Source organism: Plantactinospora sonchi (assembly GCF_036422035.1).
In the GTDB taxonomy this organism is placed as follows: domain Bacteria; phylum Actinomycetota; class Actinomycetes; order Mycobacteriales; family Micromonosporaceae; genus Plantactinospora; species Plantactinospora sonchi.
On record NZ_JAZGQK010000028.1, the window covers coordinates 57335 to 115005 of the forward strand.

The 57671-nt window shown below is 72.6% G+C and carries 31 protein-coding genes (2 of these 31 running past the window's edge); 15 read left to right on the plus strand and 16 right to left on the minus strand.

What is annotated here, in order from left to right:
- Positions 1 to 1666, plus strand: partial view of an AMP-binding protein gene (locus V1633_RS28770; RefSeq protein WP_331217419.1) — the 3' portion only. The gene continues 740 nt to the left of window position 1, outside the view; 1666 of the gene's 2406 nt are visible here — the last part of the coding sequence; the start codon falls outside the window, past its left edge; it ends in the stop codon at positions 1664 to 1666.
- 112 nt (positions 1667 to 1778) lie between these two features.
- Here the strand turns inward: V1633_RS28770 and V1633_RS28775 are convergent, their stop codons facing one another.
- The 7 genes from V1633_RS28775 to V1633_RS28805 all read right to left on the minus strand — a co-directional run bounded on the left by V1633_RS28775 (position 1779) and on the right by V1633_RS28805 (position 11656).
- Positions 1779 to 2639, minus strand: a complete 861-nt coding sequence (locus tag V1633_RS28775) for an ABC transporter permease (protein ID WP_331217420.1) — start codon at positions 2637 to 2639, stop codon at positions 1779 to 1781.
- Complete coding sequence (locus V1633_RS28780; RefSeq protein WP_331217421.1) at positions 2639 to 3589, minus strand: ABC transporter permease; 951 nt, start codon at positions 3587 to 3589, stop codon at positions 2639 to 2641. Before V1633_RS28780 ends, V1633_RS28775 begins: the two co-directional genes overlap by 1 nt.
- The gene (locus V1633_RS28785) at positions 3586 to 4800 is read right to left on the minus strand and encodes an ABC transporter ATP-binding protein (RefSeq protein WP_331217422.1); all 1215 of its coding nucleotides are present in this window, start codon (positions 4798 to 4800) and stop codon (positions 3586 to 3588) included. The genes V1633_RS28780 and V1633_RS28785 overlap by 4 nt, the downstream gene beginning before the upstream one ends.
- A gap of 58 nt (positions 4801 to 4858) precedes the next feature.
- Positions 4859 to 6073, minus strand: coding sequence for an ABC transporter substrate-binding protein (locus V1633_RS28790; RefSeq protein ID WP_331217423.1), 1215 nt, complete (start codon positions 6071 to 6073; stop codon positions 4859 to 4861).
- A gap of 109 nt (positions 6074 to 6182) precedes the next feature.
- A complete protein-coding gene (locus V1633_RS28795; RefSeq protein ID WP_331217424.1) occupies positions 6183 to 9272 on the minus strand; it encodes a glycosyl hydrolase 115 family protein in 3090 nt (1029 codons plus the stop codon).
- 435 nt (positions 9273 to 9707) lie between these two features.
- Positions 9708 to 10445: a response regulator transcription factor gene (locus tag V1633_RS28800; RefSeq protein WP_331217425.1), complete on the minus strand. Its 738-nt coding sequence runs from the start codon at positions 10443 to 10445 to the stop codon at positions 9708 to 9710.
- The gene (locus V1633_RS28805; protein WP_331217426.1) at positions 10442 to 11656 is read right to left on the minus strand and encodes a sensor histidine kinase; all 1215 of its coding nucleotides are present in this window, start codon (positions 11654 to 11656) and stop codon (positions 10442 to 10444) included. The genes V1633_RS28800 and V1633_RS28805 overlap by 4 nt, the downstream gene beginning before the upstream one ends.
- A gap of 166 nt (positions 11657 to 11822) precedes the next feature.
- Between V1633_RS28805 and V1633_RS28810 the strand changes: the two genes are divergently transcribed.
- Genes V1633_RS28810 through V1633_RS28820 form a run of 3 tightly spaced genes read left to right on the plus strand, consistent with a single transcriptional unit; the run spans position 11823 to position 15119 of the window.
- Positions 11823 to 12749, plus strand: a complete 927-nt coding sequence (locus V1633_RS28810; RefSeq protein ID WP_331217427.1) for an ABC transporter ATP-binding protein — start codon at positions 11823 to 11825, stop codon at positions 12747 to 12749.
- A gap of 1 nt (position 12750) precedes the next feature.
- Positions 12751 to 14313: a DUF1349 domain-containing protein gene (locus tag V1633_RS28815; RefSeq protein WP_331217428.1), complete on the plus strand. Its 1563-nt coding sequence runs from the start codon at positions 12751 to 12753 to the stop codon at positions 14311 to 14313.
- Positions 14310 to 15119, plus strand: a complete 810-nt coding sequence (locus V1633_RS28820; RefSeq protein ID WP_331217429.1) for an ABC transporter permease — start codon at positions 14310 to 14312, stop codon at positions 15117 to 15119. Before V1633_RS28815 ends, V1633_RS28820 begins: the two co-directional genes overlap by 4 nt.
- A gap of 79 nt (positions 15120 to 15198) precedes the next feature.
- Here the strand turns inward: V1633_RS28820 and V1633_RS28825 are convergent, their stop codons facing one another.
- Both V1633_RS28825 and V1633_RS28830 read right to left on the minus strand, forming a co-directional pair.
- On the minus strand, positions 15199 to 16230 hold the full coding sequence (locus V1633_RS28825) for an NAD(P)-dependent oxidoreductase (protein ID WP_331217430.1): 1032 nt from the start codon (positions 16228 to 16230) through the stop codon (positions 15199 to 15201).
- A gap of 2 nt (positions 16231 to 16232) precedes the next feature.
- Complete coding sequence (locus V1633_RS28830) at positions 16233 to 19439, minus strand: HoxN/HupN/NixA family nickel/cobalt transporter (RefSeq protein WP_331217431.1); 3207 nt, start codon at positions 19437 to 19439, stop codon at positions 16233 to 16235.
- Between the two features lie 265 nt (positions 19440 to 19704).
- Here V1633_RS28830 and V1633_RS28835 point away from each other — a divergent pair, with 265 nt between their 5' ends.
- Positions 19705 to 20187 (plus strand): hypothetical protein, encoded by a 483-nt coding sequence (locus tag V1633_RS28835; RefSeq protein WP_331217432.1) that lies wholly within the window; start codon positions 19705 to 19707, stop codon positions 20185 to 20187.
- Positions 20188 to 20269: 82 nt separating this feature from the next.
- On the opposite strand, the gene V1633_RS28840 is transcribed toward V1633_RS28835, so the two are convergent.
- Positions 20270 to 21058, minus strand: a complete 789-nt coding sequence (locus V1633_RS28840) for an SDR family NAD(P)-dependent oxidoreductase (RefSeq protein ID WP_331217433.1) — start codon at positions 21056 to 21058, stop codon at positions 20270 to 20272.
- 336 nt (positions 21059 to 21394) lie between these two features.
- On the opposite strand from V1633_RS28840, the gene V1633_RS28845 reads away from it, so the two are divergent.
- Both V1633_RS28845 and V1633_RS28850 read left to right on the plus strand, forming a co-directional pair.
- Positions 21395 to 21850, plus strand: coding sequence for a PPC domain-containing DNA-binding protein (locus tag V1633_RS28845; RefSeq protein WP_331217434.1), 456 nt, complete (start codon positions 21395 to 21397; stop codon positions 21848 to 21850).
- A 360-nt stretch (positions 21851 to 22210) separates the two neighbouring features.
- Entirely contained in the window at positions 22211 to 23266 is a 1056-nt protein-coding gene (locus tag V1633_RS28850) for a S66 peptidase family protein (RefSeq protein ID WP_331217435.1), read from the plus strand.
- A 97-nt stretch (positions 23267 to 23363) separates the two neighbouring features.
- Here the strand turns inward: V1633_RS28850 and V1633_RS28855 are convergent, their stop codons facing one another.
- A complete protein-coding gene (locus V1633_RS28855) occupies positions 23364 to 24320 on the minus strand; it encodes a methionyl-tRNA formyltransferase (RefSeq protein ID WP_331217436.1) in 957 nt (318 codons plus the stop codon).
- 200 nt (positions 24321 to 24520) lie between these two features.
- Here V1633_RS28855 and V1633_RS28860 point away from each other — a divergent pair, with 200 nt between their 5' ends.
- A complete protein-coding gene (locus V1633_RS28860; protein ID WP_331217437.1) occupies positions 24521 to 25909 on the plus strand; it encodes a lysine N(6)-hydroxylase/L-ornithine N(5)-oxygenase family protein in 1389 nt (462 codons plus the stop codon).
- 96 nt (positions 25910 to 26005) lie between these two features.
- Positions 26006 to 27481, plus strand: coding sequence for a polyprenol phosphomannose-dependent alpha 1,6 mannosyltransferase MptB (gene mptB, locus V1633_RS28865; RefSeq protein WP_331217439.1), 1476 nt, complete (start codon positions 26006 to 26008; stop codon positions 27479 to 27481).
- Positions 27482 to 27691: 210 nt separating this feature from the next.
- On the opposite strand, the gene V1633_RS28870 is transcribed toward mptB, so the two are convergent.
- Positions 27692 to 29071, minus strand: a complete 1380-nt coding sequence (locus tag V1633_RS28870; RefSeq protein ID WP_331217440.1) for a glycoside hydrolase family 5 protein — start codon at positions 29069 to 29071, stop codon at positions 27692 to 27694.
- Between the two features lie 8 nt (positions 29072 to 29079).
- Positions 29080 to 30159, minus strand: a complete 1080-nt coding sequence (locus tag V1633_RS28875; RefSeq protein WP_331217441.1) for a LacI family DNA-binding transcriptional regulator — start codon at positions 30157 to 30159, stop codon at positions 29080 to 29082.
- 401 nt (positions 30160 to 30560) lie between these two features.
- Here V1633_RS28875 and V1633_RS28880 point away from each other — a divergent pair, with 401 nt between their 5' ends.
- The 4 genes from V1633_RS28880 to V1633_RS28895 are packed head-to-tail and all read left to right on the plus strand — an operon-like array spanning position 30561 to position 35988.
- Positions 30561 to 31559: a carbohydrate ABC transporter permease gene (locus V1633_RS28880; protein ID WP_331217442.1), complete on the plus strand. Its 999-nt coding sequence runs from the start codon at positions 30561 to 30563 to the stop codon at positions 31557 to 31559.
- Positions 31549 to 32421 (plus strand): carbohydrate ABC transporter permease, encoded by an 873-nt coding sequence (locus V1633_RS28885; RefSeq protein WP_407952124.1) that lies wholly within the window; start codon positions 31549 to 31551, stop codon positions 32419 to 32421. The genes V1633_RS28880 and V1633_RS28885 overlap by 11 nt, the downstream gene beginning before the upstream one ends.
- A 55-nt stretch (positions 32422 to 32476) precedes the next feature.
- A complete protein-coding gene (locus V1633_RS28890; protein ID WP_331217444.1) occupies positions 32477 to 33769 on the plus strand; it encodes an ABC transporter substrate-binding protein in 1293 nt (430 codons plus the stop codon).
- On the plus strand, positions 33766 to 35988 hold the full coding sequence (locus tag V1633_RS28895; RefSeq protein ID WP_331217445.1) for a hypothetical protein: 2223 nt from the start codon (positions 33766 to 33768) through the stop codon (positions 35986 to 35988). The genes V1633_RS28890 and V1633_RS28895 overlap by 4 nt, the downstream gene beginning before the upstream one ends.
- Positions 35989 to 36250: 262 nt before the next feature.
- Here the strand turns inward: V1633_RS28895 and V1633_RS28900 are convergent, their stop codons facing one another.
- From V1633_RS28900 to V1633_RS28910, 3 genes are all read right to left on the minus strand, one after another.
- Positions 36251 to 37042, minus strand: a complete 792-nt coding sequence (locus V1633_RS28900; RefSeq protein WP_331217456.1) for an ABC transporter ATP-binding protein — start codon at positions 37040 to 37042, stop codon at positions 36251 to 36253.
- A gap of 130 nt (positions 37043 to 37172) precedes the next feature.
- Positions 37173 to 38237, minus strand: a complete 1065-nt coding sequence (locus V1633_RS28905) for a FecCD family ABC transporter permease (protein WP_331217446.1) — start codon at positions 38235 to 38237, stop codon at positions 37173 to 37175.
- Between the two features lie 5 nt (positions 38238 to 38242).
- Complete coding sequence (locus V1633_RS28910; RefSeq protein WP_331217447.1) at positions 38243 to 39301, minus strand: FecCD family ABC transporter permease; 1059 nt, start codon at positions 39299 to 39301, stop codon at positions 38243 to 38245.
- A gap of 350 nt (positions 39302 to 39651) precedes the next feature.
- Between V1633_RS28910 and V1633_RS28915 the strand changes: the two genes are divergently transcribed.
- Positions 39652 to 40674, plus strand: a complete 1023-nt coding sequence (locus V1633_RS28915) for an iron-siderophore ABC transporter substrate-binding protein (RefSeq protein ID WP_331217448.1) — start codon at positions 39652 to 39654, stop codon at positions 40672 to 40674.
- A 98-nt stretch (positions 40675 to 40772) separates the two neighbouring features.
- Positions 40773 to 57671, plus strand: the 5' portion of a protein-coding gene (locus tag V1633_RS28920) for an amino acid adenylation domain-containing protein (RefSeq protein ID WP_331217449.1). The gene runs 1185 nt beyond the window's last position; 16899 of the gene's 18084 nt are visible here — the first part of the coding sequence; it begins with the start codon at positions 40773 to 40775; its stop codon lies off the right edge, out of view.

The window sequence follows — 57671 nt, forward strand, 5'->3', positions numbered from 1 at the left end:
ACGGATCTACGCCGCGCTGCTGGACCGGGCCCACCGGCCCGCGACCACCGACGCCGGGCAGGTGTCGGTGGTCGCCGGCTCCGGCGCCGCCCCGACGATCGACCCTGACGGCGCCGCGGCACTCGACCTCGGCTCGGTACGGCTCGCCGTCTCGGCCGGGGAGCACCTGCCGGCGTCGCTCTGCGTCGACTTCGGCCGGACCTTCGGAGTCCCGCTGCTCAACGGACTGGGCGCGACCGAGGTGCTGCACATCGTGGCGTCGACCCGGGGCAGCCGACCCGGCTCGACCGGTCGGGCCGTCCCGGGAATGACCCTGACGGTACGCGACGACGCCGGTCGGGTCCTGCCGCCGGGATCGGAGGGACGGCTGCACGTCGCCGGTCCGTCGGTCGCGGCCGGCTACCTCGACCGGCCCGAGGCGAGCGCCGCGACCTTCGCCGACGGTGGTGCCTACACCGGCGACATCGTCAGTCAGGAGCCGGACGGTGAAATCCGGTACGTCTGCCGGCGCGACGACCTGATCAACGTCGGCGGCTACAAGATCTCCCCGCTCGAGGTCGAGGCGGCGGTCCGGGACCTGCCCGGACTGGCCCAGTGCGCGGTGGTCGGCGCCCGGGACGACACGGGACTGGAACAGGCGGTCGCCTACCTCGTGCCGGCCCCGGAGACCGACCGGGACGACCTGCGCCGGGCGGCTCGGGCGGCGTTCCGGACCAACCTTCCACCGTTCAAGCGGCCCTCCGTCGTCGAGGTGGTCGACCGGCTGCCGGTAACCTCCACCGGAAAGCTGGCCCGGTTCAAGCTCCGGGTCCTGCCGGGCTCCGCCGCCGACCGCCCTTCCGGCACCGTCGTGCCCGCCGCCCGTCACACCGATGCCACGGCGCCCGCCGCCCATCCCACGGTGCCCGCCGCCCGGACCGGCGGAGCCGGCAACCGGGAGGCGGTCGCCGGGCGGCGGAGTGCCGGGGCCGAGCCGGCCGTGGTCCGGATGCGGGTGCTGCGGGACGGACCGGGCAGGACCCTGGTCTGCATCCCGTACGCCGGCGGCTCCTCCGGGGCCTTCACCCGGCTGGCCCGCCACCTGCCCGGATCGTGGCGGGTGGTGGCCGGCGAGGCGGTGTACGGCGAGGGCGCCACCATCGCCGACGCGGCCGACGCCTGGTGGCGGGCGGGTGCGCCGTACCTCTCCGACCGGTCCGTGCTCTTCGGCCACAGCCTCGGCGCGGTGCTCGCCGCGGCGGTGGCCGACGCCGCCGGGGACGGACTCGGCCGCACCGAGATCGTGCTCTCCGCGCCGCCGGTACTGGCCGCCGGAGCGGACCGGCCGGCGTTGCTCTCCGACGACGACACCACCCTGCTGGCCGGGCTGCGCGGGGCCGGGCTGCTGCCGGCCACCTCGTTGACCCCGGACGAGATCGGGCGGTTGCTGCTGCCCCGGTTCCGACGGGACATCGCGCTGGCCCCGGACGGCTTCCAGGGCGTACGGGGCCGCCCGGTGCACGTGCTGCTCGGCACCGACGACCGGCTCTGCACCCGGGAGTCCATCGCCGCGCTGCTTCCCGATGACCGGCTGGCCAGCCTCCACCTGGTCACCGGCGACCACTACTTCGTCGCCACCAATCCGGCGCAGACCGCCGAGGTGCTCGCCGGGATGTTCCGCGACTGAGCGGGCGGCGGTGTGCCGGCCCGGCCGCGACCCCGGTCGGACGGGACGACGACCGACGATCGGTCCCGGCCGTCGTCCCGTCCGGATCACCGGTGCGGCTGTCCGGCGGTGCTCAGTCGACCTCTCCCTTGACCCGGGCCACCAGCTGGGTCGGGTTCACGAACCGCAGCGCGATCACCAGCAGCACCAGCATCATCGAGGTGTACATCACCGCCATCGCGTCGATCGACTGTTGGGCCCGGATCCCGGCCGCCGACATCGAGTGGTACAGCGCCACCACCAGGGTCTGCGAGTCCGGGCCGGCGGTGAGGAAGGTCAGCTCGAACATCCCGACCGTGCGGACCAGGACCAGGATCGAGGCGGCGAGGATCCCCGGGGTCAGCAGCGGGGCGAGGATCCGGAGGAAGATCTGCCCGGTACCCGCCCCGCACATCCGGGCCGCCCGTTCCACCGCCGGATCGATCTGCTCGATGAACGGTGTCATGGTGAGAATGACAAACGGCACCGAGGGCACCAGGTTCGCCAGCACCACCCCGGACAGGTGCCCGGCGAAGCCGTACTTGTAGAGCAGGGTCGCCAGCGGAATGCCGTAGGTGATCGGCGGCATCAGGATCGGCAGCAGGAACAGCAGGTAGAGCAGCCGCCGGCCGGGAAACGACCGGCGGGCCAGCACGTACGCCGCCGGCACCCCGATCAGCACCGAGATGCCGACGACCAGCAGCGACACCTCCAGGGTCACCACCAGGACCTGGAACAGGCCGAACTCCTGCCAGGCCTGGCCGTACCAGCGGGTGGTGTAGTCCTGCGGCAGCCAGGTGTCGAACCATCGGCTGCCGAAGGAGCTGACCAGGACCGAGCCGATCACACCGGCGAGGTTGACGAAGAAGAACGCCACCACGCCCCAGATCAGCCAGCCGGCCGGACTCGCCACCAGGCGTCGGCGGCGCCGCGTGGGCGCCGGTACGGTAACCATCAGCCCTTTCCTCCCGCCGTCGAACCGGTGTAGAGCAGCGACCGCCAACCGAGCACCGCCGCGATGACCGCCAACTCGATCAGGCCCATCAGCACCGCGATGGTCGCGGCCATCGAGTAGTCGTACCGGATGTACGCGGCCTCGTAGGCGGCGATCGAGATGACCCGGGTCGTCCCGGCCGGGTCCCCGACCAGCACCGCCGACGGGAAGACGCTGAACGCCAGCACGAAGGTCAGGCAGAACGTGGTGGCCAACCCGGGTGCCAGCAGCGGCAGGGTGATCCGGCGGAACCGCTGCCACCAGCCGGCGCCGAGAGTGGCGGCGGCCCGTTCCAGTGACGGGTCGATCCCCGACAGGTACGACAGCACCAGCAGGAAGGCGAACGGGAATCCGGTGATGACGAGGGAGAAGAAGACCCCCCAGTAGTTGTTGGTCAGCCGTACCGGATCGTCGGTCAGGCCGACGGCCAGCAGGGTCCGGTTGAACCACCCGGTGGGGCCGAGGAAGTTGAGCAGCCCCTGTGCGGTCAGCACCGTACCCAGCGTGATCGGTACGACCAGCACCGTGGTGAGCAGCCGCTTCCCCCGGAACCGGCCCCGCATCCGGTACGCGATCGGCACCGACGCGGCGACGTTGAGCAGAGCCGCCGGCAGCGACAGCCGCAGCGTCGTCCAGATGGTGTCCCGCTGGTACGGATCGGAGAAGAACTCCTGGTAGGAGGCGAACGGGCCACCCTCGGTCGGCTGGAACGACAACCCGACGCCGTACCCGAAGGGGTAGATGAACAGCGCCAGAATGAAGACGGCGGCCGGGACGAGCAGCAGGAGTTGCCGGTCGATGCCACGCTCGGCGAGCCGGTGCCGCAGGGCGACCCGGGACCCGCGCCGACGGCTCCGCTGGCGGTCGTCCGTCGGACCGCCGGTCCGCCCCGGCGTCATCGTCGCGCTCACCGGGTGTCCCCGGCGGTGGTGCCGCCCGCAGGCTCGTCGGCCCTGGTCCCGCCTGCCGGCTCGTCGACTTCCACTGCCGCCAGGTCGGGGCTGACCTCCGGGGGAGTGGGTTCGACCGGGACCGGCGCGTGGGACTCCCCGACCGACACCCCACCAGCCTCGTCAACCGGAAAGACCAGCAGCCGGGCGGGGACGACGGTGATGCCGATCCGGTCGCCGACCGCCGGCCGCTGCTCGGTACGCAGGTTGAACTGCACCCCGTCGGCGGTCCGTGCCTCGACCGCCACCTCGCGGCCCTGGTACTCGACCACCTCCACGGTGGCCGGCACACCCGTCTCCGGGTCGGTGATCCGCAGGTCCTCCGGGCGCACCCCGGCGATGACCTCGGCCCCGGCGGCGACCGTCCCCACCGCGGTACCGACCAGCCGCAGGCCCTGGCCGGTCACCACCACGTGGTCGCCGGTACGTTCCTCGGCCCGCAACCGGAACAGGTTGCGGTAACCCATGAAGTCGGCGACGTGCCAGTTCGCCGGCCGGGTGTGCAACTCCTCCGGCGTACCGATCTGCTGCACCCGGCCCGACCGGAGCACCACCAGCCGGTCCGCCAGGGAGAGCGCCTCCTCCTGGTCGTGGGTGACGTAGACCGTGGTCAGCCCCAACGACTGGTGCAGCCGCCGGATCTCCGTCCGCATTTCCAACCGCAGCTTCGCGTCCAGATTGGACAACGGCTCGTCCATCAGTACCAACGACGGTTCCAGCACCACCGCCCGGGCGATGGCGACCCGCTGTTGCTGGCCGCCCGAGAGTTGGCCGGGGAGCTTGTTCGCGTGCTCCTCCAGCCGGACCAGCCGGATCGCCTCCTCGGTGCGGCGCCGGACCTCGGCCCTCGGCAGCCGGCGCATCTGAAGACCGAACGCCACGTTGCGACGTACCGACATGTGGGGGAAGAGGGCGTAGTTCTGGAAGACCATGCCGAAGCCGCGTCGCTCCGCCGGTACGGTGTCCAGCCTGGTGCCGTCCGACCAGATGCTGCCCCTGGTCAGGGGGAGCAGCCCGGCGAGGCAGTTCAGCGCCGTCGACTTACCGCAGCCGGACGGCCCGAGCAGGGCGATGAACTCCCCGCGCCGGACCGTCAGGTTCAGGTCGACCAGCGCCTCGTGGCCGGCGAAACTGCGGGTGACGTCCTCCAGCCGCAGCTCCGTGAACGTCACTGGGCCCCGCCCCTGGTTCGCGACTGCGGGGCTCGCACACCCCGCTCACTCCTCGCGCTCACTTTGCCACCTTCGCGCCGCCGATCTCGCGGTCCCACCGGGAGAACGCCTCGACCAGTGCCTTGGCGTCCAGGGGGACCTCCAGCGGGTTGTCGGCGATCAGCCGCTCGTACTCGGGGCGGCCGTACCGCTCGATCGCCTTGCGGCTCTCCTCCGGCGCCATCGACAGCGGCACGTCCCTGATCGCCGGCCCGGGGTAGAAGTAGCCCTGGTCGTACGCCTTCGCCTGCTGCTCCGGGGTGAGCATCCAGTTCAGCAGGGCGAGGACAGCGGCCTGCTTGTCCGTCGAGACGCCCTTCGGCACCACCGCGTAGTGCGCGTCGGTGACCCAGTGGAAGCCGGCCAGGGTGCCGACCTTCGCCTCCTCGGGCACGGTGCCGAGCACCCGTGGGTTGATGTCCCAGCCGGTCGTGCTGACAATGATCTTCGCGGAGCCGTTGGCCAGGTTCTTCATCGTCTCGCCGGTGCCGGACGGGTACAGCTCGACGTACTTGTTCAGCTCGGCCAGGTACGCCCAGGTCTTGGCCCAACCGTTCACCGGGTCCTTCGGGTTCGAGTCACCCAGCAGGTACGGCAGACCCATCAGGAACGTGCGTCCCGGTCCCGAGTTGGACGGGCGGGCGTACTGCACCGCGCCGGGGTTCGCCCTGGCGTACTCGAGCAGTTCCTCGGCGGTCTTCGGCGGGTTCGGCACCTTCGACGGCAGGTACTCGATCAGCGGTCCCGACGGGTAGTAGGTCACCGTCACCCCGAAGTCGCCGGCCAGCTTCTGCATGTTCGCCGCGCCGGGCAGGTAGTTCGCCATTCCCGGCAGCCGGCTGGCGTGGGTCGGCAGCAGCGGCGTCCAGAGTGCCTGGTCGATGCCGGCGGCGAGACCGTCCACCCCGGTCAGCACCAGGTCGATCTCCACCCGGTTGGCGTCCTGTTGCGCCTTCACCTTGCCGACCAGTTCCGGAGCGGGCGACTTCGAGTACGTCACCCGGGAGACCACGTCCGGGTTCTTCGCCGCGAACTCGTCGATCATGCCCTGGGTGAGCTGCAGGTTCCCGGCCACGTCGAGGATGTTCAACACCACCGGCGAGCCGGGCTTGTCGGGCACCGGACCACCGGTCGACGCCGGACCGTTGCCCTCGGGCGCGCCACATCCGGCGACCAGCCCCAGGGTGGTGATCAGGGCCGTGGCGGCGACCAGCCGCCGCAGACTTCGACTCATGCCGATCTTTCCTCTCTAAGCGGTGGCGGTCCGCCCCCACCCTCTCGGGTCGGGACGGACCGCGCCGTTGGTCTTCCTGTGATGTATCGGGATGGACCGCTCAGGTGTTTCAGCCGCCGATCCGCAGGCTCTCCGGTGGGCCCAGGTAGCTGGGTCGGAGTCCACCGGTGTCGACCACCAGTTGCTGCAGCACCACGGTCGGGTCGACCATCCAGAACTTCAGGGTGTGCCGCCCCGGCCCGTCGATCACGTGCGTGGTGCTGGTGACGTTGACGTTGTCGGAGGTGTTCCGCTCCCACTGCCGGTTCATCGAGGTGTCGTTCGCGCCGGTCGCCGTGGTTACGTTGACCACCTGCGGTACGCCGTCGTCGATCGACACCGCGTACCTGAGCCCCTCGGTGGGCAGTACGTTGTTGCGCGGTGACAGGTACGCCAGCACCTTCACCGGGCCGGTGGTGGTGAGGGTCAGCTCGTACTCCAGCCGGGGACCGTTCCCGCCCGGGGTCCGGCTGGGCGCGGTCACCGGGAACGGGGTCAGCCCGTCACCGGTCCGCCCGAGGTCGGGGATCCGCTGCCAGTGCACGCCGCCGCTGTTCACCGCCCGGCTGTGCTGGGCCGCCGGGATCGAGACGTAGCCGTTCGCCTCCACGTGTCCCTTCGGACGCAGGCCCGCCGGGTTGTCCACGTTGGCCCGCACCTCGACCGTCGCCCCGTCCGGGCCGGTGACGGTGACCGGCACCGTGGTCGTGCCCTTCGGTGTGTGTCGCCAGTCGACCCGTACCTCGATCCGGACCTGGTCGTCGACGCGGCCCCCGGTACTGCTGAGCTTCAGCCACGGCGCGCCGGACCGGACCGTGTAGTCGAACGGCACCGATCCCCGGTTGAACACCTCCAGGTACTGCCCCGGCTGGCTCTGGTACGGGCTGAACGTCGGCAGCACCGCCGGGCCCGGCTCGGCCGGCCACCACTTCTCCGACCCGTCGATCGCCACGCCCAGCTCGGCGGTGGCCGGCACCTCGATCCGTCGCAGGTGTGGGTAGAACGCGTCCGGCAGGGCCTGGTTGTTCAGCTCCGGCTGCTGCCAGGGCGCGTTCGGGCCGTAGCGGGCGACGTCGCCGTACCCGATCTTGGGTTGGGTCTGGAAGCCCTGCCACTTCCCGCCGGCCAGGGTGTTGTTGTAGTAGTCGGACATCGCCTGGTCCTCGGCGAAGCGCTGCTCGGCGAGGTCCGCGACGGCGTTGGTGGCGGCCCGGCCCTGCGCCGCGTAGAGCAGGTTGGTGAACTGCGCCTCGCGCAGCGCGTACAGGTTCGCGGTCGCCTTCACCTGGTAGTACACCAACTGGTAGTAGGCGTCGTCGTAACCGTCCGGCAGCTTCGCCCGGACCCGCTCGGCCCGCTCGGCGAGCCGCTGCCACTCCTGTACGACCCGGCGCGTCTCCTGGTAGTCGGTCAGGCTGTACGGGCTGGCGTCGGTGTAGACCACCGCCGAGGCGTCGGTCGCCGGGTCCTTGGCCGGGTCGAGGCTGATCCGCCGGTTCGTCAGCTCCGGCTTGCGACGGGCCTGGAGCTGGCCGTACTCGTGCAGGATCGCACCGATCTCGGCGGCGTGGCGACCGGGGAAGTTCTGCGCGGCGTACGCCTCCTGCCACTCGTCGAGCCTCTCGATAGGCAGGCTGTCCGGGTCCCAGGCGTAGTCGAGGAAGAGCTGCAACGGCAGTTCCTCGTTCTTCAGGTCGCCGACGTTGACCACCCAGAGCCGGTCCACCCCGTACGAGTACGTCAGGTGCAGCTGCTCCCAGGTACTGGCCAGGTTGATCGTGTCGACCCACTTGTAGTTGCGACCGCCGCCGACGTAGTCGAAGTGGTAGTACATGCCGTAGCCGCCGGGCCGGGCCGGCAGGCTCTGGTCCGGCAGCTTGCGCATGTTGCCCCAGTTGTCGTCGCAGAACACGACGGTGACGTCGTCCGGCGGGCGCATGCCCCGGTCCCAGTAGCGCTGGACCTCCTTGTAGAGGGTGAAGACCTGCGGGATGTCGGGCAGTTCGCGGTCGCTCTCCTCGGCCAGGATCTGGCGCTGGGCGGCGATGATGCTCTCCATCAGGTCGATGCCGTCGCCGTCGGGCAGGCTCACGTCACCGTTGCCGCGCATACCGAGGGTGACCACCCCCTCGAAGTCCTCGGTCTCCATCCGCCGGATGCCGTCGCGCCAGTACCCCTTCAGCGCCTCGGCGTTGCGGCGGAAGCTCCACTCGCCGGTGCCGCCGTACGGGTCGGTGCCGTTGTTGTCGTGCCGGTTCCACTCCTCGATGCCCCGCATCATCGGTGCCTCGTGCGAGGTGCCCATCACCACGCCGTACTCCTTGGCGGTGGCGTGGTTGGCCGGGTCGTCCTCGGCGAAGGCGCGACCCCAGACGGCGGGCCAGAGGTAGTTGGCCTTCAGCCGGAGCATCGTTTCGAAGACCCTGGCGTAGAAGTGCCGGTTGAAGCCGCCCGGGTAGCCGGGGGCCAGGCCGGGGCCGAAGAAGTTCGGGGCCCAGGTGCCGAGCGCCGGGTTCTCGTCGTTGATGAAGAAGCCGCGGTACTTCACCGCCGGGGTGCCCTGGCTGTGCCGGCCGGGCAGCACGTGCAGCGCGTCGGCCCGCCGGGCCGGTACGTCGTCCCACCAGTACCAGGGCGAGACGCCGATCTGCCGGGAGACCTCGTACGTCCCGAAGATGGTGCCGCGTTGGTCGCTGCCGGCGATGACGAACGCGCGACGGACGCCGGGTAGCGGGTTCCGCACGATCTGCTGCAGCGAGGTCTCCCACCGGCCGGCGATGCCGGAGACGTCCAGCCTGCGTTCGGCGATCATCCGGTCGATCAGCGGGCTGTGCCCGATGGTGCCGACGATGACCACCTCGCCGTGTCGGGGTACGTCGTCGAGCGAGAGTGCGGGTCGGACGTCGGTGACCCGTTCGATGTCGGCCTGCAGGTCGCCGGCCACCCGGACCACGCCGGGATGGTCACTCGCGCTCACCACGAGCGTCGCGGCCCGGCCGTGCGCGACCAGCGGCAGGCTGCCCGGCTCCGGGCCGGTGCTGACGAGGCTGTCCGGGTCGCGGCCGCCGGCCGGTTCGTGCCGGTCGACGAGCGACGCCTGTGCCGGAGACGCGGCGAGGGCGGGGGCGGCGGTCGCGGCGAGCGCCAGCGACAGCAGCACGCGGCACAGTGTCGGGCCGACGGTGGATTGGAGGGCGACCGGCGGCGGGCCGGCGGGTGCGGACGTTTTCACGATGCGCTCCGGGCCAGAAAAGTGTGGGGGCGGTACGGTGTGCGAAACTTTTCGGAAGTGTTCCGGAAAGAATCTAAACACTCCGTCTTGTGAGGTCAAGGCCGTCATCGATGCCTTGTCCGTCGGGCCCGTCACCACCTGCGACAACCGTCTTCCGTCCACAACGGAATACGTCGCCCGGTCGCCGTCGACCCCGAGTGGAACGATTTCGGGATTGGCATGGAAATTTTCAGAACGGCGGTCGGAAGTCGCCGACCGAGAAGAACCGGAGTCGTCCGCGAGCGACATCCGGAGCCCACCGGCCGAGGCCGACGTGGCCGGCCGGTTTCCCGGCAGGGGTCACCGGACAGGACCGCGCGCCGGTCACCGCCGCTCCCGGGGCACCACCAGACCGGACTCGTAGGCGGTCACCACCGCCTGGGTACGGTCGCGCAGCCCGAGCTTGCCGAGCACCCGGCTGACGTGGGTCTTCACCGTCTCCTCGCTGATCACCAGACGTGCGGCGACCTCCGGGTTGGACAGCCCCTCGGCGAGCAGCCGGAGCACCGCGGTCTCCCGGGGCGTCAAGGTGTCCAGCGCGGTGGTCCGCTGCGGCGGCCGGGGGCGCAACCGGGCGAACTCCCCGATGAGCCGGCGGGTCACCGCCGGTGCGAGCAGGGCGTCCCCGGCCGCCACCACCCGTACCGCGTCGAAGAGGCGCTCGGCGGTCACCTCCTTGAGCAGGAAACCACTGGCTCCGGCGCAGAGCGCGTCGTAGACGTGCTCGTCCAGGTCGAACGTGGTCAGCATGATGACCCGGGGACCGCCCACACCCGCGGACCCGCCCGGGCCACCCGTGATCAGCCGGGTCGCCTCGATGCCGTCCATCACCGGCATGCGTACGTCCATCAGCACCACGTCGGGACGGTGGTCCCGGCAGAGCCGGACCGCCTCGGCCCCGTCCGGGGCACTGCCCACGACGGTGAAGTCCGGCTGGGTGTCGAGCAGCGCGCCGAAACCGGCCCGGACCACCTCCTGGTCGTCGGCGACCACGACGCGTACCCGGGTGTGTCCCGCCCGGTCCGGGGCGTCCGGTGGGGCCGCCACCCCCGGGCCGCTCACGTCGACACCGCCGGCAACGGCAGCGTGGCCCGGACCAGGAAACCGCTGACCGGAGCCGGCCCGGCGGTCAACTCGCCGCCGACCATCAACACCCGTTCCCGCATGCCGACCAGCCCGTGTCCGGTCCGACCCCCGGCCACCGGCCCCGGGCCGTTGTCCCGGACGGTGAGCCGGAGCGCCTCCTCGGCGTAGTGCAGGGCGACGTCGACGGCCGCACCCGGCGCGTGTCGACGTACGTTCGTCAGCGCCTCCTGCACGATCCGGTACGCGGTCAACTCGATTCCGGGGTCCAGTGGCCGTACCCGGCCCCGGACGATCAGCCGGGCGGTCACCCCCGACGAGTCCCGAGTCTCGTCGAGCAGTTCGTTCAGCTGCTGCAAGCCCGGCTGGGGGCGACGGGTCGGGACACCCTCGGCGTCGGACCGGAGCACCCCGAGCAGCCGGCGCATCTCGGTCAGCGCCGCCCGTGCGGTCTCCGCGATGGCGACCAGCCGACGGGCACCCTCCACCGGCATCCCGGGCGTGGTGAGCCGGGCGGTCTCGGCCTGCACCGCGATCATCGAGATGTGGTGGGCGACCACGTCGTGCAACTCCCGGGCGATCCGGGCCCGCTCGCCGCGCGCCACGTGCTCCAGCATGGTGTCCGCGATCATCCGGCGGTCGGCGGCCCGTTCGGCGGCCCGGCGGCGCAGTCGCCGGGCGACACCGGTGCCGAGGGCCACCGTCACCAGGGCGAGCAGCAGCACCGCCCCGAGCCGCTCACCGGCCGCCCCGGTCTCGTCGGCCCGCCACAGCGGACCCGCGACCGCGTATCCGACGAAGGGCAGCAACAGCGGGCCGGCGATCCACCGGGTGTGCCGGGCGCCGACCAGGTACAGGACCACGACCTGGGCGACCAGGCCGGCGACGGTCAGCCGCCCGGACATCGCCAGGGCCAGGGCGTTCGCCACCGCAAGGGTTGCCGCCGCGACCACCAGATGGGTCCGGACCACCGCCAACGGGACCGTCGCGGCGAGCGCCAGCAGCAGCGCGAAGGGGACGGTCGAGTCGGACCGGTGCGCCCCCAGGGTCACCTCGACCATGGCGAGCAGGCCGAGCAGCAGGGCGGCCGACGCCGGCCACTCCGGCGCGGCGGCCACCCGTCGACCCGCCGCGAGCAGTCGTCGACCCGCCGCGGCGGCCGTTGCGATCGTCACGTCAGGCTGGCTCACGTACGTCATTGTCGCCGCCTCCGGTCGGCCCGGCGTCATCCCCGGTCCGGGTCCGGCCATCCCTCCCACGAGGGATGGTTCGCACCCCGGTCACCCGTGTCGGGGTGCGACAAGACTGCTCGTCGGCGTGACGACCGGAGACCGGGCGGCTCCGTAGCCTCGCCGCATGGAAGCAACCATCGAGGCCCGGGGGCTGCGCAAGCGCTACGGGTCGACAACCGCCGTGCACGATCTGTCGTTCACGGTTCGGGCCGGACAGGTCACCGGGTTCGTCGGACCCAACGGTGCCGGCAAGTCCACCACCATGCGGATGATCCTCGGACTGGACAGTCCGGACGCCGGCACCGCACTGGTCGGTGGACGCCCCTACCGTGCACTGGGTACACCGCTGCGCCAGGTCGGGGCACTGCTCGACGCCGCCGCGGTGCACCCCGGCCGACGGGCCCGCGACCATCTCCTCTGGATGGCCCACTCGAACGGCCTGCCGGTGCGGCGGGTCGACGAGGTGATCGAGCAGGTCGGCCTCGGCTCGGCGGCGCGGCGCCGGGCCGGCGGCTTCTCGCTCGGCATGCGGCAGCGGCTGGGCATCGCCGGCGCGTTGCTCGGTGACCCGCCGATCCTGCTCTTCGACGAACCGGTCAACGGGCTCGACCCGGAGGGCATCCGGTGGATCCGGGGTCTGCTGCGGTCGCTGGCCGCGCAGGGCAGGGCGGTACTCGTCTCCAGCCACCTGATGGGCGAGCTGGAGGGGACCGCCGACCACCTGCTGGTGATCGGTCGGGGACGGCTGATCGCCGACACCAGCGTCGCGGAACTGCTCGCCGTCGCCTCCGGCGACCGGGTGGCGCTGCGTACCGGACGCCGGGCGGAGGCGATGACGCTGCTCGCCAACGCGGGGGCCACGGTCGCGGCGATCGACGCCGAACGGGTCACCGTCTCCGGGCTGCCGGCCGAACAGGTGGTCGCGGTCCTGACCGAGCGCGGAGTGGCCTTCTCCGAGGTGGTCGCGCACCGCGCGTCGCTGGAGGAGGCGTACATGGAACTGACCCGGGACGCGGGCGAGTTCGCCGCCAGCGCCGGACGGGAGGCGTGAGATGACCACTCTGACAGCCGCCGCGACCGGCTTCGGTCGACTTCTCCGGGCCGAGTGGAGCAAGCTGTGGTCGGTGCGCCGCTGGGGGCTGGTCATGCTGGCCGCCGTCGGGGTGACCGTGCTGGTCTCACTGCTCGGCGCGTCGAGCAGCAGCTTCCAGACGAAGGGGGCGGACCTGCCGCCGGTCGGTCCGCAGGGCGCGCAGGTCGAGGACGCCTTCCGGTTCGTCCACCAGCCGATGACCGGGGACGGCGAGGTGGTCGCCCGGGTTCTGGACCAGTCCGCCGCGCAGGGACCCGGTCGGCCGTGGGCCAAGGCCGGGATCATGGTCAAGGACGGCACCCGCCCCGGCTCCGGGTACGCCGCGATGCTGCGTACCCCCGGCCACGGCGTCCGGTGGCAGACCAACTTCGTCGTCGACCGGCCCGGCAGCGACGCGGCGACCTCGCCCTGGTTACGGCTGACCCGGACCGGCGACACCGTCACCGGGTACGAGTCGACCGACGGAGTCACCTGGCGTCAGGTGGGCACGGCCGTGCTGACCGGCCTGCCGGACACCGCCGAGGTCGGCCTCTTCGTCGCCTCCCCGCGCGTCGACCGGATCGAGCGCCAGTTCAGCAGCAGCTCGATCACGTCGCTCCCCACCTGGAGCACCGCCCGGTTCGACAACATCCGGGTACGGCCGGCCGGCGCGCCCCCGTCGGCCGGATGGGCCGACGAACTGGTCGGTACGACCGCACCGGGCGACCCCGGCGGCACCGGCGGCCCGGTCCCGCCACCCACCCCCGACCGTCCCGACGGTCCTCCGGTCCCCGAAGCGGCCCTGCTCAGCGGTTTGCCCGACCCGGCCACCGGGATCAGCACGGTGACCGGATCCGGTGACGTCGCACCCCGGGCCATGGACGAGGACCTGACCCGGATGAGCCTGAGCGGTGCGTTGATCGGACTGCTGCCGCTGATCGGGTTGGCGGTGCTCTTCATCGCCGCCGAGTACCGCCGGGGAATGATCCGGACCACCTTCGCGGCGAGTCCCGGCCGGGGGCGCGTCGTGCTGGCCAAGTCCGTGGTGATCGGGGCCGCGACGTTCGGTGTCGGGCTGGTCGCCTGTGTCGTCGCGTTCCTGGCCAGCCGACCGTTCCAACGGGAGAACGGCTACGTGCCGCCGCTGTTCCCCAGCCCCTCGCTGACCGACTGGCCGGTGTCACGGGCGATCCTCGGCACCGCGGCGGTGCTGGCCCTGGTCGCGGTGCTCAGCCTGGGACTCGGCACGATCCTGCGCCGGGCCGCCGCGGCGATCACCGTGGTCATCGCGGTGATGGTGCTGCCCCAGATGCTCGCCGGTGCGTTGCCGCTGACCGCCGCCCGCTGGCTGATGCGGCTGACTCCGGCCGCCGGCTTCTCGGTCCAGCAGACCAACCCCCGGTACGACCACGTCGACGTCGTCTGCCTACCCGAGGCCGGCTGCTCGCCCGACGGCCCGTGGCTCGGCGTGGCGGTGCTCTGCGGGTACGTCCTCCTCGTGGTCGCCGTCGCCTGCTGGCTGGTACGGCGGCGGGACGCATGACCGGGCGGAGCGCGCGGGCGGGTACCACCGCCCGGGCGGAGTGGACCAAACTCCGTACCGTGCCGAGCACCGGATGGCTGCTGTTGGCGGTCACCGTGGTCACCGTGGCGGCCGGTGCGCTCGCCATGGCGGGGGTCGACACGAGCCGGTGTCCGGCACCGACCGAGTGTTTCGAGGACACCACCCGGGTCAGCCTCTGGGGGATCCGGATGGCCCAGATCGCGGTCGTGGTGCTGGCCGTGTTGGCGGTGACCAACGAGTACGGCACCGGGTTGATCCAGATCACCCTGGCCGCCCGCCCGCGCCGGGAGGTGGTGCTGGCCGCGAAGGCGGCCGTGCTGACCGTGGTCGTGCTGGTCGCCGCCGTGCCCGGGGTGCTCGGCTCGCTGCTCGTCGGCCGGATCGTCCTGCCCGGTCACGGTTTCACCCCGGCGAACGGGTACCCGCCGCTGTCCCTGGCCGACGAGCCGACGCTGCGGGCCGCCACCGGCAGTGTGTTGTACCTGGGACTGGTCGCCCTGCTCGCGCTCGGCATCGGCACCGCCGTACGGGACACCGCCGCCGCGATGGTCATGGTGTTCGCCCTGCTGTACAGCTTTCCGGTGATCACCCAGCTGGTGACCGACCCGAGGTGGCAGGAGCGGCTCGGCAAGGTGGCTCCGATGACGTCCGGGCTCGCCGTCCAGGCCACCACCGCGCTGGAACGGCAACCGATCGGGCCGTGGGCCGGGCTCGGCGTACTGGCGATCTGGGCCGCCGGCGCGCTGCTGGTCGGCGGGCTGCTGTTCCGGTTCCGGGACGCCTGAGCGGTGTCGGTACCGGGTCACGTCGTGGCCGGCAGGGCTGTCCCGGCCCCCGGTCACGTCGTGACCCGCCGGGGACGTGTCAGCGCTGGAGCGCGCGGGTGATCACGGTGATGTCCTCGTCGCCGAGACCCCGGTCCACCGCCCGCTGCCACTGCCCGGCCAGGCTCCCGGCCACCCCGAACCGGTCGACGTCCACCTCGCGCAGGGCCAGTTTGACGTCCTTGAGCCCGAGCGCCAGCGAGTACTGCGGCCCGTACTCGTCCCGGCCGATCCGGTCCAGCTTCTCGGCCGCCCACGGCGAGACCAGCGGACTGCCCTGCAGCGCGCCGAGCACCGCCGACCGGTCCAGGCCCAGCGCGGCACCGAGCGCGACCGCTTCGGCGATCCCCTCGGCGAGGAAGGCGAGCAACAGGTTGTTGACCAGCTTGATCCGGGATCCGGCGCCGACCGGCCCGGCCCAGACGGTCCGTTGGCCGAGCGCGTCGAAGACCGGTGCGACCCGGTCCCGGACCTGCTCCGGGCCGGAGGCGAGGATGACCAGTTGACGCTGTGCGGCGGGGCCCCGGCTGCCGGCCACCGGCGCGTCGAGCAGGACGACGTCGGGGCGCCGCTCGCCGACCAGCTGGGCGATCCGTTCGGTGCCTGCGACCCCGATCGTGCTCATCTGGGCCCAGACCGCGCCCTCCGCCATCGCGGCCAACATGCCCTGGTCAGCGGCGATGGCGTACACCGCGTCCGCGTCGGTCACCATGGTGATCACCACGTCGGCGCGCCGGACCGCGTCCGCCGGGCTGTTTGCGACCTCCGCGCCCTCCGCGCCGAGCTGCTGCGCCGGCCCGGGTCGGCGGTTCCAGACGACGGTGGGCAGGCCGGCCCGGATCAGGTTGGCGGCCATCGGTTGGCCCATGCCGCCGAGCCCGAGTACCGCCACCCGCAGTCCGTCCGTCATCGGTTGCCGCCCCCTGGTACGCAGTTGTCCTCTCCGGCAGCGTAGGACAAGGCCCGACGTCGCCGACGCCGAATCACACCCATGGCGGGCGGGTGCCCCGGGGCGGCGGCACGGGTCAGCGCTCGACCTGGTCGTGCCGCGGTACCGCGCGAGGCACGGCACTCCTAGCCTGCTCGGCCGGACAGCACCGAGATCGCGGCGACCAGGTAGAGGCAGCCGCCGACGCTGACCGCGACTCCGGCGACCGCCGGCAGCCAGGCGGTCGCGGTCACCGCCGCCGGCCAGCCCCGGAGGCCCCCGGAAAGCAGCGCGACGCCGCGGATCGTCAGCACGCCGACGCCGGTCAGGGTGCCGGCCATGCCGACACCGAAGGCGAGGACCAGCAGCAACGCGTCGGCGGCACGGCCGGTGAGCAGGCCGCTGACCAGGATCAGGAACGCGGACGGCGAGGGCAGCAGGCCGCCGGAGAGGGCGAGTACCACCAACCCGCGCCGCGACCAGGGATCGGTCAGCAGCGTCACGTCATGGTGCTCACCGTGGCCGTGCGGATGGTCGTGGCCGTGCCGGTGACCGTGGTGGTGGCCTCGGCCGCGTAGGTGCCGCCAGCTGAGGTGGGCGCCGACGCCGATCACGAGCAACCCGGCGACGACCTGCATCCAGGCGGTCACCGCCTTCGTGCCCAGACTCGCGGCACCGCTGAGCCCCACCCAGACGAGCGCCAGCACCAGGACGGAGAAGGTGTGCATCACCGCCACGATCACGCCGAGCCGGACGGCGTCGCGGTAGCGGCCCCGGGTGCCCAGCAGGTACGCCGCCGTGATGCTCTTGCCGTGGCCCGGGGCGACCGCGTGCGCGGCCCCGACGCCCAGCGCCGTCACCAGAGCCAGCCAGAACACCACACGACCGTCGAAGAGGACCACCAGCCGCTGGTCGAGTCCGCTCACGACCGGCTCCGGGCGCGGCGGAGCAGCCGTACCACAGCCAGGGTGGCCAGGGCGGTGACCAGGGCGACGCCACCGCCGACCAGGGCGCCGCGTCGGCCGTCGCTCAGCGCACCGGTCCCGTCCGAGGTGAACCGCAGTCGCTGGGTCGGTTCGGTCGAGGTGAACAGGGCACGGCCCGGGCTCGCGGGCGTCTGGCTGGTGAGCATCGTCCGGTACGCCTCGTTCAGATCGGTCAACGCGCCGAGTGTGACGTCGACGTCGACCACCTCGGCGGGGCAGTCGAAGTGGAGCCGGGCGCCCTGATCGAGCAGCCGGTCCAGGGCGGCGAGCCGGCCGGGACAGGCGGTGCCGTCCTGCCGGACGGTGATCCGGTCCAGCAGGTAGTCGTGGAGCCGGGTGGAGCGTTGCAGCTTCTGCTCGCCGGTCAGTTCGGTCGCCACCGGGCCCAGCGCCGGGTCCTCGAAGGCGCCGAGCGACTGGCCGAGTGCGACCCAGTCGTCCTCGGCGGCGAGCCAGGCGATCGCCACCCGGGAGCCGTCGACGCTGATCCGCGCCGTGGACGGCGGACCGAACGGATGGGCGGCGGCCGGGGCGGTCGGCCCGATCAGGGAGACCAGGACGGTGGCGCCCAGCACCGCGAGGGCGGCACCGGCGACGTGGACGGAGCGGCAGGTGGCACCAGCGCGACGAGCGGCACAGCGGGTGGCGCCGGTGCGGCGGGTGGTCGGGCGGGACCGGGGACGGGCAGTCACGGGGCAGGCTCTCCTGGAAGCGACGGACCGGGCTGGTGATCTGCTGGTTCTCGCTCTCCAGGTAGACCACGTGCCTGCTGTTCCGCTTCGCCGACGGCGGCAGCGCGAAGCTGTACTCCAACCGGCCCAGTTCATCGGCCTTCCGGTAGCCGATGAAAACACCGTCCTTCCTGGCGTCACCCTTGGTGTCGCGCAGGTAGACGGTCACCTGCTCGCCCGGGTCGTAGCCGTACGCGGAGACCTTGACCCGGCCCTTCGCCTCGACGATCGTCCGGTTGACGCCGACCTGCTCACCGGTGGTGTTCTCCGGGGTACGGAGCTCGTTGACGGTCCGCTCGCCGGCCGCGTTCTTCCGGATCGTGACGCCGTCGTGGAGCTGGCCGTTGGCGTACCGCGCCTCGTAGCGGATGCTGTCACCGGTGACGTCGATCAGCTGGTAGAGCTGCTTGTCCTGGGCCTTGCTCATGATGTCGGCACCGTTGCCGGTCCAGACCGAGCCGTCGACCTCGTACATCTTGCCGCCGGAGACCGAGACCGCGTACACCGTGCTGTCGTGCACGGTCAGCGACCGGCGGGACGAGCTGGCACTGCCCCGGCCGTACGTGTGGTCGTGCCCCTGCAGGACCAGGTCGACGCCGTACTTCTCGAACAGTGGGCCCCACTGCTCCCGGACGACCGGGTTGTTCCGACCCTCCGCCGTGGAGTAGACCGGGTGGTGGAAGGTCACCACGGTCCACCGGTTGGGGTTGTTCTTCAGCTGCTGTTCCAGCCACGCGGTCTGCGCGGCCATGATGTCCGGGATGCCCTGCACGTTCGTGTTCAGCCCGATGAACCGTACGCCCTGGTAGTCCACGGTGTACGCGGTCCGGTCCAACTCCGCCGGCCAGTCCGCCGGCCCGTTGTCCGGGTACGGGAACTGCGGCGCCCAGAACGAGGAGAGCGCACCGCCGCTGTACTCGTGGTTGCCCGGGATCGAGAGGTTGTTGATCTGGCCGTCGATGAAGCCGCCGGCCTGGTACCACTGCCCCCACTGCTCCTCGCTGTTCGCGGAGTCGATGAGGTCACCGGCGTTGACGATCAGCTTCGCCTCGGGCCGGTCGGCGAACGCCTGCCGGAACACCCGGGGCAGTGCGCTGTCCAGGTAGTTCTGCGCGTCGCCGTAGTAGATGAACGAGAACGGCTCGAGGTCCGCGGCGGCGGTGGTGAAGTCCGTCCACGGGCTCCAGTTGGTACCGTCCCCGACCCGGTAGGTGTACCGGGTCCCCGGCTTGAGGCCGGTGAACTCCACAGTGTGGTACGTCGAGGCGTACCCCAGCGAGGTGTTGACCGGGGTGGTGGCACTCGCCCTGACCACGGTGACCGCCCCGGCGGCCGGCGTCACCTCGCCGAGCGCGGCCGGCGCCTCCAGGATCTCGGCCTGCGCCCAGGCGGCGTCGGCCTCGGCCCGCCAGGTCACCCGCTGGGTGGTCGACGGTGTGGTGGTGGGGGTGAGAATGATCCGGTCGGGGACCGGTGACGGCCGGTGGATCTCCGCCGCCGGGTGCTTGCCCGGGGCGGCATCGCCGAACGCCACCGGGGTCAGCGCGAAGCCGCCGACGAGCAGGGCCGCGGCGCCGACCGCGGTCAGCCGCGCCCGCCGCGAGCCCACGATCCAGGGTCGCTTGACGTCACTCAACGAGAGTCACCTTCCAGGTGAATAGGGCACTCGCCACCGGCGGTCGGCCGGTGACCAACGCGCATTCACCCAGAGGCGATCAAAAGGCGGTCGACCGCAGTCTGACCGGAAGGTGAACTGCCGTCTCCGTCGCCGGGCCATCGGAGAGCTTCATGGTCCGGGCGATCCGTCGTCACCCGTGGCTCGCCCACGGTTCACCCACGCCCACCTACGATCTCCGCCGTCCCCGGTCGAGAGTCCGGAGCCGTCGAGAGTTCGGAGCCCGATGCCCCTGCCGTCCCGCCGTTGGGCGGTGGCCGCCACCGTCGGCGCCCTCGCCACGCTCTTCGCGATCGAACCGTCGGTGTCGGCGCCGCTGACCAAGACGGACACGTTTGTCACGGCGGAGACCAGTGGCATCCTCACCATCGAGGGCGGCGAGTGTTTCACCGACCCGGCCTACTCGGCGCGCGAGGCCGAGGTGATGGTGCGGTACGAGCCCTGCGAGGAAGGCGCCGACAACCAGTCGTACGCCTTCCTGCGAGCCGCCGACGGGCCGTGGGACCGGCCGGGGTTGGCGGCGTACGCCTGGCAGGGCTGCGGCGGCTTCTTCGACCGGCGCTGGCCTGACCGGGGCCGTGGCACCCTCGACTACTACCCGATCCTGCCCACCGCCCAGACCTGGGCCGACGGCGACCGTACGGTGATGTGCGTGGTCTACCGGCCGGGCGGGCGCCTCACCGACTCGGTGCTGCCGCTGCGCCGCTGAACCGCCCCGGGCGTCTCCGACCGGTCCGGCCCGCCGCTGTGGAGCGGTCGACGACCCTTCTCAGCACACCCGCCTGCCCAGGCTAGGCGCGCAGGCCGCCGTCGACCGGCAGGCAGACGCCGGTGACGAAGGAGGCACGGTCGCTCAGCAGCCACGCGGCGGCTTGGGCGATCTCGTCCGGTTCGGCGGCCCGGCGCAGCGGGGTCAGCGAGTTGAGTCGGTCGACCGCGGCCGGGTCCTCCTCGGCCCACCGGCGGATGACCCCGGTCATGGTGGTGCCGGGCGCGATCGCGTTCACCCGGATGCCCTCCGGACCGTACTCGGCCGCGGCGGTCTCGGTGAGGCTGTTGACGGCCCGCTTCGTCGCCGCGTACGGACCGAGTCCCGGAGCACCCCGGAAGCTGCCGACGCTGCTGTTGTTGACGATCGCCCCGGCTCCCGCGGTGGCCCGGATGGCCCGGATCTCCGCCGTCATGGACAGGAAGACACCCTTGTAGTTGACCGTGGTGACGAGGTCGAAGTTCTCCGTCGTCGCGTTCACCATCGGGGTGTGCGGGATGGAGATCCCCGCGTTGTTGAACGCGACGTCGAGCCGGTTGTGCAGCCGGATGACGGTGTCTATGGCGGCCTGCACACTGCCCGGGTCCGTCAGGTCGGTGAGTACGTAGTCCGCCGTCCCGCCGTCGGCCCGGATCATGTCGACCACGTCGGCGAGCTGGTGTTCGGTACGCGCGGCGAGCACGACCGAGGCACCTTCCCGGGCGAACAGTCGGGCCGCGGTCGCGCCGATGCCCCGACCCGCGCCGGTGACGAACGCGACCTTGCCGGCGAGCAGTCCGCCGGCGCCGCCGAACGGGGTTGTTCCTGTCATGACCCCACTCTCTCGTCGTGCGATGGTTCGCCGGTGCCCGTAGGACCGAGAGCTGCGGATGCTGTTGTCCGTCAGCCTAGGCAGCATCCGCCGGGCGACGACGGGGAAACCCGAAGCTGCGGCCGCCCCGCGCCCGGTCCCGCCGATCTCGCGACGATCGGCGGTCTTCGTCCCGTACCAACCGGTTTCCGGTTGCCTGGTCGTACACCCCTTTCCGCCGTCGTCGGGGCGGGCTCCGCCGCTCCGGCAGGCATGCGACGGGAAAAGCCGGGCAGAAGGGGAGTGGGCCCGTGTCGACGGTGGCGGTCGTGCCGGTAGGCGGCGGAGGAGGACGGCATGCGGGACGTGGAACTCTCCGGCGAGGGTCGGCGGGTCGTGGTGGTGGTCCTCGACCAGGGCGACGAGGCGGTCGCCGCGGTCAACGAGGTGGCCCGGCGTCGGGGGATCCTCGCCGCCCAGGTCACCGCGGTCGGCGGCTTCAGTACCGCCGAGGTCGGCTACTTCGACTGGCGGATCCGCGACTACCAGCGGATCCCGGTGCCGGAACAGGTCGAGGTCCTCGCGCTGACCGGGGACATCGCCGAGTTCCGGGGCGAACCCGCGCTGCACGTGCACGCGGTGCTCGGCAGGCGGGACGGCAGTACCGTCGGCGGCCACCTGCTCCGCGCGGAGGTGTGGCCGACCCTCGAGGTGATCGTCACCGAGGTCGCCGCGAGCCTGGCCAAGCGGGTCGACCCCGAGACCGGCCTGGCCCTGCTGTCCGGCGCGGCCCGGAGCCGAACCGGCCGGTGAACCCGGGTGGCGTGCCTGACGGGATGTTCCGCGAACCCGGGTGGCGTGCCTGACGGGACGTTCGGGCGAACCCGGGTGGCGTGCCGAACCGGGCGGTGGTGGGCCGGACGGCCCGGCGCAGCCCCCGGGGACGACCGGGCGCGGTGCGGGCGGCTGCTCGGCGACGGCGGGGTTCCCCACGGTCGCCGTGGTCATCGGGAACCTGATACACCGGCCCTGGATCCACAGCCATTGTCGTTGCACGATGGATTGCCGGCAGAGAGCGACGCCGGCTCGGCGACGACGAGGGGGCGCCAGGTGCGCGACGGTCAGACGAACGACCACGGCCCGCGGCAGGTCCGGGACGACCGCGGTTCCGGTGTGGAGATTGGAGCCGGCGCGGGTGCCGTCTCCCGGCGGCGGATGCTCGGGGTGGGAGCCGCGGCCGCCGGAGGATCGCTGCTGCTCGGCGCGGCATCGGCGGTGCCGGCCCAGGCGGCGCCGAAGGGCAGCCCACGGGTGGTGCGGGCCCGGGCACTGGCACCCGGGGACCGGATCCGGGTGGTGTCGCCGGGGGGTACCCCGAACCCGACGACGATGGCCCGGGGAATCGAGATCCTGCGCGGCTGGGGTCTGGAGGTGGAGCTCGGCGCGCACGTCTACGCCCGGTACGGCTACCTGGCCGGCACCGACGACGAGCGGCTGGCCGACCTCGACGCGGCGCTGAACGATCCGGGGATCCGGGGTGTCTTCGCCGCCCGCGGCGGGTACGGCACGCAGCGCGTCGTCGACCGGATCGACCTTTCCGGCCTGCGCCGCGACCCTCGGGTGGTGGTCGGGTTCAGCGACATCACCAGCCTGCAGGGCCGGCTGTGGCGGGAGGTCGGGCTGGTCACCTTCTACGGCCCGATGGTGAACTGGAGCGACAGCCGTACCGGTCCGGAGTCGGTGGAGTCGTTGCGGCGGGCGGTGATGACCACCGAGCCGGTGGTGATCACCCGGGACCCGGCCGAGACCGCCGCTCCCGTGCTGGTGCCGGGCCGGGCGACCGGGCGACTGCTCGGCGGTTGCCTGACGATGCTCTCCACCTCGCTGGGCGCGGCTGACGTGCCGAGGTTCGACGGCGCGCTGCTGTTCTTCGAGGACGTGGACGAGCCGCCGTACAGCCTCGACCGGATGCTCACCGAACTGCGCCGGACGGGTGCGCTGCACCGGATCGCCGGGGTGGTGATCGGCCAGATCACCAACAGCGTCGGCGCACCCGACCAGTGGGACGCGGTCGCGGTGCTGCGGGACCGTCTCGGCGACCTCGGGGTACCGGTGCTGGGCGGGCTTCGCCTCGGCCACGGTCCCGGGCAGCTCACCGTGCCGCTCGGGGCGCGGGCCACCATCGACGCCGAGGCCGGGACGCTGACCGTGGAGCCGGGGGTGCGCTGACGGCCGTCGTCCCGCCTGTCGCTCCGGGCCACCGTGCGGCCGACGGTCGGTCGGGGTGGCCGCGCCCGGTGGGGTGCGGCCACCCGGGGGAGTCGACCTACCGGCGGTCCGGGTGGGCGGTCAGATATCCGCCCATGCTGCGGAAGTAGTCGGTCGCGGCGTGGTCCCGGCCGTCGTCGGTGCGTACCCGGGTGATCGCCAGGCCGTGGTTGCGCCCGCGCTGCGCGTCGGGCCCGGCGACGATGACCACGCCGTCGCCCTCCCGGTAGAAGATCCGGCCGGGCGTGCCGCCGTAGCGGCCCTCGGAGACCCGGGCGCCCAGGATCCGCAGGCGTTCGCCGTCGTGGTGGGTGAAGGCGTTCGGGTACGGGTCGGACTGTGCCCGGACCAGCCGTTCGATCTCGTCGGCGGGGCGGGTCCAGTCGATCCGGCTGTCCTCGACCGACCGCTTGTGGAAGAAGCTCGCCTTCGACCGGTCCTGCCTGACCCAGTCGGTACGACCGCTGGCGATCAGGGCCAGCGCGTCGACGGTGATCGGGCCGAAGAGCTCCAGGGTCCGGTGGAACAGGTCGGTGGCGGTGTCGGTCGGCCCGACCGGGACGGCCCGCTGCAGCACGATGTCACCCGCGTCGAGGGTCTCGTCCATCATGTGGGCGGTCACCCCGACCTCCGACTCGCCGTTGATCAGTGCCCAGATCAGCGGGGCGAAGCCGGCGTACGCCGGCAGCAGCGAGTCGTGCACGTTGAGGGTGCCGCGCGGCGGAAGGTTGAAGATCTCCGGCGGGATCCAGGTCCGCCAGTTGGTGGCGACGATGATCTCGGGTTGCGCCGCGCGGAGCCGGTCCAGCAGCTCGGCGTCACCGGGACGTTGCCGGACCAGCACCGGTACGTCGTGTTTCTCGGCCAGTTCGGCGACGGAGTCGTCCCAGATCTTCTCGTAGGCGTGCTCGCTCTTCGGATGGGTGACGACCAGGCTGACCTCGTGCTCGGAGTCGAGCAGCGCCTGCAGCGTCCGGTGCCCCCAGGTCTGGTAACCGAACATGACAACCCGCATCGGCGGTCTCCTCCTTGAACGTTCCCGAGCTCGGCCGACCCGGAGTGAATGCCGGATGGTCCATATTGTTCTCGGCCAGGGCGTAGGTTAGCCTAACCTAAATCTTGCGGACGGTCGACCGCCTGGCCGGCCGCACCGGTTCCCGACGGCCCGGCGCGACCACGCCGTCCGGAACGCCCGGCAGAGGAGATGGGACAGGCATGTCACAAACCGATCGCAGCACCGACAACCCGGTGCACGACCTGCTCGGCATCGGCTTCGGTCCGTCGAACCTCGCCCTGGCCATCGCTGTCCGGGAGGCGCACGCCGCCCCGACCGCCGTCGCCGGTGCGGCCCCCGCCCGGGTCGACCGCGCGATCTTCCTGGAACGTCAACCCCGGTTCGGCTGGCACCGGGGGATGCTGCTGGACGACGCCACCATGCAGGTGTCGTTCCTCAAGGACCTGGTGACCCTGCGGAACCCGGCCAGCGGGTTCAGCTTCCTCTGCTACCTGCAGAGCCGGGGGCGCCTGATCGACTTCATCAACCACAAGAACCTCTTCCCGTCCCGGGTCGAGTTCCACGACTACCTGGAGTGGGCGGCGGGGCAGGTCGACGACATGGTCCGGTACGGGCACGAGGTGACCGACGTCCGCCCGGTCCGGGTCGACGGCACCGTGGACCACTTCGAGGTGCTGGCCCGAACCGGCCCCTGCGCGGCCGACCCGGTCCTTTTCCGGGCCCGGAACCTGGTGCTCGGCACCGGCCTGCGGCCGTACCTGCCGGAGGGCATCACCCTGGACACCCGGATCTGGCACAACCGCGACCTGCTGCCGAACCTGAGGAGACTGGTGCCGACGGCACCGACCCGGTTCGTCGTGGTCGGCGCCGGGCAGAGCGCCGCCGAGACCGTCGAGCACCTGCACTCGACCTACCCCCAGGCCGAGATCTGCGCGGTCTTCGCCCGGTACGGCTACAGCCCGGCCGACGACAGCTCGTTCGCCAACCGGATCTTCGACCCGGCGGCGGTGGGGGAGTTCTTCACCGCGCCGCCGCCGGTCAAGGAGATGATGCTCGGCTACCACGCCAACACCAACTACTCCGTGGTCGACCAGGAACTCATCAACGAGCTGTACCGGCGGGCCTACCAGGAGAAGGTACGCGGCATCGAACGGCTGCGGATCCTCAACCTCTCCCGGGTCACCGAGACCGTACGCACCCCGGACGGGGTACGGACCGTGGTGGAGTCACTGGTGACCAACGAGAAGACCGTGCTCGACGCCGACGTGGTGGTCTTCGCCACCGGATACCGGCCGGCCGACCCGTTCGCGCTGCTCGGCGAGGCGGCGTCGCTCTGCCTCCGGGACGAGGCCGGGCGCGCCCAGGTCGACCGGGACTACCGGGTACGCACCCGGCCGGAGGTGCGGGGCGGCATCTACCTGCAGGGCGGCACCGAGCACAGCCACGGCATCTCCTCCTCGCTGCTCTCCAACACCGCCATCCGGGCCGCCGAGATCCTCGCCTCGATCGCCGGACACCCCGCCGCCGACCCGCACCGTCCGCTCGACGACCGCCAGCCCGAGTACGCCGGCGTCGGCTGCGCCACCTGAGCCCGGTACCGGTCGACGTCCGGCGGTCGGATGCTGTTCGTCGGCCGGTAGCCTGCCCCGCCCGGGGTTTTCACCCGCCCCGGACACGATGCCCGCATGCAGGGCTCTGTTCCGCGGGCCAGGCTGCGGTGGCTGGGTCTGGTCGGCGCCGCCGCGATGGCCGCCAGCGCCTACCTCGCCGGTACGCCGTCACCGCACGGGCCGGCATGGGTCGTCGGTGTGGCACTCTGGGTGGCCGGCGCCGGCGGGCTGCTGGCCGTCTGGTGGCGGCTCCGGACAGTCGCCGACCTCCGCTGGCTGTTGCTCACCGGGGCACTCTGGGCCCTTCCGCTGCTGCTGGCGCCGCCGCTCGGCAGCCACGACAGCTACGCGTACGCCTGCCAGGGGGAACTCGTCACGGCCGGGCTCGATCCGTACCGGAACGGGGCGGCCGCGCTGCCCTGCAGGTGGCTGGAACACGTGGCGCCGAGCTGGCGGGACACTCCCACCCCGTACGGTCCGCTCTGGCTGTTCGTCGAACGGATCGCCACCTCCGCCGGTCTCCTCGGCTCCGCCGGGCTGCCGGTCACCGTGACGGTCCTGCGGCTGGTCGCGATCGGCGGCACCCTGCTCGCCGTCGTCGCCGGCATCCGGCTGGCCCGCCGGTGCGGGGGAGACCCGGCCCGGGTGGCCTGGCTCGCCGCGACCAGTCCGTTGACCCTGGTACACGTCGTCTCCGGCGCGCACAACGACGCGCTGCTGGCCGGTCTCGTCGTCGCCGGGCTGGCGGTGGCCGCCACCGACCGGGTTGACGTGCCGACCCGGTTGGCACTCGCCGGCGCCGCCTTCGGCGCGGCCGCCTCGGTCAAGGCGACCGCGCTCGTGGTCGTACCGTTCGCGGTCGCCGTCGTACCGTGGGCCCGGACCGGCCGGCGTCAGGTCACCGCCGTCCTGATCCTGCTCGCCGCGACCGGCGGGACCTTCGGGCTGCTCGCCGTGCTGACCGGGCACGGGCTCGGGTTCCTGCACGGCTGGTCGGCGACCGCCGGCAGCGTCCAGTGGTCGTCCGTGCCGACCGGGGTCGGCATGGCGGTCGGCTACGGCCTCAGGGCGGTCGGTCGACCCGAGCTCTTCGCCGGCGCTGTCACCGTCACCCGGGCGGCCGGGTTGGTCGCCCTCGCAGTCATCCTGGTGCTGCTGCTCCGCCGGGCGGTACGCGGCGGAACGGGCGCGGCGGTCCCCGCCGCCGGGCTGGCGCTGCTGGCCACCGCCGTGCTCGGCCCGGTCTTCTACGCCTGGTACGCGCTCGCCGGAGTCGCCGTCCTGGCGACGGCACCGAAGCGGCCAGGCCGGCTCGGCGACCTGCTGGACGCCGGCTCCGCCGGACTGGTCCTGCTCACCCTGCCGAACAGTCTCGGGCTGGTGACGAAGACGAAGGTCGCCGGTGCGCTACTGGACGTGTGCCTGGTGCTCTGGGCGCTGGCGTCGCGGCTGCGCCCGACCCGCCCACCGGCCTGGCGGCGGACCGCCGGACGACCCCGGCTGCCGCTGCTGCGGCTGCGGGACTCGGGTGCGGCGGGCCGCCCCGGTTGAGCCGGTACGACACGGTGGACCGATGCTGGTTGACGGGGTGGGCCGGGGCGTCCGACTGGTGGGCGCGATGCTGGCCGCTGGTCGGTGTGCTCGCCGGCTGTCCGGGGACGGGCCACAGCGCAGCGCGCCGAACCGCCGTGTAACGACCCCGGTCCACGCCGACGCGGTGGAGCCGCCCGAGCGTGGAGCCGGCGCAGGGGTCTCTCGGGGCTACCGGGCCAGGTGACTCCGTAACGTCTCGGCCAGCGGCTCGCGGCGTACGCAGGCGTCGAAGGCGAACGATCCGGCCAGCGTCTCCGCCTCCTCCGGGGTGACGCCCTCGAAGGCACGGCCGAAGTCCTTCACCAGCGGCTCGGCCAGCAGGATGTTGCGGACCAGCAGGTTCACCCAGGCCTTCCGGCCCCACGGGTACGGGTTGAAGTCCGGGAACTCCTCGTCGAACAGCGCCTCGATCGGGTCCAGGATGTGCCGCACCTCCCGGTCGACCCCGCCCCAGGAGTCCGCGCCGAGTCGCTGCTTCTTCGCCAGCACCGGGGCGATCCGCCGCAGGTACGGGCTGTCCGGGTCGGCGTACACCAGGCCCTGCAGTCCGACGTCCTTGTACGTCCAGAGCGCCCAGCTCGCCCCGTGCTCGGCGTAGATCTCCAACTGGTCGCGGAGCAGTCGGTACCGCTGGGCGTCCCGTTCCGGCTCCCCGGTGTAGACCGGACCGAACTCGCCGATCCAGATCGGGGTGCCGGTACGCCGCATGAACTCGGTACGTCGCAGGAACGACCGCTCCACCACCGAGCGGTCGAAGTACTCGCCCCGGGTCGTCCCCGGGTACTCGCTGCCGGCGGCGATGCCGGGCAGCGCGTAGTCGTGTGCGGTGTAGACGGTGTTCTCGTACGGTTCGGTGAACATCGAGAAGTCGGTGGAGTAGCGGTTGCCGTCCAGGAAGAGCACGTGTCGGGGGTCAACCGCCCGGATGGCCCGCTCCAACCGGTCGTAGAACGGCCCGATGACCTCGCCGGACGCGTCGGCCGGTTCGTTGACCGGGTTGTATCCGGCGACCGCCGGATTGTCCCGGTAGCGGTCGGCGAGCGCCTCCCACAGGTGCACGACGCGGTCCTGGAAGTGCCGGTGGGTCCAGAAGTGCGCCCAGTGTGTCGGGTTGTCACTGTGCCAGTTCTGGTTCTGGTGTCCGGGCACCGCGTGCAGGTCGAGGATGGTGTGCAGGCCGGCGGCGGCGCACAGTTCGACGACCCGGTCGAGCCACCGGAACCCCTCCTCCTTCAATTCGAACGGCCGGTCGTCGTCCTCGAAGTGCCGGTAGTTGAACGGCACGCGGACCGAGTTCAGGCCGAGGGAGGCGAGGTAGCCGGCGTCCGACCCGCTGAAGAAGTCGGTCAGGAACCGTGTGAAGAACCGCTGGTAGCCCTCGTCACCGAGGGCCGTGCGCAGCGCCTGCCGCTGCTGCGATTCGGTGCCCGGGTAGCCGGTGATGAAGTTTTCCATGTTCAGCCAGCCGCCGAGTCCGACGCCGGCGAGCGTCACGGTCCGGCCGGTGTCGTCGACGAGCCGGTCGCCCTCGACCCTGATCCAGTCCACCGGTTCTCCTAGTTTCTCGTCGGGGCGGGTCCGGTGCTCTCGCGTACCAGCAGCCGGGGTTGGAAGCGCACGTTGTGTCCGGCGGGACCGCCGTTGAGCAGCGCCCACAGCCGTTCCCAGGCCTGGCGGCCCAGTTCGTTGCGGGGGATCGAGGCGGTGGTCAGCGGCGGGTTGGTGTAGCGGGCGAACGGGATGTCGTCGAAGCCGGTGACGGAGATGTCCCGGGGTACGGCGAGTCCCAGCTCGTGCAACCCGCTCAACGCCCCGAAGGCCACCATGTCGTTGAACGCCACCACGGCGGTGGCGCCGGTGTCGACCACCGCCCGGGCGGCCGCGTGCCCGTCGTCGAAGGTGGAGCCACAGTCCAGTTCGGACAGGACGCAGTCGGTGTCGGTGGCGCATGATGCCCGCAGTGCCGCGCGCCGGTCCCGGTCCGAGGTGCTGGCCACCGGTCCGGCCAGGTACGTCAGGTGCCGGTGGCCGAGTCCGCGCAGGTGTCCGACGATCGCGTTGATCCCGGCGGCGTAGTCGACCGACAGGGACGGCACGCTGGTGCCCGGCAGTTCCCGGTTGAGCAGCACCAGCGGGGCGAGGCGTTCGCTGAGCGCGTGGAGTTCCGCCTCGGGGACCCGGGACGAGGCGAGGACCAGGCCGTCCGAGCGGCGTCGGGCCTCGACCGCCAGGATCGCCTCCTCGGCGACGTTCTCGTTGGACTCGGCGACCAGCAGGCGGTGACCGTACGTCCCGGCCGCCTGACTGAGGCCGCGGAGCACGTCCTGGAACATCGGGTTGGCCAGATCCGGCACGATCAGCGACACGGTGCTGGTCCGGCCGAGGGCGAGGCTGCGGGCGACCGGGCTGGGCTGGTAGTTCATCGCCTCCGCGGCCGCCCTGACCCGGGCGGCGAGTTCGGGGGCGACGGTGGGGCTTCCGTTCATCACCCGGGACACGGTCGCCCGGGACACCCCGGCCGCCTCGGCGACCCGGCCGATCGTCGCCGGGGCGCGGTCCGCGCCGGTGCGGCCCGGGCCGGACGTACGGGCCAACTGCCCGTCCGACCCGCTTCGACGTTTTCCGGTCAGGCTCATCTCGAATCTCCCATGCGCCGGCCGATCGCCTGCCACACGGTCAGCCGGGGACCTGGTGTGGGCGCGAGCGGGCCAGCACGCCGGGTTTCCGGCGCGACGGATCCGATGTCGGGTGGATGTCGCCGGCTTGGTGGTGGCCCGGGTGGTGGCCCTCCGGCGTCCTGCTGTACGCCGCGCGGTCACTGAAGATACCGGTTACCCGATCTTGACGGCAACCGGTTTCTTGGATCTTGTTTCCGGCTGGCGTCACTACGTTTTCACAGCTAGTTGACTTGTGGTCGAGTCGTTGACAGTTGATGTTGGCTTTGTTAGAAACTGGTTACTCAGCCCGGGTGTGGGCCCTGCGGGTACGACGCGCACGGTCGATCCTCCACTCGCGACAGATCCCGAAGGGTGCTCTGATGAGCGATCGCATGGGCACACGTCTCTCCGCGCCGGTGTCGGAACCCGCGCCCCGGCCGCCGACCCGGGCGCCCGGTGTGGTGAACCGGTTCCGCCAGTCCGACGGACAGCGGCGGGCCGGTCCCCGACGTCACGAGAACCGGGTGGCGTACGGCTTCCTCACGCCGTGGATCGTCGGCATGGTGGTCTTCACCATCGGCCCGATCCTGGCCTCGCTGTATCTCTCCTTCACCGACTACACGCTGCTCAGCCCGCCGCAGTGGCGAGGGTGGGAGAACTACCAGCGGATGCTGGAGGATCCCCGGCTGCACAAGTCACTGATCGTGACGTTCGAGTACGTCTTCATCTCGGTACCGCTGCAGTTGGCGCTCGCCCTCGGTCTGGCGCTGCTGCTCAACCGTGGTGTCCGGGGGCTGAGTTTCTACCGGTCGGTCTACTACCTGCCGTCGCTGCTGGCCGGAAGCGTCTCGATCGCGATCCTGTGGCGGCAGATCTTCGGCAGCGACGGCCTGGTCAACCAGTTGCTCGGCCTGGTCGGCATCGAGGGCACCAGCTGGGTGGCGCACCCGGACTTCGCCCTCGGCACCCTGGTGGTGCTGAACGCCTGGACCTTCGGCGCGCCGATGGTCATCTTCCTGGCCGGGCTGCGACAGATCCCGAGCATGTACTACGAGGCGGCGTCGGTCGACGGTGCCGGCACGCTGTCGCAGTTCTTCCGGATCACCATCCCGCTGCTGACGCCGATCATCTTCTTCAACATGATCCTGCAGATGATCGGTGCCTTCCAGAGCTTCACCCAGGCCTTTGTGGTCAGCGGCGGCTCCGGCGGGCCGGCCGATTCCACCCTGCTGTACACGCTCTACCTGTACGACCGGGGTTTCGGCTCCTTCGAGATGGGCTACGCCTCGGCGATGGCCTGGATCCTGCTGGTCATCATCGCCGTGCTGACCGGTCTCAACTTCCTCTTCGCGAAGCGATGGGTCTTCTATGGTGACTGACACGACGACCTCGACCGCCCCGCCGAGGGGCGGTGGCTCGGCGACCCGTCGGGTCTCGAAACACGCGCTGCTGATCATCTGCGGCGTGGTGATGATCTATCCGTTGCTCTGGATGCTCTCCAGTTCGTTCAAGCCGACGGACGTCATCTTCCGCGACCCGTCGCTGTGGCCCCGCGAGATCGACCTGACGAACTACACCAAGGGCTGGACCGCCCTGGGGCAGCCGTTCCAGCTCTACCTGTGGAACTCGGCGGTGATCGCGATCGCCTCGATCGTCGGCAACCTGCTCTCCTGCTCGCTCGCGGCGTACGCGTTCGCCCGGCTGGAGTTTCGGGGACGGAAGATCCTCTTCGCCGCCATGCTCGCCACGCTGATGCTGCCGATCCACGTGCTGATCGTTCCGCAGTACGTGCTCTTCTCGCAGCTCGACTGGATCAACACCACGTTGCCGCTGATCGTGCCGAAGTTCCTGGCGACCGACGCCTTCTTCATCTTCCTGATGGTGCAGTTCATCCGGGGTCTGCCCCGGGAACTGGACGAGGCGGCCCGGTTGGACGGCTGCGGACACCTGGGGATCTACTGGCGGATCATCATTCCGCTCTCCGTGCCGGCGCTGGCCACCTCGGCCCTGTTCACCTTCATCTGGACCTGGAACGACTTCTTCAGCCAGCTCATCTTCCTGACCAACCCCGACCTCTACACCGTCCCTGTCGCACTGCGGTCGTTCGTCGACGGCCAGGGCGAGAGTGCCTGGGGTCAACTCTTCGCCATGTCGGTCGTCGGGCTCGCGCCGATCTTCGGCTTCTTCCTCGCCGGCCAGCGTTACCTGACCCAGGGGTTGGCCACCACGGGCCTCAAGTGAACCGCCCGTTGGCCGTGACTGAACCGATTCAACCCACCGTCCCGAAGGAGTTCCGATGAGTGCCAGATCGTTCCGACACCGCCTCGCGGCGGTCTGCGTTTCGGCCGTGACACTGTTTGCCACCGCCGCCTGTGGCGACTCGGGCGGAGACGGCGGCCCGGTCGAGTTGCGCTTCTCCTGGTGGGGAAACAACGACCGCGCGGCGACCACCCAGAAGGTCATCGACGCGTTCCAGGCGCAGAACCCGGACATCAAGGTCACCGGATCGTCGGCGGACTTCAACGCGTACTTCGACAAGCTCGCCACCGAGGTCGCCGCCGGTGACGCACCGGACGTGATCACCCTCGGTGGTGCCTACCCCCGGGAGTACGGCGGCCGGGGTGCCCTGCTCGACCTGGCCAGGGTCAGCAACGAACTGAAGACCGACAAGATCGACCCTGCGGCGCTGGGCAACGGGAACTTCGACAACAAGCAGTTCGGGGTACCGACCGGCGTCAACAGCTTCGCGGTGGTGGTCAACCCGGAGGTGTTCCAGGCCGCCGGGGTGCCGTTGCCGGACGACAGCACCTGGACCTGGGCCGACTTCACCCGGATCGCCAACGAGATCGCGACGAAGGCGCCGGAGGGCACCTACGGTGTCGCCGACCCGACCAGGCCCGACACCCTCGACCTCTACTCCCGGCAGCGCGGCGAGGGCCTCTACACGCCGGACGGCGGCGTCGCGATCACCAAGCAGACCCTGGTCGACTGGTGGACGATGACCACCGCACTGCGCGACTCCGGAGCCGCTCCGTCAGCCTCGCTCACCGCCGAACTGGAGGGCCAGCCGGCGCCGGAACAGACGCTGATGGGCCGCGGCCTGGCCGCGATGCAGTTCGACTGGAGCAACCAGCTCGGCGCGCTGCGCAAGGCATCCGGCAAGCCGTTGGAGCTGCTCCGGGCACCGGGGGAGAGCGCCGGACGCCCCGGCATGTGGCTGCAGGCCTCGCAGATCTACACCATCAACGCCCGGAGCGAGCACCCGAAGGAGGCGGCGAAGTTCGTCGACTTCCTGATCAACAGCCCGGAGGCCGGAAAGCTCATCCGGACCGACCGGGGCATCCCGGCCAACCACGACGTGCTCGCCGCCGTCACCCCGGAACTCGACCCGGACCAGGCCGTCCAGGCGAAGTTCATCGAGAAGATCGGCCCGCTGGCCGGCCCGCCGCTGGTGATCGGTCCGACCGGCTCCACCGACACCCTCGGCATCCTGCAGCGGCTCAACGCCGAGGTGCTGTTCAACCGGCAGCCGGTGGACAAGGCGGCGGACGAGTTCATCAAGCAGGTCGCGGCGGCGATCCGCAAGTGAGCGACACCGGGAAAGGGTCCGGAATCGACCGCCGCGCGCTGGTCGACCGGCACGCGGTCGAGGTGACCGACATCCTGCCGTCCTCCCCGCTGTCGGTGGGCAACGGCGAGCTCTGCTACACCGTCGACGTCACCGGGTTGCAGACCCTTCCGGACCTCTACCCGGTGCGCGGTCACGGCGACGGCGCGTCCGGCACGCTGCTCGCCACCCAGTCCCAGTGGGGTTGGCACAGCGTGCCGGGCGCCCGCCCGTACGACCTCGCGGAAACCGTCCGTGAGTACCAGACCCCGCGCGGACCGGTGCCGTACGTCGACATGCGGGGTGAGGTCACCGGCACCGGTGAGGCACCCGAGTCGGCCGCCGAGTCCTGGCTGCGCAACAACCCGCACCGGCTCGACCTGGGCCGGATCGGGCTGGTGCTCACCGGCCGGGCCGCCGGCGGGACGGGCCCGGCCGGCGACGCGACCCGCGTGACCGGGACGGCCGACGGCACCACCCCAGCCGGGGCGGTGCGTGCCCCGGAGCCGGCCGAGCTGACCGACCTCCACCAGCGGCTGGACCTCTGGACCGGGACCGTCACCAGTCGGTTCCGGCTGGCCGGCACACCGGTCCGGGTCGAGACGGTCTGCCACCCGGACCGGGACGTCCTCGCGGTGCGGATCGAGTCCGGACTGCTCGCCGACGGCCTCGCGGTCCGGATCGCCTTTCCGTACGGCGCCGAGGCGTGGAACAACGCCGCGGACTGGTCCCGGCCCGAGGCGCACACGTCCACCCCGCACCCCACCGCCCGTGGGCACCTGGTGCGCCGGGTGCTCGACGACACGACGTACGAGGTGGGGGTCGAGGCTCCGGACGCCCGGTTCGTCCGCGGTGGACCGCACGAGTTCCTGGTCACGACCCGGCGCAACACCCTGGAACTGGTCGTCGGCTTCGCTGCCGTCGGTGGTCCGGCCGGGACGGCGACGGACCCGGAGGCCCGGTCGACAGATCCCACCGACCTGCCGTCCCGGGACGCGGTGGCCGCCGCGTCCCGGCGGCACTGGCCCGCCTTCTGGTCACGGGGCGGCGCCGTCGAGCTGGCGGCCAGCCACGACGAGCGCGCCCCCGAACTGGAGCGGCGGGTCGTGCTCTCCCAGTACCTCACCGCAGTGCACTGCGCCGGATCCCTGCCGCCGCAGGAGACCGGCCTGATGGTCAACAGCTGGCGCGGCCGGTTCCACCTGGAGATGCACTGGTGGCACGGTGCGCACTTTCCGCTCTGGGGTCGGGCCGACCTGCTGGAACGCAGCCTCGGCTGGTACGCCCGGATCCTGCCCCGGGCCCGGGAGACCGCACGGAGCCAGGGCTGTGTCGGGGCCCGTTGGCCGAAGCAGGTCGGTCCCGACGGCCGGGAGAGTCCCAGTCCGATCGGCACCTTCCTGATCTGGCAGCAGCCGCATCCGATCTTCCTCGCCGAACTGGTCCGCCGGAGCACGGAGGACTCCGCCGACGTGCTCCGGCGCTACGCCGACGTGGTGCTGGAGTCGGCGGCGTTCATGGCCGACCACCCGTTCCGGGGCGAGGGCGGATACCAGCTCGGGCCGCCCCTGGTCCCGGCCCAGGAGTCGTACGCCCCGGTGCGGGCGACGGCCACCAACCCGACGTTCGAGTTGGCGTACTGGGCGTGGGGGCTGCGGATCGCACAGCGCTGGCGCCGACTGCTCGGCCTGCCACCCGAGCCGTCCTGGGAGAAGGTGGCCGCCAACCTGGTCCGCCCGCACGTCCGGGACGGGATCTACACCGCGATCGACGTGCCGCCGTACACCATCCGGGACGACCACCCGTCGATGCTCTACGCGCTCGGCGTGGTACCCCCCACCGAACTGGTCGACCCGGAGATCATGCGGGCCACCCTGCACGACGTGCTGGCGAACTGGAACTGGGAGTCCACCTGGGGCTGGGACTATCCGGCCATCGCGATGACCGCGACCCGGCTCGGCGAGCCGGCCACCGCGCTGGACGCCCTGCTGCTCCCGACGGAGAAGAACGGCTACCTGCCCAACGGGCACAACCGGCAGACCGACCTGCTGCCGATCTACCTGCCCGGCAACGGCGGTCTGCTCGCCGCGCTCGCGTTGATGGCCCGGGGCGCCGACGCCGACGCGGGACGGCCCACGCCGGGCTTCCCCGACGACGGCAGCTGGACGGTCCGCCACGAGGGACTGAACCCGATGCCGTGACCGGACCGGCCACGCCGTACGGCTGGACGGTCCGGCGGGTCGCCGCCGGACCGTCGCGTGCGGTGGTGTGCCCGGGGTCAGCCGCGCCAACGGACGTGGACCGAGGTGGCGGCCTTCACCCCGTTGGCCTCGGTGACCTGGTGGGCGAACCGGTCGGTCTGCCGCTGGCCCGGGAAGTTCGGGGCGTACCGCACCCTGCACAGCGCCGTTGGGCTGCTCCGGCCGTCACCGCTGGCTCCCGGACGGACCTCTCGCGGTGCTGTCAGCCCGGCGTGGACGGGTGGTGGCGGCTGGCCGGGATGACCAGAGGAGTGCCGGTCAGCGGGTCCACCGTCACCGCGCAGCGTACGTCGAACACCTCCTCGACGAGATCGGTGGTGACCACGTCCGCCGGGGCGCCCTGGGCGACGATCCGGCCGGCCTTCATCGCGATCACGTGGTCGGCGTACCGGCACGCCTGGTTCAGGTCGTGCAGCACCATCACCACGGTCCGGCCGTCCCGCCGGTTCAGGTCCACCACGAGATCCAGGACGTCGATCTGGTGTGACAGGTCGAGGAAGGTGGTCGGCTCGTCCAGCAACAGCACCGGGGTCTGCTGGGCGACCGCCATCGCGATCCAGGCACGCTGCCGCTGTCCGCCGGAGAGTTCGTCGACCGGGCGGTCGGCCAGGTCGGTGACGCCGGTGGCGGCCAGCGCCTCGGTCACCGCCGCCTCGTCCGCCGTGGACCACTGGCGCCACCAGGTCTGGTGTGGCGACCGGCCGCGACCCACCAGGTCCAGTACGGTCAGCCCGTCCGGGGCGACCGGCGCCTGCGGCAGGATGCCCACCTGCCGGGCGACCTGTCGGGTGGGCAGGGAATGGATCGCCCGTCCGTCGAGCCGGACGCTGCCGGCGCTCGGGCCGAGCAGTCGGGCCAGGGCCCGGAGCAGGGTGGACTTGCCGCAGGCGTTGGCGCCGACGATCACACTGATCTTCCCCGGCGGCACCACCAGGTCGAGGTCGTCGACGACCACCCGTTCGCCGTACGCCAGGCGCAGGCCCTCCGCCCGCAGTTCGGGCTGCGGTACGGCCGGGCCGGACGACGGCGGCGCGGCGGGCGTGGGCGGAGCCGTTGTGGTCGTCGGCGACGCTGGGGCGGCCGGGAGGATCCCGGTCGCGATCAGGGGCGGATGAAGGGTCACGTCAACCTCCAGAACCGGCACGGTTGGTCCGGACGAGCAGCCAGAGCAGGAACGCGGCGCCGAGCGCCCCGGTGACCACCCCGACCGGCAGGTCCACGTCCGGGATGAGCCAGCGCGCCACCAGGTCGCTGGCCGACACCATCAGGGCACCGGTCAGCGCGCTGGCGACCACCGGGGGCGCGGACAGTCCGGCGAGCCGTTGGGCGATCTGCGGCGCGGCGAGGGCCACGAAGAGCACCGGACCGGTCGCGGCGGTGGCGAAGGCGACCAGCGCGACGCCGACCACCACGAGGCAGAGCCGGGCCAACTGGACCGGGGTGCCGAGGCCCCGGGCGACCTCGTCGCCGAGGTGCAGGGTCCGGGTCCACCGGCCGAGCAGGATCGTCGCCGGGAGCAGCACGACCACTGCGGCGGTCAGCGGACGTACGCTCTCCCAGCCCCGGCCGTTGAGGTTGCCGACCAGCCAGCCGACCGCGTTCTGCGCCTCGCTCAGCTGGGCCCGGGTCAGCAGGTAGTCGGTCGCACTGGCGCACATCCAGGAGACCGCGATGCCGACCAGGACGATCCGGTACCCGGTCGCGCCGCCCCGCCAGGCGAGCAGGTAGATGAGCGCGGCGGTGACCAGCCCGCCGACCAGGCCGAGCGGGGGCAGGGCCAGTCCGCCGCCGCCCACCACGATTCCGGCCACCACCGCGGTGGTGGCACCGGCGTTGATGCCGATCATGTCGGGGCTGGCCAGCGGGTTCCGGGTGATGGTCTGGAAGATCGCGCCGGAGACCGCGAACGCCGCACCGGCCAGGACGGCCGTCAGTGCCCGGGGCAGCCGTAGCTCCTGGACGATGAAGACCTGGCCGGCGTCTCCGGCGCCGAACAGCGCCGGCACGACCCGCAGCGGACTGACCGGGTAGTCGCCGGTGGCGATGCCGACACAGAAGACCACGAAGAGCAGTGCGGTGATGCCGACACAGCAGAGCACCAGCCGGGGCCGGAGTACACCGGACACCGCCGGTCGGGCCAGCCGGAACGTGGCCCGCCCGGTGGTCCGGGACAGTTCGAGGTGGCTCATCCGGCTCACAGCTCCGCCAGCCGGCGGCGGCGGACCAGCGCGATGAAGAACGGCCCGCCGATGAACGCGGCGATGATGCCCACGCCGACCTCGCTCGGCCGGGCAACCACCCGGCCGATCACGTCGGCCAGCAGCAGCAGGCTCGGCGCCAGCACCATGGTGAACGGCAGCAGCCACCGGTGGTCGGGACCGGTGATCAGGCGGGCCACGTGTGGGACGACCAGCCCGACGAAGACGATCGGGCCGGCGACCGCGACCGCCGCGCCGGCCAGCAGGGTGACCGCCAGGGTGCCCTGCAGGCGGACCAGCCGGACCCGTCGGCCCAGCGCGGCCGCGACGTCGTCGCCGAGTGCGAGGCTGTTCAGCGCGGGGGCGGTGGCCAGGGCCAGTACCGTCCCGACGGCGAGGAACGGCAGCACCTGGAGCACTGTGGCGCCGTCCGGTCCGGCCAGCGAACCGGCCGCCCAGAACCGGTAACGGTTGAGGGCCTCGGGGTCGCGCAGCACCACAGCGTTGGTCACCGAGTTGAGCAGGAAGGTGACCGCCACCCCGGCCAGCGCGACCTTGACCGGGGTGGAACCGCCCCGGCCGAGACCACCCAGCAGGTAGACCACGAGGCTGGCGATCAGCGCGCCGACGAAGGCGAACCAGATGTAGCCGTAGATGGCGGCGATGCCGAAGCCGCCCACGGCGACGACGATGCCGAGAGCGGCACCGGCGCTCACCCCGAGCAGGCCCGGGTCGGCGAGCGGGTTACGGGTCAGCCCCTGCATCAGCGCCCCGGAGAGGCCGAGTGCCGCGCCGACCAGCAGCCCGAGCAGGGTACGGGGCAGTCGTACGCCCCAGACGATCGCCTCGACCTGCGGATCGATGTCGGGGGCACCCCGGTCGACCAGTGCCCGGACCACGTCGTCGAGTGGGATGGACCGGCTGCCGACCGCGATGGAGACCAGCGACAGGACGACCAGGACGGCCGTGGCGACCAGCAGCATGCCCAGCGGGCCGGTCCGTCGGCCGGTCGGGGGCGGGGCGAGGCCGGCCGGCGCTGCCTGGTCAGTTGTCACGCGGTCCTCACGCTTTCTCAGGGGTACGGACCGACCGGAGGGGCGATCTTCTTAGGATAGGTATACCTTAGTTCGCGCCTCGGGCGGGTCTCGGTGTGGTGAATCCCGGACCGGTTGAGGTTAGGTAAGGATTACCTTACTATCACCCCCAGCGGGCTCGGCGACCCTGGTCGGCCCCGTCCGTCGGGTCGACGTCGACCCGGCATGTCCACCGACGTCTTCCGCACCGGTCCCGACGACCGCGCCGTGGTCGCCGGCGGCACCGGTCGTCGCGCGCCGGCACACCTGGCCCGGTCGCACCGGCCACCGGTCCCGGACGTCCGCCAGTCGACACCCCCGAAGAGGAGCCGATGTCCAGCACACCTGCCCGTACGATCCGCCGCCGTTCGGTCGGCCGGTTGGCCGCGGCCCTGGTTGTCCTCGCGCTCGGCCTCGCCGGCTGCGGCGGCGACACCGGCGGCGACGACCCCGGGCCAGCCGCGACCTCCGGCGCCTTCCCGGTGAAGGTGGAGCACAAGTACGGCAGCACCGAGATCTCCCGCCAGCCGACCCGGGTGGTGACGCTCGGGCTCAGCGACCAGGATCCGGTGCTCGCCCTCGGGACCGTGCCGGTCGGTGCCATCGACTGGTTCCTGGAACGGCCGTACGGGAAGTGGCCGTGGGCGCAGCAGCTGTGGGGTGGCACCCCGCCCGAGATCGTCGGTGAGCGGGACGACTACAACCTGGAGAAGATCGCCGCTCTGCGACCGGACCTGATCATCGGTCTCTACTCCGGAATGACCCAGCAGCAGTACCAGCAGCTGTCCCAGATCGCGCCCACGGTGGCGCAGCCGAAGGGCCACGCCGACTACGCCGCGCCGTGGCAGGAGATGACCCGGCAGGCCGGCCGGGCGCTCGGCCGGCCGGAACGGGCCGAGCAGCTGATCGCGGAGGTCGACGCGCGGTTCGCCAAGGCCCGGCAGGACCATCCCGAACTGGCCGGCCGCAGCGTCGCGGTGGTCGAGCCGTACGAGCCGGGCAAGTACGCGGTCTTCGCGCCGAGTGACCCGAAGGTGGTCTTCATGACCCAGCTCGGCTTCACCGTGCCGCCGACCATCGTCGAGGCCGCCGGGGACGAGTACGCCGCCGAGATCGGCTCCGAGCGGCTCGACCTGGTCGACGTCGACCGGCTGTTCTTCCTCACCGCGGACGCCTCCGCCGAGCCCCGGGTCAAGGCCGACAAGGTGTACGCCACCCTCGACGTCGCCAAGCAGAACCGGGCGGTCTTCCTGCCGTACGACAATCCGCCGCTCGGTGCCGCGCTCTCGTTCAGCACCGTACTGAGCGTCCCGTACGCGCTGGAGCAGATCCTGCCGCTGCTCGGCACCGCCTGAGTCGGTGGGCGGGTCGCCTGCCCCGGCCCGCCCACCGCGTCACCCCCCACCACCCGCTCGGTCTCCACCCACCCGCTCGCGAGAGGCGGTACTTCGTCGTGCCCACGATCGACCTGAACAGCACCGACGACGAACTGAACACAGTGGAGCGGCACCGGATCCTGGTGGAGTGGAACGAGACCGTCGCGCCGGCGTCCCCGCGCACCTGGCCGGAACTGTTCGAGGAACAGGTTCGGCGGGCCCCGGAGGCGGTGGCGCTGGTCTTCGAGGAGACCGAGCTGACGTACGCCGAACTGAACCTCCGGGCGAACCGGCTGGCCCACGCGCTGCTCGCCCGGGGCGTGGGACCGGAACGGGTGGTCGCGCTCTGCCTGCCCCGCTCGGTCGAGATGATCGTCGCCGAGGTGGCGGTGCTCAAGGCCGGCGGCGCCTACCTGCCGCTGGACCAGGACTATCCGGCCGAGCGGGTCAGCTACATGCTGGCCGACGCCGGGCCGATCTGCCTTGTGACCACCGCCGGGCTGGCCGCGACCCTGCCGCCGACGCCGAGCCTGCCCCGCGTGTTCCTGCCCGAACCGACGGCCGGCGGGGCGGCCCCGACACCCGAGGGTGACCCGACCGACGCGGACCCGAGCCGAGCCACCGATCCCGCCGACGCGGACCCGAGCCGGGACGGCGGACTGATCGACGGGCACCCGGAGTGGGCCGCCGATCCGACCGACGCCGACCGGGACGTTCCGCTGACGCCGGAGAACGCGGCGTACGTCATCTACACCTCCGGCTCGACCGGCCGCCCCAAGGGCGTCGTGCTCTCGCACACCGGGGTGACCCAACTGGTCGCCACCCAGCGCGCCCGGCTCGGCGTCGGCCCGGACAGCCGGGTGCTGCAGTTCGCCTCGCCCAGCTTCGACGTCGCGTTCTGGGACCTCTGCCTCGGCCTGCTCTCCGGGGGACGGCTGATCGTCGTACCGGCCGAGCGTCGGGTGCCCGGCCCGGCGTTGACCGACTACGCGCACCGGCACGGCGCGACCTTCATGATCCTGCCGCCCGCGCTGCTCGCCGCGCTGCCCCGGGAGTGCACGCTGCCGTCCGGCGCGACCCTGCTGGCCGGCACCGAACGGGTCTCCCCGGAACTGGTCGCCCGCTGGGCGGTCGACCGGCCGATGTTCAACGCGTACGGGCCGACCGAGGCGACGGTGAACTCGACGCTCGGCGAGTGTGACCCGCGGACCCCGCCCGGTGGTGTCGTGCCGATCGGTCGGCCCGATCCCGGCACCCGGTGTTACGTGCTCGACGCGGCGTTGCGCCCGGTGCCGGTCGGCCAGGCCGGTGAGCTGTACCTCGGTGGCCCGGGGCTGGCCCGGGGCTACCTCGGCCGGCCGGGACTGACCGCCGAACGGTTCGTCGCCGACCCGTACGGGCCGGCCGGCGGGCGGCTCTACCGCACCGGTGACCTGGTCCGCTGGCTGCCGGACGGGCGGCTGGAGTTCCTCGGCCGGGCCGATGACCAGGTGAAGATCCGTGGCTACCGGATCGAGCCGGGCGAGATCGAGTCGGTGCTCGCCCAGCATCCGGCGGTGGGTCAGGTGGCGGTGGTGGCCCGCCCGGGGCCGACCGGTGAGCAGCGGCTCGCCGCGTACGTCGTACCGGCGCTGGATCGGGGGCGGCAGCCCGGCCCGGCGGCGGGGCAACGTCCGGAGCGGGATGCCGAGGCACGCCCGGAGCGGGACGTCGACGCCGAGTCCGGCCGGGTGGCGGACTGGGAGAGGCTGCACGAACTGCTCTACGCCGCCGGGCGTAATGAGGAGTTCGGGGAGAACTTCACCGGTTGGCACAGCAGCTACGACGGGCTGCCGATCCCGCTCGCCGAGATGCGCGAGTGGCGGGACGCCACCGTGGACCGGATCCTGGCGCTGCGTCCGCGTCGGGTCCTGGAGATCGGGGTCGGCAGTGGGCTGTTGCTGGCCCGGGTGGCGCCCCGGGTCGAGGCGTACTGGGGCACCGACCTGTCCCGGGCGGCGGTCGAGGCGCTGCGCGAGCAGGTCGCGGCCCGGCCCGAGCTGGCCGGGCGGGTGGAACTGCGTACCCGGCCGGCCGACGTGCTCGACGGCCTGCCCACCGGCTTCTTCGACACCATCGTCGTCAACTCGGTCGTGCAGTACTTTCCCAGCGCCGACTACCTGGTCGAGGTACTGCGCGGGCTGACCGGGCTGCTCGTCCCGGGCGGGGCGCTGTTCGTCGGCGACGTCCGCAACCTGCGGTTGCACCGTTGCCTGCGGGCCGCCATCGAGGCCGGACGCCGCCCGTCGGACGAGGCCGGCCGGGCCGCCGCCCGGATCGCCGTCGAACAGGGGCTGCGCTGGGAGGGGGAGCTGCTGCTCGATCCCGACTTCTTCCCCGCGCTGGTCGGGGCGGTACCCGGGATCGACGCCGTCGACCTGCGCGTCAAGCGCGGCCGGGCACACAACGAGCTGACCCGCCACCGGTACGACGTGGTGCTGCGCACCGGATCGACCCACGGCGGCCCGACCTCCGAGGCGTCGTCGGCCACCCTCGCCGTCCGGGAGGTCACCTGGTCCGAGGTGGACGGCGGGCTGGCCGGGCTCGCGGAGCTGCTCGACCAGGGCGGCACCAGCACGGCGGCGGTCGACGGCCTGCGGGTCACCGGGGTGCCCAACGCCCGGCTGACCGCCGACCGGGCCGCGCTCCGCGCACTGGCCGAGCCGGGTCCGGTCGCCGGCCCCGCCCGACCGGCCGCGTCAGCCGGACCGGCCGCGTCAGCCGGACCGGCCGCGTCGAGCGCGTCAGCCGGATCGGCGGTGTCCGCTGGACCGGCGGCGTCGAGCGCTGCCGCCGGATCGGCTGTCGACCCGGAGGCGGTGCACGAGTTGGCCGCCCGGTACGGCCACGAACTGGTGGTGACCTGGTCGGGTGACGGCGCCGACGGCGAACTCGACCTGCTCTTCACCCGCGGCGGATCGGTGCCGCCGCCGGTGTACCGGCCCGGGCGTCCGGTGACCGCCGACCCGACCCGGTACGCCAACCGCCCGGCCCCGTTCCGGGACGTCGCCGCCCTGATGGCGGAGCTGCGCGGGTACGCCCGGGGCTGGCTGCCGGAGCACATGGTGCCGGCGGCGTTCGTGCCGCTGCACCAGCTCCCGGTCACGCCGAGCGGCAAGCTGGACCGGGCCGCGTTGCCGGCACCCGACTTCGCCGCCCTGACCAGCGGCACCCGTCCCCGGGACGCCCGGGAGGAACTGCTCTGCGCCCTCTACGCCGAGGTGCTCGGACTGCCCGAGGTCGGGGTGGACGACGACTTCTTCGCGTTGGGCGGGGACAGCATCGTCTCCATCCAACTGGTCATCCGGGCCCGGCAGGCGGGTCTGGTGCTCACCCCACGCCAGGTCTTCCAGCTGCGTACCGTCGCCGAACTGGCGCACGTCGCCACCTCGGCACCGGGACGGACCGGGGACGACCCCCGGGCCGGCGTCGGCGAACTGCCGTTCACCCCGATCCTGCACTGGCTGGACGAGTGCGGTGGCGAGATCGACGCGTTCAACCAGTGGCTGCTGGTCCGGGTCCCCGCCGAGCTGACCTCCGAGGGGCTCGGTGCCGCACTGCAGGCACTCGCCGACCGGCACGACGTACTCCGGTCCCGGCTGGTTCGGTCCACACCGGACGGTCCCGGTCGACTGGACGTGAGGCCGCCCGGCGACGTCCGGGCCACCGACTGGCTGCACCGGATCGAGGTCGGAGAACTGACCGGGGCGCCACTGCGGGCCCGGGCCGAGGCCGCCGCCCGGGAGGCCGGCCGGCGGCTGGCTCCGGAGACAGGGCTGATGGTCCAGGTGGTCTGGCTCGACGCCGGCCGGGACAAGCCCGGACACCTGGTCGTGCTGGTTCACCACGCGGTGGTCGACGGGGTCTCCTGGCGGATCCTGCTGCCCGACCTCGCCGCAGCCTGGGCCGACGTGTCCACCGGCCGTACGCCCCGACTGGCGCCCGTCGGCACGCCGCTGCGACGCTGGTCCGAGCTGCTGCACGCGGACGCCCGCTCGGCGCGGCGGCTGGCCGAACTGCCGCTCTGGACCCGGATGCTGCGCGGCCCCGACCCGGCCATGGCGGATCGTCCCCTCGACCCGGTCGGTGACCTGGCGAGCGTGCGTCGACTCACCCTGCGGCTGCCGGCCGGCCGGACCGCGCCGCTGCTCGGCACCGTGCCGGCGGCGTTCCACGCCGGGGTCAACGACGTGCTGCTCACCGCGCTCGCCCTGGCCCTGGCCGCATGGCGTCGGCGGCGGGGCGTGACCGGGCCGGTCCCCGCCCTGGTCGCGCTGGAGGGGCACGGCCGGGAGGAGCAGGTCGCCGACGGCGTGGACCTTTCCCGCACGCTCGGCTGGTTCACCAGCGTCTTCCCGGTGCGGCTGGAGACCGGTCCGATCGACCTGGACCAGGCACTGGCCGGCGGCCCGGACGCCGGCACCGCGCTGAAGCGGATCAAGGAACGGCTCCGCGAGATCCCCGACCACGGCCTCGGCTACGGCCTGCTGCGTCACCTCAACCCGGAGTCCGCGGCCGTGCTCGCCGGCCTGCCCACGCCGCAACTCAGCTTCAACTACCTCGGCCGGTTCGCCGTGCCGACCGACCCGGACACCAACTGGAGTCCGCTGCCCGGGGTGGGGCTGCTGGCCGGCGGCTTCGACGACGCGATGCCGGTGGCGCCGTACACCCTGGAGGTGAACGCGTTCACCGAGGACGGTCCGGACGGACCCGGGCTCGGGGTGACCTGGGCCTGGCCGGCGACACTGCTCGCCGAGGAGGACGTCCGGGACCTCGCGGAGGGTTGGTTCACCGCGCTGGAGGCCCTGGCCCGGCACACCGCCGCGCCGGGCGCCGGTGGACACACCCCGTCCGACTTCCCCCTGCTCCGACTCGACCAGGCCGAGGTCGACGAGCTGGCCGCCGCCGTACCGGGGCTGGTCGAGGTGCTGCCGCTGACCCCGTTGCAGGAGGGGCTCTACTTCCACGCGGTCGCCGACGGCACGGACGCCGAGGCGGGCCGGGACCCGTACCGGGTGCAGCAGGTGATCGAGCTGACCGGTCGGCTCGACGCGGCGGCGCTGCGTCGGGCACTGCGCGGCGTACTCGACCGGCACGCCCCGCTGCGCGCCGCGTTCCCGCAGCTCACCGACGGGCGACCGGTCCAGGTGCTCGCGGACCGGCTCGATCCGCCGTGGCGCGAGGTCGACCTGACCGGGTACGCCACCGACGAGCGGGACGCCGCGTTCGCGGCGCTGGCGGAGGCGGAGCGGGCCACCCCGTTCGACCTCGCCCGCCCACCGCTGCTGCGCTGCGTACTGGTCCGGTACGACCGCGACCGGCACACCCTGCTGCTCACCCACCACCACATCGTGACCGACGGCTGGTCGGCCGGGCTGACCCAGCGGGACCTGCTCGCCGGCTACGCCCCGGACGGGGAGCCGGACCGGCTGCCTCCGGTCACCCCCTACCGCCGGTACCTGGAGTGGCTGACCGGCCGGGACGACGCGGCGGCCCGGGAGACCTGGCGGGCCGCGCTGGCCGGCCTGGACGGCCCGACCCGGCTCGCCGCCGACCCGACGGTTCCCGGAGGACCTGCCGACGCCGGAGGAGCCACCGCCACCGCCGCCAGCGGTGAACCCGGCACGGGCGACGGGTCGTCGTCGACCGGGCGGGCCACGACGCCGACGCGCGTCGAGCAGGCCACGGTGGCGCTGCCGGGCGGTGTCGTGGCCGGACTGCGCGGCCGGGCCCGGGAGGCCGGCCTGACCCTCGGCAGCGTCGTCCACGCCGCCTGGGGACTGCTGCTCGGCCGGCACACCGGCCGACGGGACGTCGTCTTCGGCAGCACCGTCTCCGGCCGGCCGGCCGAGGTGGACGGTGTCGAGTCGATGGTCGGTCTCTTCATCAACACCCTGCCGGTCCGGCTGCGCTGGAACCCGGCCGAGCCGCTGGCCGGACTCGTCGCCCGGCTCCAGCAGGAGCAGGCCGACCTCCTCGACCACCAGCACCTGGGCCTGCCCGCGATCCAACGACTGGCCGGGGTCGGGGACCTCTTCGACACCCTGGTGGTGGTGGAGAACTATCCGCCGACCGGTGACCTGCGGGACCGGACCGGTCTCGTCGAGATCACCGGCATCGAGTTCCGGGAGGCCACCCACTATCCGGTGACCCTGCTGGTGTCGGCGGCCGACAACCTCACCCTGACCATCGAGTACGACCCGGCCCGGATCGATCCGGCGACCGTGCGCCGGCTCGGCGCCGGCCTGACGCGCATCCTCGACACGCTCGTCACCGATCCGACCCGGCCGGTCGGTCGGATCGACCTGCTGTCGGCGGAGGAGCGGGCCGCCGCACTGGCCCGGCTGACCGGGCCGGCCGCCCCGGTGCCCGTGCTGACCCTCGACGCGGTCGTCGCGGCCCAGGCCGCCGACACCCCGGACGCGGTGGCGCTGATCGACGGCGAGCGGGAACTGAGCTACGCCGAACTGGACCGGCGGGCGACCGCGCTCGCCGGGCGCCTCGTCGACCGGGGCATCCGACCGGGGGACATCGTCGCGGTCGCGGTGCCCCGGTCCGCACACCTGGTGGTCGGGATGCTCGCGGTGCTCCGGACCGGTGCGGCGTACCTGCCGGTCAACCTGGCGGACCCGCGCGGCCGACTCGCCGCCGGGCTCGCCGACTCCGGCGCCCGGGCGGTCGTGGCCACCATGGACACCCTCGACCGGGTGCCCGACCTGGCGGGCCTGACACACCTGCTGCTGGACGGCGACGCCGTGCCGGCCCCGGACGAGGACCATGCGGTGCCGCGCCAGCGACACACCCCGCCGGCGGCATCGACGGACCCGGAACTGCCGGCGTACCTGATCTACACCTCGGGCTCGACCGGCCGCCCGAAGGGCGTGCTGGTCAGCCACCGGGCGATCGTCAACCAGCTCACCTGGTCGCAACGCGAGTTCCGGCTCGGTACCGCCGACCGGATGCTGCAGCTCGCGCCCCCGCACTTCGACACCTCGGTGTGGGAGATCTTCTGGCCGTTGACCACGGGTGCCGCCGTGGTGCTGCCCGGGCCGGACGACCTCCGGGACCCGGCCCGGCTCGCCGGGCTGATCCGGCGGCACCGGGTCACCGTGGTCACCTTCGTACCGTCGATGGTGGAGGCGTTCCTGCTCGACGACGAGGTCGCCGCCGATCCCGGCTGGGCGGCCAGCCTGCGCTGGGTCTCCAGCGGAGGCGAGGCGCTCTCCCCGGAACTCGCCCGGCGGTGGCGGGCCCGGACCGGGACCGCGCTGGACAACTTCTACGGCCCGACCGAGACGGCGGTGCAGGTCACCTGGTGGGCGAACGACGGCGAACCCGAGCGGACCGTGCCGATCGGCCGGGCCGTCGCCAACACCCGGCTGTACGTGCTGGACGACTGCCTGCGCCCGGTGCCCGCCGGGGTACCCGGTGAGCTGTACGTCGCCGGGGCGCAGCTCGGCCACGGCTACCACGGGCGGCCGGCGACCACCGCCGAACGTTTTGTCGCCGACCCGTTCGGAGCGACCGGGGAGCGGATGTACCGCACCGGCGACCTGGTGCGCTGGCGGTCCGACGGCGTACTCGAGTACGTCGGTCGTACCGACCACCAGGTCAAGATCCGTGGTCACCGGATCGACCCGGGCGAGATCGAGGCGGTGCTGTCGGCACAGCCCGGGGTCGGCCGGGTGGTGGTGACCGTACCCGCCGAGGTCGGACGGTCCCGTCTGGTGGCGTACGTCGTACCCCTGCCCGGGGCCCGGCCGACGATCGCCGCGCTGCGGGAGGCGGCCCTGGCCGGGCTGCCCGCCGCGCTGGTACCGAGCGCGTTCGTGCTCCTCGACGCGTTGCCGCTGACCCCGAGCGGCAAGCTCGACCGGGCGGCGCTGCCGACGCCGGCCGCGCCGGCCGCGCCGGACGGGCCGGTGCTGCCGACGCCGGCCGCGCCCGGGCGGTCTGCGGTGTCGGGGCTGCCCGGCGGGCCGGTGGCCGCCGCGCCGGTACCGTCCAACGGAGCCGGGCTGCCCGGGTCGTCTCCGGACCCGGCGGTCGGGCCGCTGAATGACCCGGCGGTCGGGCCGCACATTGACCCGGCGGTCGGGCCGCACATTGACCCGGCGGTCGGGCCGCACATTGACCTGGCGGTCGGGCCGCACATTGACCTGGCGGTCGGGCCGCACATTGACCTGGCGGTCGGGCCGCACATTGACCTGGCGGTCGGGCAGCCTGCGGATTCGGCGGTCGGGCGGCTCGCCGCGATCTTCGCCGAGGTGCTGGGCCGGCCCGAGGTCGGCCCCGACGACGACTTCTTCGCGCTCGGCGGCGACAGCATCCTCAGCATCGCGGTGGCGAGTCGGGCCCGGCGGCAGGGACTGGAAATCCGTCCCGGTGACCTCTTCCGGCACCGTACGCCGGGTACCCTCGCCGCCGCGGCACGCCCGCAGGCCACGACGTCGCACCCCGACCAGCCGGCCACGACCAGCCGGCCGCACCCGGCGCGGACCGCACCGGCCGACGACACGACGCGGTCCGGAGCACCGGCCACCGGTACGGAGACGCCCGGGCAGACGGGTGACGGGATCGGTACCGTGCAGCCGTTGCCGATCGTGCACTGGCTGCGCGGGACCGGTCAGCCGATCGACCGGTTCACCCTGTCGGCACTGCTTGTCACCCCCGTCCTGCCGGACGCGGACACCCTGCTCACGGTGCTGCGGGCGGTACTGGACCGGCACGACGGCCTCCGCCTGCGGTTGCGCCGGATCGCCGGGGTGCTGTGGTCGCTGGAGATCCCGCCGTCCGGCGAGGTGTCCGCGACCGAGTTGCTGCGCCGGGTCGACGTGGCCGGCATGGACGACGTCGAGCTGCGGGCCACCATCGCCCGAGAGTCCGACGCGGCCACCGGACGGCTCGCGCCGGACGCCGGGAGGATGCTCCAGGCGGTCTGGTTCGACGCCGGAGCCCGGCCGGGACGGCTCCTGCTCACCACCCACCACCTGCTGGTCGACGGCGTCTCGTGGCGGATCCTGCTGGCGGACCTCGCCGAGGCGGCCCGGGCGGTCGCCGCCGGCCATCCACCGGTGCTCGCCCCGGTCGGCACCTCGCTGCGGCACTACGCCCAGCTGCTGACCGAGCAGGCACAGCGCCCGGAACGGCTGACCGAACTCGCGCACTGGGCCGAGACGCTGGCGCCCGGCGCCGAGTTGTGCGCCGACCCGGTCGACGCGGTGTCGAGCCGACCCGGCCGGCAGCACGTCGTACGCCTCGAGCCGGCCGGCACCACACCACTGCTCACCGCCGTACCGGCAGCGGCCGGTGCGGACGTCACCGAGGTACTGCTCGCCGCGCTGCGGCTGGCGGTGACCCGCTGGCGACGTGACCACGACGGTGACCTGCTGGTCGAACTGGAACGGCACGGTCGTGAGGAGATCACGGCCGACGTCGACCTGTCCCGTACCGTCGGCTGGTTCACCAGCGTGCAACCGGTCCGGCTGCCGGCCGGCACCGACCCGCTCGACGTGCTCCGGGGCGTACGGGAACGGTTGCGGGCCGTCCCGGACAACGGCCTCGGGTACGGGATGCTGCGTCATCTCAACGCCCAGACCGCGCCGATCCTCGCCGGGCTGTCGACGGCACAGGTGTTGTTCCACTACTACGGGCGTGTCCCGGCGGAGTCCGAACGGGAGTGGACGCCGGCACCGGAGTCGGCGGAGATCGCCACGCTCAACGGTGGCCTGGCCCTGTCACATCCGCTGCAGGTCGACGTGGTCTGTGCCGACACCGTCGACGGCCCGGTACTGACCGCGACCTGGACCTGGGCGGACGGGGTGCTCACCGAGGCCGACGTTGCCACGCTGAGCACCGGATGGGTCGCCGTGCTGGCTGAACTGACCGCCGCCACGGCGGCCGGCTCGACGGCGTCTCGGACGGCGGGGTCCGTGACGGCCGGTGCCGTGTCGACGGTCGACCGGGCGGAGCGGGCGAGGGTCGACCTCACCCCGGAGGAGGTCGACCAGGTCGCCCGGACCAGTGTGACCCCGGTGGCGGAGATCTGGCCGCTCTCGCCGCTGCAGGAGGGCCTTTTCTTCCACGCCAGTTACGACACCGATGCCCTCGACGTCTACACCGCGCAGGACGTGTTCGACCTGGACCATCGAGTCGACCTGGCGCGGCTGCGCCGGGCCGGCGCTGTGCTGCTGGCCCGCAACCCGAGCATGCGGGCGGGCTTCACCGGCGAGGGACTGTCCCGGCCGGTGCAGTTCATCGCGGCGGCGACCGAACTGCCGCTGACGGAGGTGGACCTCTCCGGGCTCGACCCCGAGACCGCGGGGGAGCGGGTGACCGCGCTGATGGCCGCCGACCGGCGACGTCGCTTCGACCTGACCCGGCCACCACTGTGCCGGCTGCTGCTGATCCGGCTCGGCGACGACCGGGACCGGCTGGTGATCAGCCACCACCTGGTGCTCTGGGACGGCTGGTCCGAGCAGCTCTTCGTGGAGCAGCTGTTCACCCTCTACGAGCGCGACGGTGACGAGAGCGTGCTGCCACCGGCCGGTTCGTACCGGGACCACCTCGACTGGCTCGCCGCCCAGCCGTCCGGGCCGGCCGTCCGGGCCTGGCGGGACGCGCTCGCCGGGCTGGTCGAACCGTCCCTGGTCGCGCCGGAGGCGACCCTGGCCCCGGTGGTCCCGGAACGCTGCCGGACCGAGCTGCCGGCACCGCTGGGCGAGCGGTTGCGGACGGCGGTACGCCGGCACGGCCTCACCCTGAATACGGTGCTCACCGCGACCTGGGGACTGGTGCTGGGCGGCTTCCTCGGCCGGACCGACGTGGCCTTCGGGATGACCGTCTCCGGGCGGAACCCCGAGATCCCGCACGTCGAGCAGATCATCGGGCTGTTCCTCAACACCGTGCCGGTACGGGTCGCCGTCGACCCGTACGAGTCAGTGACCGACCTGCTGCGGCGCCTGCAGGAGCAGCGGGCCGAACTGATGCCGTACGACCATCTCGGCCTCGGTGAGGTCCAGCGGGCCGCCGGACACGCCCGGCTCTTCGACACCCTCTACGTACTGCAGAACTTCGTCGACGAGGAGGAGTCCGCCTGGCTGCGCGAGCGGCACGGCATCGTCGCGGTGGCCGGAGTGGACGCCACCCACTACCCGCTGACCCTGGTGGTCACCCCGGCGCAGCGGATCCGGGTCGCACTCGACCATCGGCCGGACGTTGTTCCCGGCCCGGTGGCCCGGACGCTGCTCGACCGGTTCGTCGCCGTACTGGACCGGATCGTCGGCGCGCTCGACGGTGCCGGTGGCGCCCCGTCCGACCTGGCTGGTGAATCCTTCTCCGCCCTCGGTGGGGCCGGTGGACCCGCGCTGCCGGTCGGCCGGGTCGACCTGCTCAGCGAGCCGGAACGCGCCGAACTGGCGGCGGAGTGGGCGGCGACCCGGCGTCCGGTGGGCACCGGGTCCGTCGCGGATCTGCTGGCCGGGCAGGCGGCCCGGACCCCGGACGCGGTGGCGCTGGTCTTCGCCGGCGCTGGCGGTCGTGCCGGCGCAGCGGCGGAAACCGGGACGCTCACCTACGCCGAACTCGACGCCCGGGTCAACCGGTTGGCCCGGCTGCTGATCTCCCGGGGCGCCGGACCGGAGCAGGTGGTGGCACTGGCGCTGCCGCGCTCGATAGACATGGTGGTGGCGCTCTTCGCCGTGCTGCGCACCGGTGCCGCCTACCTGCCGTTGGAGCTGGACCATCCGGCCGAGCGGCTGGCGTTCGTACTGGCCGACACCGAGCCGATGGCTCTGCTCTCGGTCACCTCCGTGCTGCCCGACCTGCCGGAGAACCTGCCGTCGACGGTACTGCCGCTCGACGGGCCGGCGGTCTCCGCCGAGTTGGCGGGTCTGTCCGGTGACGCTCTCGGCGACGCCGAACTGCCGGCCGGGTTCGCCCGGACCGACCCGGACCGGCTGTCCCACCCCGCGTACCTGATCTACACGTCGGGTTCGACCGGCCGTCCGAAGGGTGTGGTGACGCCGTACCGGGGGTTGACGAACATGCAGCTCAACCACCGGGAGGCCATCTTCGGCCCGACCGTGGCGGCCGCCGGTGGCCGGCGGCTGCGGATCGCCCACACCGTCTCGTTCGCCTTCGACATGTCCTGGGAGGAACTGCTCTGGCTGGTCGAGGGGCACGAGGTGCACGTCTGCGACGAGGAGCTGCGCCGCGACGCCCGGGCCCTCGTCGGCTACTGCGACCGGCACCGGATCGACGTTGTCAACGTCACCCCGAGCTATGCCCAACTGCTCCTCGAGGAGGGCCTGCTCGATCAGGACGAGCCGAGCGACACGGCCGGCGACGGCGGTGACGCTACCGGCGGTGACGCGGCCGACGGGGTCGGTTCCGGCCGCGACGGGGCCGGCGAGGTCGGCGAGGTCGGCGGCCACGACCGGGCCGGGGTGCGACGACACCGACCGGTGCTGGTCCTGCTCGGCGGCGAGGCGGTCTCCGAGACGGTCTGGGACCGGCTGCGGGAGACCGACGGCACCGCCGGCTACAACCTGTACGGGCCGACCGAGTACACCATCAACACACTCGGCGGCGGTACCGCCGACAGCGCCACCCCGACGGTCGGCCGGGCGATCTGGAACACCCGGGCCTACGTGCTCGACCCGCACCTGCGGCCGACCCCGCCCGGCGCCCCCGGCGAGCTCTACATCGGCGGCATCGGACTGGCCCGGGGCTACCACCGTAGGCCGGCGCTGACCGCACAGCGCTTCGTCGCCGACCCTTACGGCGGGCCGGGCGAGCGGATGTACCGCACCGGGGACCTGGTGCGCCGCCGCCCCGACGGGTTGCTGGACTTCCTCGGCCGTACCGACGACCAGGTGAAGATTCGGGGTTACCGGATCGAACTTGGTGAGATCGAGGCGGCACTGCTCGGGCATCCGCTGGTCGCGCACGCCGCCGTGCTGCTGGACCCCACGGCGGCCGCCGGGGTACGCCGGCTCGCCGGTTACGTCGTCCGGGCCTCCGGATGGCGGGACTCCGACGAACAGGTGCTGGCCGAACTGCGGACGTACCTGCGGCGGCGGCTGCCCGACTACATGGTGCCGGCGGTGCTGGTCCCGATCGACCAGCTGCCGTTGACCGTCAACGGCAAGCTCGACGTCGCGGCGCTGCCCGCCCCGACGGTCCGGGCCGGCGTCGCCACCCGCCCGCCCCGCTCGGCGCGGGAGGAGGCGCTCTGCGAGATCTTCGCCGACCTGCTCGGCGTACCCGGGGTCGGCGCCGACGACAACTTCTTCGATCTCGGCGGACACTCGCTGCTGGCGATCCGGCTGGTCAGCCGGGCCCGGACGGCGCTCGGGGCCGAGTTGGCGATCCGTGACCTCTTCGAGGCGCCGACCGTCGCCGAACTGGCCGTCAGGATCGGCGGGAAAGCGGACCCGGCGGACCCGGACCGGGGGACGGATCCGGCGGACCCGGACCGGGCGTTGGTGCCGGTCACCCGCCCCGCCGAGCTGCCACTTTCCTTCGCCCAGCAGCGGCTCTGGATGATCCAGCGGATGGCCCCGGCGTCGGCGGCGTACCACTTCCCGATCGTCCTGCGGCTGCGCGGCCCACTCGACGTGGCCGCGCTGCGGGCCGCCCTGGCTGACCTGACCGGCCGGCACGAGACACTGCGGACGGTCTTCGAGGAGCGGAACGGTCGACCCGGCCAGCGGGTCCTCCCGCCCGCCGAGGCTCGACCGGAGCTGGTGACCGTCACCGCCGCGCCGGACGAGGTCGCCGGGATCGTCCGGACCGCCGTACGACGCCCGTTCGACCTCGCCACCGAGCCGCCGTTGCGGGCGACCCTGGTCGCGGTCGACGGTGCCTCGGAGGTGGCAGAGCACGTACTCGTCCTGCTGCTGCACCACGTCGCCACCGACGAGTGGTCGGACCGGCCCTTCCTGCGGGACCTCTCCACGGCGTACGCGGCCCGGCGCGCCGGACAGGCCCCCGACTGGCCACCCCTGCCCGTCCAGTACGTCGACTACACGCTCTGGCAGCGGCGGCTGCTCGGCGATCCGGCGGATCCGGACAGTCTGGCCGCCCGGCAACTGGACTACTGGCGTGGCGCCCTGGCCGGGGTGCCGGAGGAACTCGACCTGCCCACCGACCGGGCCCGGTCCGGTCGGCCCGACCCGACCGCCGCCGAACTCACCGTGACCCTGCCCGACGAGGTCGGCTCGGGACTCCGCCGGCTCGCCCGGGACACCGGGACCAGCCTGTTCATGGTGGTGCACGCGCTGGTGGCGACCCTGCTGCACCGGCTCGGCGCGGGCACCGACATCCCACTCGGGGCACCGATCGCCGGGCGTACCGACACGGCGTTGGACGAGCTGGTCGGCTTCTTCGTCAACACGCTCGTCCTGCGTACCGACCTCTCCGGTGATCCGACCTTCGTCGAGCTGCTGGCCCGGGTCCGGGAAACCGACCTGGCCGCGTTCTCGCACCAGGACGTCCCGTTCGAGGCGGTGGTGGAGGCGGTCAACCCGACCCGGTCGCTGTCCCGCAACCCGCTGTTCCAGGTGATGGTGGTGCACCGGCCGCCGGGTGCCGACTGGCCCGGCCTGGTCGGGCTGACCGCCACCGACGAGCCGGTCGACCCGCCGGCAGCCAAGTTCGACCTGGTCTTCGACGTCGCCGAGGAGGACCGCGCGGAGACGTTAGGAGGGGGCCCTTCCTATACCGAAAGCGATAACAGGGGGCCCTTCCTCACCTGCCGGCTGAAGTATCGGACGGACCTGTTCGACGCCGGCACGGTCGAGCGGCTCGGCGCGCGGCTGGCGCGGTTGGCCGCGACCGTCGCCACCGACCCGACCGTGCCGCTGAGCCGGATCGACGTCCTGGTGCCGGGCGAGCGGGACCGGGTGCTGCACGACTTCACCGCGACCGACCGGGAGGTGCCGGAGGAGACCCTGCCGGCCCTGTTCGCCGGTCAGGTGCACCGGGCCCCGGACGCGGTCGCCGTAGTGGACCGGGAGCGCGTGCTCTCGTACGCCGGGTTGGATGCCGAGGCGGACCGGATCGCGCGGCTGCTGGCCACGTACGGCGTGGGGCCCGAGTCGGTGGTCGGGGTGGCGGTGCCACGCTCGGCCGAGACCGTGGCCGTGGTGCTCGGGGTGCTCCGGCTCGGCGCGGCCTTCCTGCCGCTGGAGCTGGCCCACCCGGCCGACCGACTCTCCTTCATGATCACCGATGCCGGTGTCGGGGCGGTGCTGACCACCCGGGCGGCGGCCGGCCGGCTGCCGGAGATCCCCGGGGTACGTCGACTGCTGCTCGACGACCCGGCCGGCTCCGATTCCGCGCCCGCCGAGGTACCGGAACGGGCGGTGCCACCGACCGGCCTGGACCACGCGGCGTACGTCATCTACACCTCGGGCTCCACCGGTCGGCCCAAGGGGGTCGTGGTGCCGCACGAGGGGATCTCCAGCCTGGTCGCCACCGCGGTCGACCGGCTCGGCGTGTCCGCCGACTCCCGGGTGCTGCAGTTCGCCTCGACCGGCTTCGACGTCTTCGTCTTCGAGCTGGCCATGGCGTTGTGTGTCGGGGGTCGGCTGGTGATCGCGCCGGACGACACCCGGGCACCCGGCCGGCCCCTGGCCGACCTGCTGGAGCGGGAACGGGTGAGCCACGCGATCCTGCCACCGTCGCTGGTCGCGGCACTGCCGGCGGACTGCCCGCTGCCGGACGGGCTGACCGTGCTGGTCGGTACCGAGACCGTGCCGCCGGACCTGATCGGCCGGTGGGCCGACCGGCTGCGGCTGTACGCCGCCTACGGCCTCACCGAGGCGACCGTGAACTCCACACTCTGGCGGGCCGAGCCCGACTGGACCGGCCCGGTGCCGATCGGCCGCCCGGACCCGAACACCCGGGCGTACGTCCTCGACGAGCGGCTCCGACCGGTGCCGCCCGGCGTGGTGGGGGAGTTGTACGTCGCCGGGCGTGGCCTGGCCCGCGGCTACCTCGGTCGTCCCGGGCTGACCGCGCAGCGCTTCGTCGCCGACCCGTACGGCGTACCGGGCGGCCGGATGTACCGCACCGGCGACCGGGCCCGCTGGCGGGCCGACGGGGTGCTGGACTTCCTCGGCCGGGTCGACGACCAGGTGAAGATCCGTGGTTTCCGGATCGAGCTGGGCGAGGTCGAGGCGGTCCTGGCCGGATATCCCGGAGTACGGCAGGCGGCGGTGACCGTGGACCGTGCCGGGGACCTGACCCGGCTCGTCGGGTACGTCGTACCGGCCGACGCCGCCGTGGACCCGGACGAGGTCCGCGAACACGCCGCCGGCCTGCTGCCGGACTACATGGTGCCGACCCTGGTGGTGGCGCTCGCCGGCCCGCTGCCGCTGACCCCGAACGGCAAACTGGACCGGCGGGCGCTGCCGGCGCCGGACTGGACGGTGCTGACCGGCGACGACCGGCCGGTCACCGCGGTCGAACGGACCCTCGCCGTCCTCGTCGCGGAGATCCTCCGGCTGCCCTCGGTCGGGGTGTCCGACAACTTCTTCGTCCTCGGTGGACACTCGATGGCCGTGATGCGGCTGCTCGGCCGGATCCGGGCCGCGCTCGGCGTCGACCTGGCGGTCCGGGACGTCTTCGACTCGCCGACCGTGGCCGGACTGGCCGAACGGGTCGGCGCGGCGGTGGCCCAGCGTCCACCGTTGCGTCCGGCCGGGCCGGGTCTGCCTCCGCTCGCCGCACCGGTGCAGCGGATCTGGTGGGACCGTCACCGGGCGGCGGTGCCAGGGGATCACTGGGATCTCGCCCTGCTGGTCCGGCCCGCCGGCCCGGCCCGGCTGGACGTACCGGCGCTGGAGGCGGCACTGCGGGACGTGGTGGACCGGCACCCGCCGTTGGCCACGGTGTTCGCGGTCGGTGACGGCGGGGAGCCGGTGCCGGTG

What these genes read in the sequence shown, in the direction of transcription:
- V1633_RS28860 (WP_331217437.1), top strand. Translation starts at nt 24,521, where the DNA reads ATGTCACAAACCGATCGCAGCACCGACAACCCGGTGCACGACCTGCTC.
- V1633_RS28915 (WP_331217448.1), top strand. Translation starts at nt 39,652, where the DNA reads ATGTCCAGCACACCTGCCCGTACGATCCGCCGCCGTTCGGTCGGCCGG.
- V1633_RS28820 (WP_331217429.1), top strand. Translation starts at nt 14,310, where the DNA reads ATGACCGGGCGGAGCGCGCGGGCGGGTACCACCGCCCGGGCGGAGTGG.
- V1633_RS28835 (WP_331217432.1), top strand. Translation starts at nt 19,705, where the DNA reads ATGCCCCTGCCGTCCCGCCGTTGGGCGGTGGCCGCCACCGTCGGCGCC.
- V1633_RS28845 (WP_331217434.1), top strand. Translation starts at nt 21,395, where the DNA reads ATGCGGGACGTGGAACTCTCCGGCGAGGGTCGGCGGGTCGTGGTGGTG.
- V1633_RS28775 (WP_331217420.1), bottom strand. Translation starts at nt 2,639, where the DNA reads ATGGTTACCGTACCGGCGCCCACGCGGCGCCGCCGACGCCTGGTGGCG.
- V1633_RS28890 (WP_331217444.1), top strand. Translation starts at nt 32,477, where the DNA reads ATGAGTGCCAGATCGTTCCGACACCGCCTCGCGGCGGTCTGCGTTTCG.
- V1633_RS28905 (WP_331217446.1), bottom strand. Translation starts at nt 38,237, where the DNA reads ATGAGCCACCTCGAACTGTCCCGGACCACCGGGCGGGCCACGTTCCGG.
- V1633_RS28790 (WP_331217423.1), bottom strand. Translation starts at nt 6,073, where the DNA reads ATGAGTCGAAGTCTGCGGCGGCTGGTCGCCGCCACGGCCCTGATCACC.
- V1633_RS28875 (WP_331217441.1), bottom strand. Translation starts at nt 30,159, where the DNA reads ATGAGCCTGACCGGAAAACGTCGAAGCGGGTCGGACGGGCAGTTGGCC.
- V1633_RS28855 (WP_331217436.1), bottom strand. Translation starts at nt 24,320, where the DNA reads ATGCGGGTTGTCATGTTCGGTTACCAGACCTGGGGGCACCGGACGCTG.
- V1633_RS28880 (WP_331217442.1), top strand. Translation starts at nt 30,561, where the DNA reads ATGAGCGATCGCATGGGCACACGTCTCTCCGCGCCGGTGTCGGAACCC.
- V1633_RS28810 (WP_331217427.1), top strand. Translation starts at nt 11,823, where the DNA reads ATGGAAGCAACCATCGAGGCCCGGGGGCTGCGCAAGCGCTACGGGTCG.
- V1633_RS28885 (WP_407952124.1), top strand. Translation starts at nt 31,549, where the DNA reads ATGGTGACTGACACGACGACCTCGACCGCCCCGCCGAGGGGCGGTGGC.
- mptB (WP_331217439.1), top strand. Translation starts at nt 26,006, where the DNA reads ATGCAGGGCTCTGTTCCGCGGGCCAGGCTGCGGTGGCTGGGTCTGGTC.
- V1633_RS28840 (WP_331217433.1), bottom strand. Translation starts at nt 21,058, where the DNA reads ATGACAGGAACAACCCCGTTCGGCGGCGCCGGCGGACTGCTCGCCGGC.
- V1633_RS28815 (WP_331217428.1), top strand. Translation starts at nt 12,751, where the DNA reads ATGACCACTCTGACAGCCGCCGCGACCGGCTTCGGTCGACTTCTCCGG.